Below are 57,671 nucleotides of genomic sequence, written 5' to 3' on the forward strand. Positions count from 1 at the left end.
CCACCGCGACGGTGGACTCGTTCTCGTTCACCGACGAGGACTTCCGCGCCCAGTGGGGTGACGCGGCCAGCAGCTACACCATCCTCAAGGCCGCGGGTCAGTCCGGCATGGCCAACGGCGGCGACCGCGGCATCCGCCTCACCGGCCCCGACGGCGCCATGGTCTGGTCCCACTACCCGGTGGGTTCGGTCTCCACCAGCGGCACCGCCCACTTCGCCGTCACCGACGGCCAATCGCAGGCGCTGTTCGCTTCTGACGCGGCCGGCACCCCCGGCGTCGTCGACCCGGCCCAGGTGCTGGCGCCCTCGCCGTCGCCCACCCCGACGACGACACCCACCGCGGAGCCCACGGAGGAGCCCACCGCAGAGCCCTCGCCCCAGCCGACCGCGACGCCGGACCCGGCGATCGACGTCGCCCTGCTGCAGGTGACCGAGCTGCTGCCCGACAGCAGCAACGTCGGCGGCTCGGACGGCTTCGAGTTCATCGAGCTGTACAACCCCACCACCGCGGACATCGACTTCACCGACTTCAAGATCAACTACCTCTACCCGGCGGCCGACCTGACCATCGGCAGCTCCGCGCTGTGGCCCTCGGAGCCCGCCGACGTCGTCATCGGCTCCGGCGAGACGCTCGTCCTGTGGATCAAGAACGGCCCCAACGACGCACTCACCGCCGCCGACTTCAACGCCAAGTTCGGCACCTCGCTGGTGGCCGGCGAGAACCTCGTGGAGATCCCCTCGGGCGGCATGGCCAACGGCAGCCTCCGCGGCGTCGACGTCATCACCAACACCGGCATCACGATCAGCCGGACCTACTACAACCACGTCACCGGGGTCGACCACACCCAACCCGACCAGGGCATCCACTACACCGGCACCGCTGACAAGGCGCTGCAGGACATCCTCGAGATCGCTCCGGCCACGCCCGGACGCGTCGAGGTCGGCAGGCAGGTGCCCGGTGGCCTGATGGTGCTCGCCGAGGACACCGTCGCCCCGCACGTGACCGACCAGACGGCCGCGACCATCGCGCCCGACCAGGACTTCGACATCGTCCACGCCATCACCGACGACGTGCTGGTCCGCACCGCGACCCTGCACGTGCAGAGCAACGTCGACGCCGCCCCCCTGGCCTACAACCTCGTCTCCGGCGCCGAGGACACCTACACCTTCACCATCCCGGCGGCGGACCTCACCGGCAAGCGCCACTACGATTACTGGCTGACCACCACCGACGGTACGAAGGTGACCACCACGGACGCCACCCGCGTCGTGCTCGAGGGCGTCAATACCGACCCGCTCCGACTCAACGTCACCGACGGCCAGTTCCTCTCCGGCACCACCCAGCTCGTGGTGGGGGCCGATGGTGGCACCGACGGCGTGTCCCTCAGCGTCGCCGGTGACGACGTCACCGCCGGCCTGGTGCCCGCGCTGGAGGGCAAGCCGGTCTTCGTGTTCGAGGCCAGCCAGACCGACGCCTACTTCCAGAACGGCGTCCTGGTGGGCGAGGACGTCCTGCACGTCTTCGACGAGGGCTTCTACGGTGAGTGGGTGACCGTCTCGGTGCCCGTCGACGAGTCCTACCTCACCCGGGGCGACGACCTCACCGTCGAGATCTGGGCAGGCACCAAGAAGGCCCCCGAGATCGACGTGAACGAGAACAACGACGACTTCGAGGTTCGCAACCTGCGCCTCGTCCTGCCCGACGGCCGCACCCTGCGCGACGCCGGGTTCGTCGACCCCGCCACCTCGCTGCGCATGGGTGACTCCGCCGGGAAGTACGAGTTCTACGAGGCCACCTACGCCGTCCCGGCCGACGCCTTCTCCGGGCTCGGCCACACCTGGGACACCACCGCCGTCGCCGACGGCCCCCACCATGTCCTGGCCACGCGCGGCGCCGACTCCGCAACGGCCGACGTCGTGGTGGACAACACCGCCCCGAGCATCACCGCGAGCATCGCCGACGGCTCCACCCAGAAGGGCGAGTTCGTCCTCGACGCCACCGTGACCGACGCGGGCTCCGGCGTGGACTCAGTCCTCGTCACCCTCGACGGGCAGGCCATCGAGACCCCCCACGAGACCTCCTCCCTGCTGCTGGCGGCGGGCGGCCACGTCCTCGAGGTCCGCGCCGCTGACGCGCTGGGCAACCGGACCGTGTCCACCGTCGCCTTCACCACCCCCGAGGAGCAGCCGGGCGCCGCGCTCGAAGGCCCGGCCGAGGGCGCCGAGGTCGCTGCGGGCGTAGAGCTGTCCGCCGTCGTCACCGACCCCACCGACGACGTCCTGTCCGGCTCCTTCAACGTCGGGCACCGGCTGACCGCCGCCGATGGTGAGGTCGCCCTGACCGGCGGCGTCACGAACGACGCCAGCGCCACCGACCGCAGCGCCGAGGCGGTCGAACTCGGCGAGGCCGTCACCAGCGGCGAGTTCCTGCCGTACGAGATCCTGGCCGTCGACGTGCCGGAGGGCGCCGGCGACGACTACCGCGCGCGGCTGGCCTGGAGCGGCGAGATCAACGCCGGCCAGCGCGTCAGCATGAGCGTCCTGACGACCGACGGAGTCTGGCACCGCGTCGCGGAGCAGGTCGCACCCGTCGGCGACGGACTGGTCGCGGTGGACCTCGAGGCCGTGGTCCCGGCGGCGGGCCACGCCGTGGAGGGCCAGATCAGGGTGCTCGTCCAGCACAGCGACGGCTGGGCCGGCGGCAACCTCACCGAACGCGGAGACGCCGTCGACGCGTTCCACCCGGAGGCCGAACCGCGCTCGACCTACGACTTCACCGTCGCCCACATCAGCGACACCCAGTACTACAACGCGAACGCCGACTACTACCAGCACCAGACGTCGATCAACGACTTCCTGCTGGCGGAGCGGGACAACCTGAACCTGCAGTACGTCGCCCACACCGGTGACATCGTGGACAACAACGAGATCCCCGTCCAGTGGGAGCGGGCCAACCCCGCCTACGCGCTCTTCGACGAGGCCGGCCTGCCCTACGGCGTGCTCGCGGGCAACCACGACGTCTCACAGGCCAGCAACGACTACACCGAGTACAGCCGGCACTTCGGGGAGGCGCGCTTCGCCGGGAACCCCTGGTATGGCGGGTCGCACCTGGACAACCGCGGCCACTACGACCTGTTCTCCGCCGGCGGCATCGACTTCATCCACGTCTTCATGGGCTGGGGGGCCGGTGACGAGCAGATCGACTGGATGAACTCGGTGCTGGCTGCGCACCCGGAGCGGATCGCCGTCGTCGACCTGCACGAGTACATGCTCACCACCGGTGGGCTCGGGGCCCTGCCGCAGCGCATCCTCGACGAGGTGATCGCGGTGAACCCGAACGTCCGGATGGTGCAGTCGGGCCACTACCACGACGCCTTCACGCGCACCGACACCTTCGACGACGACGGCGACGGCACCGCCGAGCGCACCGTCGTGTCCATGCTGTTCGACTACCAGGGACTCACCGAGGGCGGACTCGGGTACCTGCGCCTGCAGCACTACGACAACGACTCGCAGGAGCTGCGGATCCGCACCTACTCGCCGTCGCTGTCCGACTTCAACGCCGACGACCCGACCCTGGACGACGAGCACCAGAGCTTCGAGATCCCCTACTCGACGCTCGGGATCGAGCCCGTCGTGAAGTCGCTGGCCACCACCGCCTTCACCGCCGACATCCTCACCACCGAGGTCATCGGGTCCTTCGACGGCGTCGCCTCCGGCACGACGGTGCGGGTCACCTGGGACACCCCGGCGGCAGACGCGGGCTGGTACGTCGTGGTCCGCGACGAGTTCGGCGGCGAGGTCATCAGCGAGGTGCGCTCGGTCACCGTGACGGCGGCCTCCCCGTCCCCGACGCCCACGCCCTCCGCGTCGACGTCGCCCACGCCCTCGGCCGGGCCGACGCCCGCGCCGACGCCCGCGCCGTCGCGCCCGAGCGTCCCGGACAGCGGCCTGAAGGCGCCGTACGAGGTCCCCGGATTCCACGACCTCAACGGTCGGCGCTGGTTCACCGAGTGCGAGCCGTACTCGCAGACCATCCGCTGCACCACCAGCATCTGGGCCACCACGGTGGTCCAGGGCGCGGCCGGGTTCCGGCAGACCAACCAGTGGGTCTTCAACAACATGACCTACCTGCCGTACCTCGACCGGACAGCGTGGGCTGCCAACCCGCTCGGGCACGCAGGTGCGTGGACCGCGGACGACGGGCGCCGCTGGCGGACCGAGTGCGACACCGCCACCACCGGCCGGGGTGGCTGCCGCACCTACGTCGAGGCGTCGGTGGTCACCTCCGACGTGGTGGCCGGACAGCGCACCTACCGTTGGACCACCCAGTGGGTGTTCAACAACCTGGTCCGCTTCAAGAACTGACCCTCCATGGGCCCTTCGAGGCTCGCTGGCGCTCGCCCCTCAGGGAAACTGAACCCGGTTTCCCTGAGGTGCGGGGACGCAGTCGCCGCCTCGAAGGGGCAACTCACGCTCCCGCTAGCAGGGCAGCCTCCGCCTCCTTGGTCCACACGCCGTCGTTCAGCTTGGCGGCCACGTGGGGCAGCTTCTCGGGCATGTCGACCAGGCGCGTGAGCGGCAGGTCGTGGAGCATCGGGAAGACCATGATCTTGCCGCCGGAGGTGCGGTTCATCACGGAGTCGATCGCGTCCTGGAAACCGGCCATGCCGGTGACCGCGTCGAGCGAGATGTGGGTGTCGATGATCCCCTTCTCGATCTTGTCCAGCACCGTGCGCATGTCGGAGACGTCGGAGCCGGAGGTGCCCAGCATGAAGATCCGGCGCTCGACGATGCCCTGCAGGTCGAACTCGCCGAGCGTGCCCGCGGGGATGCCTGCGAACGCGTTGATGATGGCGTCCTCGGCCGCCAGGTCCACGGCCTGCGCCACCAGCGCGGGGACGGGGACCATGCAGCTGATGTGGGTGTAGCCCGGCTCCAGCTGGGTGCTGCCGGTGTTGATCACCTCGAGGGGCACGCCGTGCTCCTCGGCGACGGGACCGACGATGGAGCGCAGGTGCTCGAGGCGCTCGTCGCTCAGGTCGGTGGCCGCGACGCTGATCCGGTCGAAGCCCGAGGTCAGGGCCCGCATGGTGTGCATCTGTCCCATGGGACCGGCGGCGCCGATGATGGCCACCTTGTCACCGTCGCGGAGCTCGCCGGTGGCGGGGACCCACGCGTAGGCGTCGGCGGGGTCGGAGTCGACGGTGCCGATGAAGCGGATGAAGTCGTAGTGCACGCGCCCGATGTCCAGCTTCACGTTGCGCTGGATGGTCTGGCCACCGAGGACGGCGCAGAAGGTGGCGCGGGTGCCGAGCAGCGGGGCGAGTGCCTCGATGACGTCGGCGTCGGCGCCGTAGTAGATGATGTCGTCGAAGGCCTGGCCCTCGAGCGTCGACACCTCGCCGGGGGCGACGGTGAGGGTCTCGGCCGGCTGGTGCTCGGCGGTCAGGGAATCGACCCCGTAGGACTCGCCGTCGGTGACCACCAGCAGGCGGCCGCCGTCGGCGAGGTGGTTGCGCTCGGCCCAGGCGTAGGAGCCCTCGACGGTGGCCCACGGCTCGATCAGGCCGACGGCCGCGGCGGACGGGCCGTCGGAGACGTGGATCAGGAACTCCTCACCGGAGGGCGACACCACGCAGCGCTCGTCGATGACGACGTACTCCTGCAGCGCCCCCTCGAAGTTGTAGCCGAAGGCCCCGTTGGACTTGGGCGTGCGCAGGTGCTTCCAGTCCGCCTGGACCAGGACCCGGTCGCCGACCTTGAAGTGGCTGACCTGGTCGCCCACCGCGACGATGCGGCCGACCGGCTCGTGGCCGGGAACCGTGGGCTGGGAGCCGGGCTTGTAGCCGGGGATCTCCGGGAGGGCGGCGAGGTCCATGCCGGCGACCACCTCGGCCTTGCGGGGGTGGGAGTCGAAGGCGTGCAGGAGCTTCGTGTCGGAGAAGCAGATGCCGCAGGCCTCGACCTGGAGCAGCAGCTGCGTCGGTCCCACCGGGTCCACCGGCTTGGACTTGTTGTGGAGGATCTCGTCCTTCCCGGTGATCTGGATGGCATGTTGGGTGGTGGGGATCTCGACCACTGCGACTCCTTCATCGATGACGTGGATGTTGTTCGTGCCCCCATTCTCGCCGCTGTCCTCAGTCGTGAGAAGGTGTCGGGACAAGTCTGGGCATCGGCTCAGGAGGTACCCGGGTGAGGGGAGTAGTGGCGTGGTGCTGACACCGCAGGGCGACGACTTCGACATCGTCGTGCGTGCCGCCTGGCTCTACTACGAGGACGGCCTGACGCAGGCGCAGGTGGCCAAGCGGCTGTTCGTCTCGCGGCAGAGCGTCGGCCGACTGCTCGAGTCCGCCCGGCAGCACGGGATCGTGCGCATCGAGATGGACGCCCAGTACCTCGCCGCGATGGGCTGGGCCACGAGGCTGCGGGAGCGCCTGGGCCTCGACGACGCCGTCGTGGTCCCGACCTCAGACGGCCCCCTCTCGCGGGAGCGCACCAACGAGCGGGTCGCCGCCGCCACCGCCGCCTACGTGCGACGCCACCTGCACCCGGGCGTCGTGGTGGGCGTCAGCTGGGCGGACAGCGTCGCCCGGGCCCTGACGATGCTTTCGGCCGAGTCGCTCGACGGCGTCACGCTCGCCTCCGCCGCCGGCACCATCGACAACGTCGCCACCCTCGTGTCCGAGAACCCCGAGGCGGTCCGACGGCTGCGCACCGTGCCCGCGCCGCTGTTCGTCTCGAGCGCCGCGACGGCGGCCGCCCTGCTGGCGGAGGACCCGGTGGCCAGCGTGTTCGCGCTCGCCCGCAGCGCCTCCATCACCCTCACCGGGGTGGGCGCGGTTCGGCCGGGCTCGTCCGCGGTCCGCACCGGCATGGTCACCGACGAGGAGGTCGCGGAGTTCGGGCGCCGCGGCGCGGTGGGCGACATGCTCGGGCAGTGGTTCGACATCCGCGGGCGCGTGGTGCGGGGCGACGTCTCCGAGCGGACGGTCAGCCTGCGGCTGGAGGAGATGCGGGAGCTGCCGAACGTCGTCGCGGTTGCGGCCGGCCAGGAGAAGGTGGACGCCATCCGCGGCGCCGTGGCCGGTGGCTACCTGAACGTGCTGGTCACCGACGAGCCGACGGCCGAGCGCCTGCTGGCCTGATGCTCAGCCGAACAGCGAGCGGAAGTACGTGTAGAGGTCGAGCACGCCCAGCAGCGACGGGACGATGCCCATGATCGCGAGCCACTCGAAGATGTCGCCCCAGCGCCCCCAGGTGGGGGAGATGATCTTGGCGTAGGTGGCCGCGGAGTAGTGCGCGAACACGTACCCGACGGCCAGCACGCAGCCGAAGAGCACCAGCACGCCGGTGACGGACTGGGTGGCTCCGGTGCCCAGCGCGAACAGTGCGAAGGCGGTCACGAGAGTGCCGCCCAGCAGCAGCGCCATCCGCTGCGCGAGCCCGACGAAGGCGCGGGCGCGGAGCAGGAACGCCAGGCCGGTGCAGATGCACAGGGACAGGGCCCAGAGACTGCCCTGCTGCAGCACGAGCAGGGAGCACAGCACCGCCGTCGCCGTGGTGGAGGCCAGGAGAGCTCCGAGGATCTTGTCCGCCAGGAGGGCCCGCTGGACGATGTCTGCCTGGACGGGGGTCTCGTCGGCGAGGATCGCCTCAGTGGTGACCGGCAGGTTGGGCAGCGCGATGCCGGCGAGGCGGTAGCTGAACGCGGGCAGGAACCCCGTCAGGACGGCCATCACACCCATGGTGACGGCGGCGACCTCGATCTCCTTGCCGTAGTTCAGTGCCATGGCGCTGGCGCTGACCAGCATGAACCCGGCGGTCAGCGCGACGGCGAACAGGGCCATCGCGTGCACCCGTGCGGCCAGCGCGCTGGCGGCCGAAGCGACCAGCACCAGGGCGCCCGCCATCAGGATCCTGATGGGAAGGGGCACCGGTTCGACGCTGATCAGGTTCGGCAGGAACCAGCCGGTGATGCCGCCCAGGGCGACGCTGGCCCACGCCAGGCACGTCGCAGTCGGGACCTCCCCGGCGGCGCGTGCCAGCGAGACGGAGGCGATGAAGGCGGCGAAGCTCAGGAAGCCGCTGAGGGCGATGGCGAGCAGCAGCGGCACGCCCTGGACGTCCATGGCGCCCTGCACCGTCAGCAGCGGCGCCCCGATCAGCAGCACCAGCATCAGGATGAGGCCCATGGTGCGGCTGTGCCGGGCGGCCCAGGAGGGCCGGGAGTTGGTGGCGCCGGCGACTGCGTCGACGACGTCGTCGAAGGCGGCGTCGGGGATGGCGTTCTCGCGCTGGCGCAGGTGAAGCGTCTCGCCGTCGCGGATGTTGAGCTTGGCCACCGGGGTGTACAGGTCGAACGGGTCGGAGCCGAACCGCTGCAGCACCCACGCGTGGACGGCGTCGGTGGGGGTGTTGGCCTCGAGCCCGGAGAACCGCAGGATGCTCGGGAGCAGTTCGCTGAGGCTGACGCTTCCGGGTAGCGCGAGGTCGACCCGTCGGGACTGCGAGATGATCGTGACCCGGGACAGGTCCTCCTCGGTGGTGCTGCTCACGGCCCTACCGTAATGGGCCACGCGGTCACGGACCAATGAATCCCGTTACCGAGACGGTGAATTCCGGCCTGTGGCAGTGCTGCCGATGGCGCCCGGGACGGTCGGAGCCACTGACCGCACAACTCCGTCCACCTGCGGTGTCGGCGGAGATCTGTTAAGGTCTGGAACCGTTTGCTGGGCCCTTCGGTCCGGCGCGAGGACGGTCCCGCGATTGCGACGGGACGGCACCCGATCAATGACCGACGGGCCCGCGTGCGTCAATGCGCACCCAGATGGGCCGACGCGTGCGGGTGTCCCGAGGAGAGAAGGGTTGGGTGGTTGCCGGGTCGAGGGCTCGAGCGCGTCAAATTCTGATTGCCCGTGGAGCAATGCCCCCGCGGTGCCAGACGTGCAGGACAAAAGCACGCGATGACCTTCCGGTCTCGCAGCGATTTCTTTGACTACGTCGAAAGGGAGGTGGCGCCATGGGTGACCTGGGAACGGCACAGTTCAGCGCCGTCGTTGTCGTACTTCTACTCGTCCTCTTCTATGGAGGGACATTCCTCATCTCAACCCGAATCGGGAAGAAGGAGGAGAACGCCGACGGCTACATGACGGCCGGCAACAACATCGGCTTCGGTATCTCGGCGGCCAGCATGACCGCCACCTGGATCTGGGCCTCGTCCATGTACGCGTCGGCCACGTCCGGCTACACGTACGGGATCTCCGGACCCATCCACTACGGCCTCTGGGGCGCGTTGATGATCCTGTTCATCTACCCCTTCGGCAAGCGCATCCGGCAGGTGGCGCCCCGCGCCCACACCCTCGCCGAGGTGATGTTCGCGCGGCATGGCCGCTCCAGCCAGCTGATGCTCGCCGGCTCCAACGTCGTCGGCTCCATCATCTCCCTGATGTCCAACTTCATCGCCGGTGGCGTCCTGATCTCGATGCTCTCCCCCTTCACGTTCATCCAGGGCGTGTTCTGCGTGGCCGGCGGCGTGCTGCTGTACACGCTGTGGTCCGGTTTCCGTGCCTCCGTCCTCACCGACTTCGTACAGGTGGTGGCGATGCTGGGTGCGGTCGCGGTGATCGTGCCGGTAATCTTCTTCGCCGCCGGGTTCCCGGCCGCGTTCGAGACCGGTGCCGCCAACCTCACCCCGGAGCAGGGCAACTTCTTCTCCAGCGAGGCCTTCCTCGGCCAGGGTGCCCCCTACATCGCGGCCGTGCTGGCCTACGCCATCGGCAACCAGACGATCGCGCAGCGGCTGTTCGCAGTGCGCGAGGACCTGATCAAGCCCACCTTCGTGACCGCCACCGTCGGTTACGGGGCCATGGTGATCGGTGTCGGCATGCTGGGCGTGCTCGCGCTCTACCTCGGGTTCGAACCCACCGGCGGAGACCTCAACAACCTCATCCCCGAGATGGCGGCCACATACCTGCCGACCGTCCTGCTGGCGGTGTTCTTCATCATGATCATCGGGGCCCTGTCCTCGACCTCTGACTCCGACCTGTCGGCGCTGTCGTCCATCGCAATGGCCGACATCTACGGCCAGAACATCTCCACCAAGGCCGACGCCAACCCGAGGACGATGCTGCTCGTGGGCCGCATCACGATGGTGGTGGCCACGGCGATCGCGATTGCCTTCGCCAGCCTGCAGCTGAACATCCTGGACCTGCTCGTGTTCGTCGGTGCCCTCTGGGGCGCGCTGGTGTTCCCCGTGCTGGCCAGCTTCTACTGGGACAAGGTCACCAACAAGGCCTTCACCGTCTCCGTCATCGCAGCGCTCGCCCTGTTCATCCCGGTGCGGTTCTCGCTGGTCCCGATGTCGGGCCCGTTCGGCCTGCTGGTCGAGGTGCTCTCGGTCGTCGGCATCGGCGTCGTCCTGGGCCTGATGGTCTTCGGCTTCCTCGGGCTGCGGGTGGCGCGCGTGGTCGGCGTGGTGGCCGCCCTGGCCTCCGCCCCCTTCGTGTTCGGGTTCCTGCGCGACTACGCCACCCTGAGCGCCTCGCTCGTGGCCTACGCGGTCAGCACCATCGTGTGCTTCGCCATGTCCATCGGCAACAAGGAGCGGTTCGACTTCGCCGTCATCCAGGACGTCACCGGCGACTTCGACGAGGACCCCGCGGATGTTGTGCGGGAGGCCGAGACGGCCCTCGACGAAACCGACTCCGATCTCGCGAAGGAGGCCTGAGATGGCCATCGCAATGAGCATCTACGTACTCGTGTGGCCGGTGGTGGTGGCGGTGGTGCTGTTCGTCATCAGCCGCGCCTTCTACCGAGAGTGGAATGCCGCCCGCCGCCGCGGCGAGGACCTCATCTGACCGGTCGTCCCGGCTGACGCGCATCAGTGTTGCGTTGGGTGCTGACTGCAGGGCCCAGCGCAACAGTGTCGCGCTGGGGGCACCAGGTCCGCCGGCAAGACTGTTGCGGGAGGTGCCGTCGTCAGCGCCCAGCGCAACACTGTTGCGCGGGCGTCAGAAGTAGACGGCCACGGGACGTCGACCCGGGGTCTCCACGACGGTGATCTCGGTGTTGAAGATCTCCGAGAGCACGTCGTCGCGCATGATCTCGTGGGGTGAGCCGAACCTGGCGATCCTGCCGTTCTTGACCGCGCAGATGTAGTCGGAGTAGGCGGCGGCGAAGTTGATGTCGTGCAGCACGATGATGATCGTGCGGCCGAGCTCGTCGGCGGCGCGCTTCAGGTGGCGCATCATCCGCACGGAGTGGGCGATGTCCAGGTTGTTCAGCGGCTCGTCCAGCAGGACGTACTCGGTGTCCTGGCACAGCACCATCGCCACGTAGGCGCGCTGCCGCTGCCCGCCGGAGAGCTGGTCCAGGTAGCGGTCCTCGAGGTCCCCGAGGTCGAGGAAGTCGATGTAGCGGCTGATGATCTCCTCGTCGGCGGCGGTGAGCCTGCCCTGACAGTAGGGGAACCTGCCGAAGCCGACGAGCTGGCGCACCGTCAGCCGGGTGATGAAGTGGTTCTCCTGGCGCAGGATCGACAGCACCTTCGCGAGGTCCCGGGACTTGGTGGAGGCGACGTCCATGCCAGCCACCTCGATGGCGCCCTGGTCCATGCCGAGCAGGCGTCCCACCATGGTCAGCATCGTCGACTTGCCCGCCCCGTTGGGGCCGACGAGCGCGGTGATGCCGCCCTGGGGGATCTCCAGGTCGATGGGGCCGATCGCGACCTCGTCGCTGTATGACTTCTTGACGGCGGTGAGGGTGATCACAGTCGGCCCTTTCTGAGGATGACGAAGAGGAAGACGCTGCCCCCGACGAGTTCGATGACGATCGAGACCACGCCCTGGGCGTAGAAGACGTGGTTCATCACGAAGTAGGCGCCGGTGAGGACGACGTAGCCCACCAGGATCGCCATCGGGAACACGTAGCGGTGGTCGTAGGTGTCGGCGAGCTGGTAGGCGAGCGTCGCCACCAGGAACCCGAGGAACGTCATGGGGCCCACCAGCGCCGTCGAGACGGCGATCAGGGAGGACGCCAGGATCAGCACGATGACCACGTTGCGCTTGTGGTTCACGCCCAGGTTGGTGCACGCCTCCCGGCCGAGCGCGATGGTGTTGAGCTCGCGGGAGCGCAGCCACAACAGCCCGCCGGCGACGAGGACGATCGGCACGGCGAGCGGGAAGTAGCTCGGGTCGGCGTTGTTGACGGACCCGAAGGTGCGGGCCGCCAACACGTCGAACTCGCTCGGCGTCAGCAGGCGCTGCATGAACGACGACACGGAACTGAGCCCACCGCCGATGATGATGCCCACCAGCAGCATGATCTGGAGGTTGGCGTACTTGCCGGAGAGCAACCAGCCGAACAGCGCCAGTGACAGGCCCACCATGACGGCGGTCTGGAGGCCGAACGCGCCGATGCCGCTGAACGCGATCAGCCCGCCGAGGCCGAACAGGTACACGGTGGTGGTCTGGACGGCCCGGTACAGGGCCTCGAACCCCATGATCGACGGCGTGATGATGCGGTTGTGGGTGACGGTCTGGAACGCGACGGTGGACATCGCCTGCGCCACCGCCACCAGCAGCATCACGAACACGCTGTTGGCGCGGCGCTCGGCGATCAGCCAGAAGCCGTCGGTGCCGAACTCCATCGGGTTGCCGTACGCGAGCAGGCCCGCGGAGAACAGCACCGCGAGTGCGAGCAGGACCGACAGGATGATCCAGTAGCGGCGGCGGGAGCCGCGGGTGTGGAACGAGCCGGAGCGGCGCTCCTTCGCGGGGGCCGGCGTCGCGGCCGCGACCTGGGGCGACGTCGTCGGCTCCTGAAGGGATTCGGTCGGGCTGAACTGGACCTCCGGCACGGTCTCGTCGGCCACGAGGGCGTAGGCGTCCTCGTCGATGGTCAGGCGCACGGTGCGCGGACGGTTCGGGGTGAAGGTCATGGCTTTCTCACATGCTCCCGCGACGACGCTGCCTCAGCAGCAGGATGATGAACACCACGGCGCCGACGATGCCGAGGATCAGGGAGACCGGCACCTCGAACGGCATGATGATGGTGCGGCTGACGAGGTCGCAGACGGTGACGATGGCGATGCCGAGCAGGCACACCCACGGTAGGTTGCTGCGCAGGTTGTCACCCCGGAACATCGAGACGATGTTGGGCACGATCAGCCCGAGGAACGGCAGGTTGCCCACCACCACGGTGACCACGCCGGTGGCGATCGCGATCAGGCCCGTGCCGAGCAGCACCACCCGGCGGTAGTTGAGTCCGACGTTGGTCGCGATGTCCTCGCCGAGCCCGGCGACGGTGAGGCGGTCCGCGACGAGGAAGATGGCCACCACCACGACCAACACGATCCACAGCACCTCGTACTGGCCCTTGATGACGGAGATGAAGCTGCCGGCGAACCAGACGCCGAGGTTCTGGAGTGAGTCGGTGGCCAGCGCGATGTAGGTGGAGACCGAGCCGACGACGGCGCCGAGCATGATGCCGACGATGGGCACGATCAGCGAGGAACGCAGCGTCACCCGGCGCAGGAAGGCGAAGAACACCATCGTGCCGACGAACGCGAACACGATGGCGACGCCCATCCGCACGATGAGCGGGGAGTTGGGCCACACGATCATGGTGGCCAGCAGGCCCAGCCCGGCCCACTCCGTCGTGCCCGTCGTGGTGGGTTCGACGAACCGGTTCTGGGTGAGCAACTGCATCACCAGGCCGCTCATGCTCATGGCGGCACCGGCCAGGACCAGGCCGATGGTGCGCGGGATGCGGGTGATCGCGAACATCTCGCCGCCATCGTCGGCGCCGAAGACGTCGTAGACCCCGGTGAAAAGGGACGCCACCAGCAGCAGAGCGACGCCGAGGATCCCCAGCAGCAGCTTCCAGTCGAAGAGCTTGCCCGTCGCCGCGGGGGCGGGAGTGGTGCGGGACGGGCGGGCCGCCGTCGGGGAAGTTGTGGTGGTCATCGGGTCGCCGTCGGGGGAGTCGGAACGCGACGATCGGGAGTGGGGACGTATCCCCACTCCCTCTCGGTCACGCTGTTGCTGGACAGGTCTGGTTCCTCAGGCGGAGAACGCCTCGGCGAGGGCGTTGAAGAACTCGGTGTAGGTCTGGATGCCCTCGTTGGTGTAGGTGTCGGCGGGCATGTAGATGATGTTGCCCTCGGCGACGGCGGTGACGCCCTGCAGCGCGGCGGACTCCTCGATCACCTGGGCGGCGGGCTTGTACTCCGGGTCGTCGGCGGACACGGCGGCGTCACGGTCCATGACCAGGATCCAGTCCGGGTTGGCGTCGGCGATGGCCTCGACGGAGATGTCGTCGCCCTGGTGGTCGTCGGACGCACCGTCGACCTGCAGCGCCGGGGTGAAGCCGAAGATGTCGAACAGCGGGCCGAGGGTGCGGCCAAGGCTCGGGGCGATGTAGCCGACGTTGCCACCGGAGACGTTGACGGCCATGACCGTCTCGCCCTCGGTGTAGGCGGCCCTCACGGCCTCGATGGAGGCGTCGAACTCGCCATTCAGCGCCTCGGCCTCCGCCTCCTTGCCGAAGACCTGGCCGAGCACCGTGACCTGGCGCTTCAGCTCGGCGTCGAAGGGCTCGCCCTCGCGGGGCTCGAGGTTCAGCTGGACGGCGTCTGGTGCGAGCGTGGCGATGTCGTCGAAGAAGTCCGTGAAGCGCTGGCCGTTGACGATGAGGTCCGGCTCGGCGGCGACGATGAGCTCCAGGTTGGGCTCGCGGTGGTTGCCCAGGTCCGGAATCGAGTCGTCGTCCTTGAGCGGGTTGGTGGAGGGCATCAGCGTGCGGGCGGCCGCGGACAGTTCGACGCCCCAGGCGGCCAGCGTTTCGAAGGTGCGGTTGTCCAGTGCGACGACGGAGGTCGGCGGGACGTTCACGGTCAGGGTGCCGTTGTTGTCCTCGATCTCGACGGTGCCGGCTTCGGTGGTCTCGTCGGCGGCGGTGGTCTCCTCCGCCGGGGCCTGGGAGTCTGCGGGATCGGCGTCGGCGGGGGTGCTGCACGCACCCAGGGCCAGAGCGGCGATGGTGGCGAGGGCGGCGATGCCGGTGCGGAGGTTTGCCATTGCGTCCTTCGTGTCGTCGGCCCCGGGGAAGCGACCGTGTCGGTTAGGGAAGCCTTACCAAGCTTCGCCCTCAGGCTAGGGCACCGATTCCTCAATCCGCAACACGGGTGTCATTTAATACCTGCGGTGAGACGACACTGCCCGGCAGGGTGCCCCTGCAGCGATTTCGTGGAAGCATCCCGAGGACCCGCGTCGGACCAATAACATCCGGGCATGACATCGATCACCCACGCCGACGCCACCGGCTTCTTCGGCGCCCACGGCGGACGCTTCCTGCCCCCGCACCTCGAGGCGCCCATCGCCGAGGTGGCCGCCGCCTACCGGGAGGCCAAGGACGATCCCTCCTTCCAGGCGGAGTACGAAGCCCTGCTGGCTGACTACGTGGGGCGTCCCTCGCCGCTGTTCCTCGCGCGAAACCTGACCGCGCATCTCGGCGGCGCGAAGGTCTACCTCAAGCGAGAGGACCTCAACCACACCGGGGCCCACAAGATCAACCACACCCTGGGCGAGGCTCTCCTCGCCAAGCGGATGGGCAAGAAGAAGCTGCTCGCCGAGACCGGGGCGGGCCAGCACGGCGTCGCCCTCGCGACGGCGGCCGCACTGCTGGGCCTCGAGTGCGAGATCCACATGGGCGCCATCGACATCGCCAAGCAGCGCCCCAACGTCGTGCGGATGGAGCTCCTCGGTGCCAAGGTGGTCTCCGTCGAGAGTGGCGGACGCTGCCTCAAGGACGCCGTCGACTCCGCCTTCGGTGTCTGGGCCAACGACTTCTCCGAGACCCTGTTCGCGATCGGTTCGGTCGTCGGGCCGGACCCGTTCCCGAGCATGGTGCGGGACTTCCAGGCCATCGTCGGCCGCGAGGCCAGGGCGCAGCTGCAGCAGAAGGAGGGACGTCTGCCCACGGCGCTCGTCGCGGCTGTGGGCGGCGGCTCGAACGCCATGGGACTGTTCCAGGCGTTCCTCGAGGACGAGGAGGTGCAGATCTACGGCGTGGAGCCCTCCGGTCGAGGCCTCGACAACCCCGGCGACCACGCGGCGACCATGACCCTCGGCACGCCGGGCGTCCTGCACGGCATGAGGACCATCGTGCTGCAGGACGAGTCGGGCGAGCCGTGGCCGGTGCACTCCATCGCCTCCGGCATGGACTACCCCGGCGTCGGCCCGCAGCACGCCCACCTCAGGGACGTCGGTCGCGTCAACTACGTGGCCGCCTCCGACGACGAGTCCATTGAGGCGTTCCAGCTGCTGTGCCGGCTCGAGGGCATCATCCCCGCCATCGAGAGCTGCCACGCCGTCGCCCACGCCGCGAAGCTGGCGCCGACGCTTTCCGCCGACGACATCGTGGTGGTGAACCTCTCCGGCCGCGGCGACAAGGACATCGACTTCGTCGCCGAACGGCTGGGCATGAACCCGCGCTGACCGTGCGCTGAACTCCTGGTCCCGGGAAGAAGGCCGACTCAGCGAACCAGCTGGACCCGACACGCCGCGCGAAATCGCAGCAGAGGGGCCCGCAACCCTTGCGACGCATCCCTGCGGCGTGTCGGGTCGTGACCGAGGGCTCAGCCGACCGCCAGGCCCGTCCGCACCGGCAACTCGTCGGCGGAGGGACCGGCCGCGACGGTGTACGCGCCGGGCTGCACCCGCAGCGCCCCGGCGTGCACCCAGTCCTCCGGTGCGCCCGGGACGCGGAGCGCCTCGTCCCACACGGACAGCCTGGCGAGCGGGAACCGCAGGGTGACTAGGCGCTCCTCGCCCGGCTCCAACCGCACCCGCTCGTAGGCGACGAGGAGCCGCAGCGGCGCGGGGATGGGCAGGCCTTCGGGCGCGAGCACGTAGACCTGCACAAGTTCCTCGGCCGGTCGCTGCCCGGTGTTGACCACCCTCACCGCCGCCTCCACGACGGCCTCGCCGTCACGAGCCACCAGCGCAGCGTGCCGGTGGCTGGGCTCGGGGGCCGTCGGCTCGGAGTCGCGGAGCGTCACACCGCGGTACTCGACGCTCGAGTAGGTGCAGCCGTGGCCGAGCGCGAACGCGTACCTGCCCGGCTGGTGCCGGTAGGTGGCCTGCTGGCGCGCGGTGTCGTAGTCGAACAGGTCACCGGCCTGCGCCGGGTCCACCGGCCAGGACTGCGCCAGCCGGCCGCTCGGCTCCCGGTCCCCCGAGAGCACGTCGACCAGGCCGTGGCCCAGCTCCTGTCCGCCGTGGCTGGACCAGAGGACCGTCGGGGCATCCGCCACGCCGGGGCCGAGCACGTAGGGGTAGCTGGAGACGATGGCGAGCACCGCGTCGCCGTTGGCCTCGCTGGCGGTCCGCCAGAGCTCGGCGGCCGCGTCGGGCAGCATCAGGTGGGGCCGGTCCTCGGTCTCGCGGCCGAGCAGGTGCGGGTCGTTGCCGACGGCGACCACCACCACCTCAGCCCCGGCGGCGGCCCGCGCCACCTCCGCCTGCCCGGACGCGACGGTGCGCACCACGAACCGCTCCGCCCGAGCCAGCTCGACTCCGTCGACGGCGAGCACGCCCGAGTCCCGCAGAACCCGCAGCCAGCGGCCGGTTCCCAGGTGCAGGAACGACACGGTGCCGTCCGCGTGGGTGTGGCGTCGGAAGGTCTCCTGGACCACCCAGCCGCCGACGCGTTCGGCGTCGGCCCGCACCGGCCATGCGCCGCCCGTGAGCAGGCCGCCGCTGGCGCGGGAGCGGAGGGTGAGGACGCCATCGCCCCAGTCCGTGAGCTCGAACCGGGCGGACGGGTCGGCGGTGGGGGAGTTGGCGTCCACGCCCGCGCCCGAGGTGTGGGAGCGCACGTAGTTGCCGGTGGTGGTTGAGCGGAGCGCGACGACGTCGGCTCCGGTCACCACCTCGACGTCGGCGGCCGGGTACCGCTCGGCCAGTGCCGCCCCGACCCCGACGGCGTAGGGCGGGGTGCCCGAGTACCAGTCGGTCAGCACGACGTCGGCCAGTGGCCCCACCACCGCAATGCTTGCCGGTTCGCGCAGCGGCAGCAGGCCGGCGTCGTTGCGCAGCACCACCACGGAGCGGCCCGCCACCTCACGGGCGAGCCTGCGGGACGAGGGCAGGTCCAGGTCGGCCGGGCCGATGCTCGCGTACGGGTCGGCGGGGCCGTCGAACTCCCCGGTCCGGATGCGCAGCTCCAGCAGGCGGGTGACCGCGCGGTCGACGTCGGCCATCGTGAGCAGCCCCCGCTCGAGGGCCGCCTCGACCGCCGCGATCGTCGGCCCGGAGTCGGCGTCGTCGTCGGTGAACGAGTCCATGCCGCCGCCGAGCAGCGCCGCGGCCGCGGTCGGCTTGTCCGGGTAGGTGCGCTGGAGGCCCACCGTGAAGCCGGGGGCGCCGGCGTCGGAGACGATCGCGATCGACTCCCCGGACCAGGAGCGGGCCTCGGCCACCAGCTCCGGCTGGACGTGCGCGGGGGCGCCGTTGACGAGGTTGTATGCGAGCATCATCGCGCCGGCCGCGCCCGACTCGAGGGGCTCGCGGAAGGCAGGAAGCTCCTCCTCGTGCAGGGTGCGCGGCGGGACGACGCTGTTGGTGACCGAGCGGTCGGTCTCGTTGTTGTAGGCGAGGAAGTGCTTGAGGGTCGGCACGGTGCGCCACACCCGCTCGTGTTCCCCGCGCAGGCCCCGGCTGTAGGCGGTGCCGAAGTGCGCCGTCAGGTGCGGGTCCTCGGAGTAGCCCTCCTCGTTGCGACCCCAACCCGGGTGGCGCAGTGTGTTGACCACCGGTGCCCAGACGTTCAGCGACACCTTCGGGTCCGCGGCGCGCTTGGCACGGACCTCGACGGCTGCCACCTCCCCGACGGCGCGGATCAGCTCGGGGTCCCAGGTGGCGGCGAGCCCCACGGCCTGCGGGAACACCGTCGCCTCCCCGAGCCATGCGACGCCGTGCAGCGCCTCGCAGCCAGTGTGGAACCGGGCCAGGCCGAGGCGCTCGACGGCGGGGGCCACCTGGTGCAGCATCGCCACCTTCTCCTCGCGCGTGAGCCGGGCGAGCAGGTCTGCTGAGCGGGCGGCCAGTGGCTGGTCGACGCGGCGGAAGCCGGGGGTGTCCCCGTTCACGGCCGGCGCCTCCGCCACGTGTTGCTGGGTGCTTGTCATGACTTCCTCCCGAGTTCGATGCTGACCTCGCCGGCGCCGTCGGCCGTCGCCTCCTGCGGTCCTACCCGCAGCGTCCACGGCGCGCGGGCGTCGGCGCTCGACGACGTGACCACCTGAGCCCTGCGGCTGACGTGGAAGGTGGTCGACGGTGCTCCTTCCAGCCCGGGGACGACGACGTCGCCGTCGAACCCATCGGGCAGTTCGTGGCAGTGCAGGGTGACGCCGTCGGCCCAGTCGTAGTCCGGGCGGTCGTCGACCGCGCCCAGCGGCAGCACGGTGCCCGGGCGCACCAGCACGGGCAGCGAGTCGATCGCGTGGGTCTCGCGCTGCCAGCGCAGCCCCTGGCGCGTCGACCCGTCGAGCAGCGAGGTCCACGTCCCCTCCGGGACGTAGTACTCCACCTCGCCGGCGGCGGTCAGGACCGGGGCCACCAGCAGTGAGTCGCCGAGCAGGTACTGGCAGTCGGCGTCGAAGCCTCCCCTGTCTTCGGGGAACTCCAGCGGCATCGGGCGCATCATCGGCACGCCCTCGCGGTGCGCCTCCTCCGCGATCCGTGCGAGGTAGGGCATCAGCCGCATCTTCAAGTTGGTGAACTTGCGGGTGACGTCCACGGCCTCGTCGTCGAAGGCCCACGGCACGCGGACCGAGTCCGAACCGTGCAGGCGGGAGTGCGAGCTGAGCATCCCGAATGCCACCCAGCGCTTGAAGACCGTCGGGTCCGGGGTGCCCTCGAACCCGCCGATGTCGTGGCTCCAGTACCCGAAGCCGGACATCGCCAGTGACAGCCCACCGCGCAGGGACTCCGCCATCGAGGCGAACGTCGAGTCGCAGTCACCGCCCCAGTGGACCGGGAACTGCTGGCAGCCGGCCGTGGCGCTGCGGGCGTACAGGATGGCGTTGCCCGCACCCTTGCGACGCTCCAGCAGCCGGAAGACCGCGCCGTTGTAGAGGTTCGCGTAGTAGTTGTGCATGCGTTCGGGATCCGAGCCGTCGTGCCAGACCACGTCGTCGACGGGGATCCGCTCCCCGAAGTCGGTCTTGAAGGAGTCCACGCCCTGGTCCAGCAGGCGCTCGAGGTGTCCGAGGTACCACTGCCTGGCGTCGGGGTTGGTGAAGTCGACGATGCCCATCCCGGCCTGCCACAGGTCCCACTGCCACACGCTGCCGTCGCGCCGCTTCAGCAGGTAGCCGTTCTCGGCGGCCTCGCTGAACAGCTTCGAACGCTGCCCGATGTAGGGGTTGATCCACACCGAGACCTTCAGCCCGCGCTCGTGCAGGCGTGCGATCTGGCCCACCGGGTCGGGGAACGTGCGGCTGTCCCACTCGAAGTCGCACCACTGGAACTCGCGCATCCAGAAGCAGTCGTAGTGGAACACGCTCAGGGGGAGGTTCCGCTCCGCCATGCCGTCGACGAAGCCGGCGACGGTCTGCTCGTCGTAGCGGGCGGTGAACGACGTCGTGAGCCACAGTCCGAAGGACCAGGCGGGCACCCGGGCCGGCCGCCCCGTCAGACGGGTGTAGCGACGCAGCACGTCCTTGGGTGTGGGGCCGGCGATCACGTAGTAGTCGAGGGTCTCACCCTCCACCGAGAACTGCACCCGCGAGTTGATCTCCGAGCCCACCTCGAACGAGACCCGGCCCGGGTGGTCGACGAAGACGCCGTAGCCGCGACTGGTGACGTAGAAGGGGACCGCCTTGTAGGACTGCTCGCTGGAGGTGCCGCCGTCGGCGTTCCAGCTCTCCACCACCTGGCCGTTCTTGGTGAACGGCCCGAACCGCTCGCCGAGGCCGTAGACCCGCTCGCCCGGCTCGAGAGTGAGTTGCTGGTGCACCCACGTGGAGTCGTCGGTCATGTGGCCCACGGAGCGGGGCGGCGACGTGGTGAGCACCCGGCCCTCGTGCTCGAACTCGACGAGCCACGGGGCGCTGCGGCTGACGCGGGCGCGCAGGCCGCCGGAGTCGAGGAAGCCCGAGGCCTCGTCCACGCCGACGTCGGGACGGAAGCCGTCGTCGGAGTGGACGACGAAGTCGGGGCCGGGGTGCACCCCGCCGGCGTGGCGCTGGACGCGCACCTTGATCACCCCGGGCATGGGCGCCGAGAACGTGCACGTGAGCATGGGGCGGTTGAGCGTGTCGCCGCGGTCGCGGATCACCGCGGTGGGAGCGAAGACGGTGAGCTCACCGGCCCCCTCGTCGGTGCGGATGTCGTCGACCTGGGCCGCGTACAGGGGCTTCACGCCCGGGCGGGTGAGCCAGTACCCGTCGGTGAACTTCACGTCGTCGTGTCTCCTTCTCGGCCTCGTCCGCGGGCGCCCCACCACCGTGACCAGGACCGTGGACGGGTGGTCGACAGGCGTGCGGACGGACTCTCGAACGTCATTGTCGAAGCGCTTCAACAGATGACTCTATACTAGGTTTCGTACCGGTGTCCACGGTGTCCCCGCGGGCTCCCGGCGCAGCTTTCCCGGCCACTCGAGGACGAGTGCCGAACTACCCGAGGATGGACAAGATGGTCACTATCGCCGATGTCGCGGAGGCCGCGAACGTCTCGATCTCGACGGTGTCCTACGCCATGAGCGGCAAGCGCAAGATCTCCCGCGAGACGCAGGAGCGCATCGCCCGCGCCATCGCCGAGCTGGGGTACCGGCCCCACGCCAGCGCCCGTGCCCTGGCGTCCAGGTCCACCAGCATCATCGGCCTGCAGGCGCCCCTACGTCCGGGCGTCGACGTGCACGTCGTCATGGAGGTCGTCACCGGCGTGGCCACCGGCGCTCGCGGGCACGGCTACGACATCCTCCTGCTCACCAGCGATGACAGCACCGGCCTGGAGCGCGCCGCCAGCGGCTCCATGGTGGACGCGCTCGTGGTGATGGACGTCGAGTCCGACGACCAGCGCCTCGGCTTCCTCGGCTCCCTCGACCGGCCCTGCGTCCTGGTCGGACTGCCCGCGGACCCCGGAGGCCTGGCCTGCGTGGACTTCGACTTCGAGGCCGCCGGCCGGCTCGCCGTCGAGCACTTCGCGGAGCAGGGCCACCGGCGCGTCGCGCTGCTGGGGTCCCCGCAGGAGGTGCTGGCCCGCCACACCTCGTACGCCGACCGGCTGACGCGCGGATTCACCGAGGCCGCGGCCGAGGCAGGGGTGGAGGTGTCGGTCCACCCGTGCCCAAGCACCCCGGATGCCAGCGAGGTCGTCGACGACGTCTTCGCCGCCCACCCGGACGTCACCGCCATGCTGATCCACAACGAGGAGGCCCTCCCGCACCTGCTGGCACGGCTCTCCGAGCGCGGTCAGCGGGTGCCCGACGAGGTGGCCGTGCTGGCGCTGTGCCCACCGAACGTCGCGCGCACGCTGCGCATCCCCGTCGACACCATCGACATCCCAGCCGAGGAGATCGGGATCGCGGCCGCGGACGTCGTGTGGGAAATGATCTCCGAGGGCGCCCCGCCGAGCATCCGGTTGATCCCACCGACCCTGACCGCGCGCTCCGCCGCGCCCGGCGCCTGAGGACGCGCGTGCGGATCGATCCGGGCGGCAGGACCCTGCAGGGCATCTCCGCACTGCTGGCCTTCGTGGCGCTCAACATCGTCTACCTGCTCTGCTGCGTGCCGCTGGTCACCATCGGCGCCGCCACCAGCGCGCTGTACGAGGTGACGCTGCGCTACGCCGACGAGGAGCGCGGCTACCTGCTGAAGGACTACTTCGTCGCCCTCAAGCGCAACTTCCTCCCCGCCACTGGCGTCTTCCTCGTGTTGCTGGCGCCTGCCCTCGTGCTCGGGTGGGTGGGGGTGTTCTGGCTCGCGGTGGACAGCCCCGTCTCGCTGGCCGCGGCGATCCTGGCCTTTCTGGGCGCCGGCTACCTCCTGGCCGCGCTCGTGTTCGGGATCGCGCTGGTGGCGGCGTTCCGCAACACCTTCCGTCGGACCGTGGCCAACGCCCTGCTGCTGCCGATGGCCGAGCCCTTGGCAGCCCTGGTGCTGCTCGTGGTTCCGATCACGGCCGTCGCGCTGCTCGTGGTGCTCCCCGACTTCCTCGTGGTGGTGGTCACCATCGGTTTCTCCGTCGGCTCCTACCTCACGGCGTTCGTGTTCCACCGCGTCTTCCGGCGCCACCAGCAGGAGGCCTGACCCGGGCCGGGACGGGACGAGGGGCCCGGGCACGTGCCCGGACCCCTCGCTCACCTGTCGTGGGTGGTGTGTCAGTTGAACTCCTCGGCGACCTTGACGCGGGCCTCGTCCTGCGCCTTGGCGTTGGCCATGTCGAACTCGAGCACCTGCTCGTAGCCCAGGCCGTTGGCGGTCTCCTGCATCTGCGTCAGCAGCGACTCGAACTCGGCCTCGTTCGCCGCGAACGCCATCCGCCACGAGTACTCCACGATCGTCGCCTTCGCCTGGTTCCGCAGGGTCTCGATCTCGGAGGGGTCGGCAGGGGCGGCGTAGCTGGCGCCGGGAGCGACCAGCAGCTGGTCGTTGGCGCGCAGGTACTCCATCGAGTTGGCAGCCCCGTCCATGCGGGCCGACCAGTCCTCGATCACCGGGTTGGAGATGGACTCCTGGTAGGTCTCCCAGAACGTGTAGTTGTAGGGGACGCCGGTGGCGGGGTCGATGTTGTTCGGGTTGACGGCGTTGACGTTGAGGGTCGAGGCGCCGTCGATGTAGGAGCCGCCGCCCCACTCGGCCGGCACGTCGGCGCCGCCCTGCAGCAGGGCCTTGCGCCCGAACTCGTTCAGCTCCGGCAGGCCTTCGGCGTTGAGATCCCAGGTCAGTCCCTGCGGGCCTGCGGCGCCGGTGGTCTGGCTGCTGTTTGCGTAGATCCCCTCGGCGGAGTAGAGCCAGTCGATGAAGGCGGCGATCCGCTCCGGGTCGTCGGCCTTCGATCCGATGGCGAAGACCTGCTTGGCGCCGTAGGCCTCCGAACCGTAGGAGAAGATCTCCTGGTCGGCGATCGGCACCATCATGAAGCCCTTGCCCGCCTCGAGGTTCTGCTCGGTGTTGAAGGCCGACTGGCCCAGCCACGGCCACCAGGAGAACAGGATCTGGCCGTTCTGCATCTTGGAGAACAAGGTGTCGTAGTTCTGGGTGGTGGACTCTGGGTCCACGAGTCCGAGCTGGTTGGCCTCGAAGTAGAACCGCAGGCTTCGGACGTAGGCGGAGTCGGAGTCGATGATCGACTGGAAGTCCGAGCCGTCGGCCTTCGCCAGCACGAAGCCGAGCTCATCGTAGCCGTAGAAGGTGGCGGGCTGCTTCGCCGTCACCATCATGTTGCCGTCCCAGTCGCTGAACAGTCCCAGCCCGTAGACCTTGCCTCCGTTCTCGGCCGTGGGGTTGGCCTCCTGCATCTGCTTGAGCACCGGCAGGAGGTCCTCGAGCGTCCCCACCTCGGGGTAGCCGGCATCCGCGTAGAGGTCCCAGCGCAGGTAGGCGCCGAACGTCGGCTCCAGGCCCTCGGAGGCCTCGGTCGGCGGGAGCTTGGTCAGCTGGGTGCCGATGCCGTAGATGCCGTCCTTGCCCTCGTTGAGGTGCTGGACGGAGGCGTCGTACTCGCCGACGTTGGCCATCGCGGGGTAGTACTGGGAGATGTCGCTCACCAGCCCGCCCTCGACGAGTTCGTCGAGTTGCTCGCCCTTGTCGATGATGATCAGGTCGCCGAGGTCGCCGGCCGAGACCCGGGTGTTGTAGAGGGTGTCGCCACCACCCGCGACGTTGGGGGCGATGATGTTGAGCTTCATGTTGAACTTGTCCTTGACGAGCTTGCCGAACCAGCCCTCTTGGATGCCCATGAAGTTGGCCAGGCCGTCGTAGACGTCGATCGTGATCTCCTCTGACCACGACTCGGGGAACTCTCCCGGTGCGCTGTTCGGTGAGTTCGGTTCCTGCTCCTGGGGCGCTTCCGGGGAGCAGGCCCCCAGCAGCGCGATGCCCAGCAGCGGTACGAGCGCTTTGGTGAGGGCCTTCTTGGGATTCATTGCATTCCTTTCGGGTGGTGGTTGTGACTGCGAGCGTCAGCCCTTGACGGCGCCGAGCATGATGCCCTTCACGAAGAACCTCTGGAAGAGCGGGTAGATGAAGATGATCGGGAGGACGACGATGACCGAGACGGTCATCCGGATCGACGTCGGTGTCTGGGTGGTCGCCGCCGAGGCCACCATGCCCAGGTTGCCCTCGGCGTTCTGGGCGGCCTGCGCCAGGCTGCTGGCCTGGTTGATGAACATGTAGAGCTGGTACTGCAGCGTGTACAGGCTCTGGTCGGTGATGTAGAGCAGCGTGTCCTGGAACGAGTTCCACTGCGCCACGGCGGAGAAGATCGCCACGGTGGCGAGGATCGGCGTCGTGTTGGGCAGGATCACCCGGAAGAAGATCTGCAGGATGTTGGCGCCGTCGACCTCGGCCGCCTCCTGCAGCGACCGGGGCATCGACTCGATGTAGGTCTTGACCAGGATGATGTTGAACGGCTGGACGATGAACGGCAGCACGTAGACCCAGAAGTTGTTGGTCAGGCCGAGGTTCTTCATGATGATGAAGACCGGGATCAGGCCGGCGTTGAAGTACATGGTGATGATCACCGCCCGATACCAGAACTGGCGCTTCCACATCCTGTCCTGGGTGAACATGAATCCCAGGAACCCGGAGGCCAGCACCGTCGCGACGGTGCCGATGACGGTGCGCGCCACGCTCACCGCGGCGGCCGAGGGCAGGCCGCCCAGGTCCAGGACCTGGGTGTAGTTCTCCAGGTGGAAACCGGTCGGGAACAACCGGACGCGGCCGAGTGCGGCGACGTCGTTGGCGCTGACGGAGTTGATGATCAGGTAGTAGAACGGGTAGGCGCAGACCACTGCGAACAGCGCGAACACCAGGTAGTTGAACAGCTTGAAGGGGATGTCGCCGCCCGAGCGGTCGATGCCCCGGGCGCGGGGGAGGCTGAGGGTGGTCATCGGTGTTCCTTCCGGCTAGACCAGCGACTGGCCGCGAACCCGCTTCGCGACGACGTTGACGACGACGAGCAGGATGACCGAGATCAGGCTCTTCAACATGCTGATGGCGGTGGCCAGCGAGAGGCTGTTGCCGGTGATGCCGATGTTGTAGACGTAGAGGTCGAGGACCTGGATGGTCTCCTTGTTGAACGCGTTCTGGAACACGTAGTACTGCTCCATGCCGTTGTTGAGCAGGTTTGCGATGGAGAGCATCAGCAACACCAGGAACGTCGGCATCAGCTGCGGGACGGTGATGTACCACATGGTCTGGAAGCGGCCGGCGCCGTCGATGCGGGCCGACTCGTACATCTCCTGGTCGATGCCGGAGATGGAGGCGAGGTAGATGATGGCGCCCCACCCGAGGGTCTTCCACACGCCCCAGGCCGTCATGGTGAGCCAGATGTTCTGGTCCGTGTCCAGGAACTTCAGTGGGGCGGTGATCAGGCCCGAGTCCAGCAGGACGGTGTTGACGAGGCCGCCGGTGGTGAACAGCGAGAACGCGATCATGTAGACCAGCACCCACGAGATGAAGTTCGGCAGCGTGGTCAGCGTCTGCACCAGGTTGCGGAACCACTTGGCGCGGACTTCATTGAGGAAGACGGCGAAGGCCAACGGCAGGATCGACGTCGCGATGCCGAGGAAGCTCATGGCGAGGGTGTTGGCCATCACCTGCCCGATCTGGGCGACCTGGGTGGGGGATCCGACGAGCATCTGGAACCACTGCAGGCCCACGAAGTCGCTGCCCCCGAGGCCGAGGGCGGGGCGGTAGTCGTAGAGCGAGTAGACCCAGCCGTAGAGCGGGAAGTACGAGAACAGGAACACCAGCACCAGGAACGGCGCCACGCACAGGAACATCCCGAACGACTTCTTGCGGCGTCGCGCCGGGGTCCGCCCGGACGGGGGGGCCTCGCCCCCGTCGGGCTCCTTGGTCCCGGCCCGGACCACCGCGGCAGTCGGATCCACGGGCCCGGCCGACCCCAGCGGCTGCGTCGTCATCGTCATCCGACGGCTTTCCCGGACGCGGGCCGCGCCATCGGCCTCACGGGCTCGTCATGCTGATCCATCGATGCCACTCCTTCGTGTGCTCGCCGCGACAATGCGGTAATCGAATCGCTTCGACAGTGATCGTAAGCAATGGTTCGGCGCCCTGTCAATAGCGGGGGCCGGGTTTGAGAGCGCGCTCTCTTGAGTCTGGCAGCGATCGTCGGCCGCGCCGGGGAGGTCCCCGGCACGTGGAGTCCGGCCGCACGGAACCGCCCTTGGGTTAGTCTCGCTGTCGAGACTTTCTACTTGCAGGACTGCTGGACAGGGGCCACGACTCGATGGGTGTCATCACTTTCAACAGGCCGAAGCGCGTCACTCCGCCGGCGATGCCTCGCGGCGACCTCCTGCTCGAGTCCCCGCCCGAGATCCCGCCGCCGACGGCGTCGAAGCCGTTCGGCACCGTGCTTCGGATGCTGCCGATGGTGGCCGGCGGACTCGCGATGGGCCTGATGTTCATGGGCGGTGGCATGACGGGTCGCGGCCCGCTGGGCGGCATCATCTCGGGCCTCTACGCCGTGTCGATGATGGGCATGATGATGTCGCAGATGGGGCGCGGCAACGACGAACAGGCCAGCCAGCTCGACGCCAACCGGCGCGACTACTTCCGCTACCTCTCCCAGACCAGGCGCAACTTCGCCAAGACGGCCGCCGAGCAGCGCTCCAGCGTCGCCTACCGCCACCCGGACCCCGACAGCCTCTGGACCGTGGTCGGCGGCACCCGGATGTGGGAGCGCCGCACCGACGCCGAGGACTTCGGCTCCGTGCGCCTGTCCGTGGGCACCCAGCAGTCGGCCAAGCGGATCACCCCGCCCGAGTCCCAGCCCATCGAGGACCTCGAGCCGCTGACCACCGGCGCGCTGCGCCGGTTCATCCGCACCCACCGCGTCATCCAGTCCGTCCCGCTGGCGGTCGACCTGCGTGGCTTCCGCGGCATCCGCCTGGTCGGCGACGAGGAGGCGTGCCGACGGCTCGCGTTCAGCATGGTGGCCCAGCTCGTCACCTGGCACGCGCCCACCGACGTCTCGCTGATGGTGGCCTCCGCCAAGGCACACCAGGACGCTTGGAGCTGGGTGAAGTGGCTACCCCACCTGCAGCACCCCACCGAGACCGACGGCGTCGGCTCGTTGCGGATGTTCGCCACCGGAGCCGCCGACCTCTCGCCGATGGCCGTCTCCGCGCAGGCCTCCGACGTCGTCCCCGCGCTGATGGTCGTGGTCTCCGACGGCGTCGAGGGTGTCAACGCGCACCAGTTCGCGACACCGTCGACCAAGGCCATCACCGTCGAGGTCACCGGCGAGACCGAGCTCCCCAAGCGTCTCGAGCAGGGCGTCGCCGTGTTCGAGGTGCGCGAGGACAGGATCACCCTGCACCGCCGCACCAGCAAGACCCCGCACGCGGTCACGCCGTTCGGCCATCCGGACCAGGTCACGCCCGTCTACGTCGAGATGCTGGCCCGCGCCATGGCCCCCTACCGGATGCCCGTGGCCACCGGCGGCGGTGAGGAAGAGGGGGAGACCCAGGCGGTCGTGTTCGAACCGCCCAAGGACTACCCGGCGATGCTCGGGGTGGGTGACCCGCTCACCCTCGACGTCCGCCAGGCCTGGCGCCCACGCCCGCTGCGCCAGCACCTGCGGATCCCGTTCGGGACCGCCGACGACGGCCGCCCCGTCGAGCTGGACATCAAGGAGTCCGCGCAGGGCGGCATGGGCCCGCACGGCATCTGCATCGGCGCCACCGGCTCGGGCAAGTCCGAGTTCCTCCGCACGCTCGTGCTGGGACTGGCGATGACGCACTCCACCGAGCAGCTCAACTTCATCCTCGTCGACTTCAAGGGCGGCGCGACGTTCCTGGGCCTCGACAGCCTGCCGCACGTCTCCGCGGTCATCACCAACCTCGAGGGCGAGCTCAGCCTGGTGGACCGCATGGCCGACGCCATCGGAGGCGAACTGGACCGCCGCATGGAGGTGCTGCGCTCCGCCGGCAACTTCAAGAACCGCGAGGACTACGAGAACGCCCGCCAGGCCGGCGCCGACATTCCGCCGATGCCCAGCCTGTTCATCGTCGTCGACGAGTTCTCCGAGCTGCTCGCGGCGCGTCCCGAGTTCATCGACCTGTTCGTGCAGATCGGCCGCGTCGGTCGATCCATCGCGGTGCACCAGCTGCTCGCCTCCCAGCGCCTCGAGGAGAACAAGCTGCGCGGCCTGGACACGTTCCTGTCCTACCGGATCGCGCTGCGCACGTTCTCGCCGGCCGAGTCCCGCACCGTCATCGGCGTGCCCGACGCCTACGAGCTGCCGACGCCGCCCGGCAACGGCTACCTGAAGTACGACACCACCGGCATGACCCGCTTCAAGGCGGCCTACGTCTCCGGACCCTGGCACGGCAGCCCCAGCGGGCCGGTGGCTGAGTCGGGCGACCCCGGCCTGGACGGCCTCGGCCTGCCCGTGGAATCGAAGGGCTGGGTGCCGCCGGTGCTCGAGTTCACCACCGACTACGTCGTGCCCGTGAAGGCGCCCGAACCGGAGGAGAGTCCTCTCGACCCGGTGGGCCTACCCGAGCAGGTGGAGCCGACCCAGGTTCAGACTGAGGACGAGGAGGAAGAGGAGGAGACGCTCCTGTCCATCGCCGTCGGTCGACTCAAGGGTCACGGCTGGCCCTCCCACAAGGTCTGGTTGCCACCGCTGGACGACCCGCCGACGATGGACCAGCTCCTGGGCGGCCTCGTGGAGGTCGAGGGCCGTGGACTCACCGTCGAGAACCGCGCGATCCACGGTGCGCTGAGGGCGCCCGTCGGCCTGATCGACAAGCCGCGCCAGCAGCGTCGGGACCCGTGGTGGATCGACTTCTCCGGCTCCGGCGGCAACCTGGCAGTCTCGGGCGGTCCGCAGTCGGGCAAGTCGATGGCGCTGCGCGCCGGCGTCGCGGGGCTTGCGCTCACCCACACCCCGCAGGAGGTGGGCTTCTACGTCCTGGACTTCGGCGGCGGTGGCCTCACGTCCATGCGCAACCTCGCCCACATCGGCTCGGTGACCGGCCGCCTCGACGTCGACCGCGTGCGCCGCACCGTCGCGGAGATCACGTCGCTGCGGTCCGCGCGCGAGCTGCAGTTCGCAGAGCTCGGGATCGACTCGATGACCACCTACCGCCGCGGTCGGCGCGACGGCTCGATCCCGGCCGACCGGTTCCCATCCGACGTGTTCCTCGTGATCGACGGCTGGGCCACCCTGAAGACCGAGTTCGAGAGCATCGAGCCGCAGGTGCAGGCGCTCGCCAACGGCGGCCTCGGCTTCGGCATCCACGTCTGGGTGGCGGCGGCCAAGCTGTCCGAGATCCGTGCCGCCACGAAGGACGCGCTGCAGAGCAAGATCGAGCTCAAGCTCGGCGACCCCTTCGACTCCGAGATCGACCGCAAGATCCAGGCCATCATCCCGACGGGCCGCCCCGGCCGCGGCATCACCCACGGCGGCCTGCACACGCTGGTCGGCCTGCCCCGCATCGACGGCGTCGAGGACGCCACCGACGTCTCCACCGGGCAGCGCGGCTTCATCAACGCCGTCAACGCCGCCTGGAAGGGCCCGCGTGCGGCCGAGGTCCGGATGCTGCCCGAGCAGCTCAGCCTCACCGAGGCGCTGCCCGAGATCACCCACGACGGCGTGCACCGCACCATCCCCTACGGCATCGACGAACTGGAGCTCGCCCCCGTCGTGCTGGATCCCAACTCGGAGCCGCACCTGGCGATCTTCGGTGCGCCGGAGTGTGGCAAGTCCAACCTGCTGCGCACGATCGTCCACGGCATCACCAAGCGGTACACGCCCAAGGAAGCCAAGATCATCATCGTCGACTACCGGCGGTCGCTGCTCGGGGAGATCGAGACCGAGCACCTCATCGGCTACTACCCGTCCGCCTCCGCGGCGGCGCCGATGCTGCAGCAGGCGGCCGAGGCCGTCCGCGCCCGGCTGCCCGGGCCCGACGTCACGCAGCAGCAACTGCGCGACCGTTCGTGGTGGACCGGGTCCGACATGTTCGTGATCGTCGACGACTACGAGCTGGTCGCGACCCAGTCCGGCAACCCGATGGCACCCTTCGGCGACCTGATCAACCAGGCCGGCGACATCGGCCTGCACATCATCCTCGCCCGCGGCATGGGTGGGGCCGGTCGCGCCGCGTTCGGTGACCCGCTGATCACCAAGATGAAGGAGTCCGTGAACCCGGGCCTGATCATGAGCGGCACCAAGGACGAGGGCCAGCTTTGGTCCGACGTCAAGCCCTCGCCGATGCCTCCCGGCCGCGGCACGCTGATCACCCGCACGTTCAAGGGCCTGATCCAGACGGCCATCTACGACGGTGAGTCCCCGAACCACCCGGACCCGGAGCCCGCCCGCGTCGCTGCCATCCAGTAGGACCCCGACCCGACACGCCGCAACTCGTTCTGCCAGGGCTGACGCTCGCCCGTGCGCCCAGCTCGCCCCCGTTCGAGTGGTTTGCCTCCGTTGCAGCGGAGGCGAACCGAGGTAGCGGTGGCGAGATCAGCGAGAGGCCCGGTTCCGCCTGACAGCCGCCGGCACGGTGAAGGCGACCACCATCCCCAGCCCGGTGACCAGCAGTGCCCCGACGCCGACGCCGACTCCGATGTAGGCCGGCACCATGTTCGGCCTCGGCGGGTCGGGCAGGGTCACGTTGGTGTTGGTGGTGCCGTCGGAGCCGGGGTTGGGGACCTGTGGCCGTGCGACCCCGGTCAGTGCGCGCATGGGGTTGACGATGCCGTAGCCGATCCTGCTGTCGGGGATGGTGTTGGGCGGCGGGTCGGCGGTCACCTGGAGCCGCTGCTTCACGTCCTCGGGACTCAGCCCGGGGTAGACCTCGAGCAGGAGTGCGACGACGCCACTCACGATCGGAGCGGCGAACGACGTGCCGAGGATCCCGCTCTCATAGGCCTGGTTGGAGTACGGCGCGTTCTGCCTCGGCATCGACGGCAGCAGCGCCATCAGGTCCGCGCCCGGCGCACCGATCGACACGGACTGCCAGGGGTAGCTCATCGCGTGCGGCGCGTCGGTGCGGTCCACCATCCCGACGGAGATCACGCCGTCGAAGGAGGCCGGGTACGGGGCGCCGCTGATGCCCTGGTCGGCGTTGCCGGCCGCGGCGACGACGATGATGCCTGCCTCGATCGCGGCCTCGACGGCTGCCCGGTACTGCGGGATCAGGGGGTCGGCCCCGCCCGCGGACTGCGACAGGTTGATGATGTCGACGTCCTCCTCGATGGCGTTGCGGACCGCCGCGATGGTGGCGTCGAGGGTGTCGTTCTCCCCGCCGGAGTCACCGCCGCCCGAGGTGGACAGCACCCGGTAGGAGATGATCTCGGCGTCGGGGGCGATGCCGGAGAAGTCGGTGCGCACGTCGTAGGGCTGCCCTCCGGAGCGCCCGGCGGCGATCAGGGAGGCCACCTTCGTGCCGTGGTCGCAGTCGACGCCGCCGGCCTCGCCGTCCTTCTCCGACATCCCGCCCAGGTAGTCGTAGGTGCGCACTCGCGAGGCGTCGAGGAAAGGGGTGCCCAGAGGGGACATCCCGGTGTCGATGACCGCCACGGTGACGCCCTTGCCGGTGGCGATCTGCCAGGCCTCGGGCATGTTCAGCCGCTCCAGGTGCCAGGCCTGCGTCACCTGGCCGTCGGCGGTGGGCTGGTAGGAGCGGCAGTCCTCCGCCCGGAAGAGCGACAGCTCCGGTTCGGCGGCCGCGTTGCCCGCGAGCTGGGAGGCCAGCACCGCGCCGACCATTGCGGCGGCGACGATTCTTCCCACGACTCGCTTCACGCACGCCAGAATATCCGGCCACGGTCCAGACCCGTCCTCGACGGGTGCCATATCGTGGGGGCGTGCTCGGATACTTCGGCCCCGCGGGGACCTTCACCCACCAGGCGTTGCTCACCATCACCGACGAGGAGGCCATGCCCTTCGCCAGTGTCCCGGAGGCGCTCGACGCCGTCCGCGAGGGCCAGGTGGACGGCGTCGTCGTCCCCATCGAGAACTCCGTGGAGGGCGGCGTCACTGCGACCCTCGACAAGCTCGGCAACGGCGCCCCGCTGCGGATCGTCGGCGAGGTGGTCATCCCCGTCGAGTTCGGCCTCTACGTCAGGGAGGGGACCCAACTCGACGACGTCCGCAACGTCCTCACCCACGGCCACGCCGCCGCCCAGTGCCGCGACTGGCTCGCCGTCATGCTCCCGGAGGCCACGGTCGTCGAGGCCGGATCGACGGCGGGGGCCGCCATGGAGGTGTCGAACCCGGACTCGCGCCACGACGCCGCGGTCTGCGCCCGGGTCGCCGGCGAGATGTACGGGCTGGTCGAACTGGTCCACGGCATCGAGGACAACCCGGGTGCGGTCACCCGGTTCGTGCATGTGGCGAGGCCCGGGCCGCTCCCGCCGCGCACCGGGGCGGACAAGACGACGCTGGTGGCCTACATGCGCGAGGACCACTCCGGCGCGCTCCTGGAGATCCTCGAGCAGTTCGCCGGCCGCGGCGTGAACCTGACGCGGATCGAGTCCCGTCCCACCAAGACCTTCCTCGGCAGCTACTGCTTCAACATCGACGCCGAGGGCCACCTCCACGACAAGCGCATGGCCGAGACCCTGATGGGGCTGCACCGCATCTGCCGCGAGGTCATCTTCCTCGGCAGCTACCCGCGGGCGGACAAGCAGGAACCCACCCTCCCGCGCGGATTCGACGACAACGCCTTCAGCCAGGCGGCCGATTGGCTCGCCACCCTCGAGTCCGAGCAGCCCGGCTGAGGCCCTGACTAGCATGGCGGGCATGCCCAGCCTTCTTGCCGTCTGCGTCGTCCACCAGCTCCTGCCGGATGCGGCCGGGGTCGGCGTGACGGCGATCGACAAGCGCCCGGTCGCCGGCCCCGTGAAGGTGGGGCCGTACGGTCTGCACGCCGACGTGCAGGCGGACCGCAAGCACCACGGCGGGCTGGACAAGGCCCTCTACGCCTACGCGCAGGAGGACGCCGAGTACTGGGAACGGGAGTTGGGGCGCGAGTTGGCCCCGGGTTTCTTCGGTGAGAACCTGCGCACCGAGGGCATCGACGTCAACGCCGCCCGGATCGGCGAGGTCTGGCGCATCGGGGAGCAGGTGCGCGTCGAGGTCACCATGCCACGGACCCCCTGCCAGACCTTCGCGCGCTGGGTGGGCGGCGAGCAGGCGCGCGGGTGGGTGAGGCGGTTCTCCGATGCCCGCCGACTCGGTCCGTACCTGCGGGTCCTCGACAAGGGGCGCGTCCGGGCGGGCGACCCCGTCGTCGTGGAGCACCGCCCCGACGGCGCGCCGACCATCATCGACGTCTATCGTGCCCCGGCGTCGGCCCGCTGAGCGCCGCCCCGCGCGGCGGTTTCGACAGGTTCCCGAACGCAAATTTGCAGCAATCAATTTCGCTGAGGGTGCAGGTCGGTGTAGGCTCCCGAGGATGCTTGGGACCCCAAACGTTGGTGCCGAAAGCCCACGGGAGGACAGCCCTCGCGGCACACTGGGTCCTGGTGTTGTGACCCGCAACGCCAACACCGACCCGTTGTCGCGTCGACTAGCCTCGAGCCGCCTGAAGTAGAAGAGAAAGAACCGAACCCTTGGTCAAGTATCTGATCCGCCGATTCCTCGGCTGGTTGCTGATGATCGTCGTCGCAACCAACCTGACCTACTTCCTCGCATGGGGCTACCTCGACCCGCGCAGCAACTACGTGGGCCGCCGTCCGCCGCTGTCCGAGCAGCAGATCGTCCAGCAGCTCCTGCCGCGCAACCTGAGCGACACCGTTCCGCTCGTGGAACGCTGGTGGAACTGGTTCACCGCCATCGTCACCCGCTGGGACTGGGGGGTGAGCCCCGTCGGCCAGGTGGTCAACGAGCAGGTCGCCTTCCGCATGTGGGTGAGTGCTGAGCTGGTGCTCGGGGCCACGATCCTGACGACTGTCCTCGGCATCGCGCTCGGCGTCTACACCGCTTCGCGCCAGTACCGACTGGCTGACCGCGTTGGCCAGGCCACGTCGATCGTCACCATGAACATCAACATCGTCGTCGCGGCCCTGGGCATCGTGCTGCTCGCGATCGCGCTGAACAACGCCGTCGGCAAGCGCATCTTCTACGTGACGGGCTCGGGCAGCAGGGGAGTCGAAGGGTTCTTCCCGAAGCTGATCGACATCCTGCAACACCTGACGTTGCCGACGATCGCCCTGGTGCTGATCGGTTACTCCGGCATCCACTTCCTGCAGCGCTCCCTGCTGCTGGACAACATCAAGGCCGACTACGTGCGCACCGCGCGCGCCAAGGGCCTCACCAAGCAGCAGGCCATCCGCAAGCACGCGCTGCGCACGTCGCTGATCCCCGTGGCCACGCAGGTGGCCTTCACCATCCCGACGGTGTTCACCGGGGCGGTGCTGACGGAGACGATCTTCGCGTGGAACGGCATGGGCCGCTACTTCATCGAGACGATCTCGAACAACGACATCCACGGCACCGTCGCCATCGCGGCGTTCGGCGCCTTCCTGACCGCGATCGGGGCGCTGCTGTCCGACATCGCCGTCGTCGTCCTGGACCCCCGAGTGAGGGTGAGCTGACCCATGTCCGACATGATCGACCCCCAGGTCCACGAGAAGGAACTCGAGTTCGAGCCGGGCAACGAGCCGGCCGCGCGCAAGCGCATGTCCAAGTGGACGCTCTACTCGCGTCGCTTCCTGCGCAACAAGCCGGCCGTCGTCGGCATCTTCATCTTCCTGCTGCTGGTGGCATTCGCGATCGTCGGCCCGATGATGACCGAGTACGACCACATCGACATGGACTTCCTGAACCTGTCCACCGGTCCGTCCGCCGAGCACTGGTTCGGCACCAACGCCTCCGGCAACGACAACTTCGCCCAGGTTTCCATCGGCCTGCAGCGATCGCTGATGATCGCCGTGACGGTCTCCGTCGGCGTCACGGCGCTGTCGGCCGTCATCGGCACCGCCGCCGCCTACTTCGGCGGCTGGACCGAGCGCACCATCCTGCTGATCATCCACTTCCTGATGGTGGTCCCCAGCTTCCTGATCCTGGCCATGATCTCGAACGACTCCGGTGGTGACTGGAGGGTGATCGCCTTCCTGATGATCTTCGTCGTGGGCTGGTTCTTCCCGGCCCGCGTGATCTGGACGATGGCGCTGTCCCTGCGTGAGCGCGAGTACGTCCACGCCGCCCGCTACATGGGCGTGCGCGGGTTCCGGATCGTCCTGCGCCACCTGCTGCCGAACATCGGCTCGCTGCTGGTGATCAACTTCACGCTCGGTATCGTCTCGGCGGTCATGACCGAGACCGGTCTGTCGTTCCTCGGCTTCGGCGTGAAGATCCCCGACGTCTCGCTGGGTGCGCTGATCGGGTCGGGCGCCAACACCATCACCAGTGCCCCGTGGCTGTTCTACTTCCCGGCCGCTGCGCTCACCCTGCTGACCGTCTCGATGGCGCTGGTCGCCGACGGCCTGCGTGACGCCCTCGATCCCACCTCTGCCGCAGGAGGCCGCGCATGAGCCCCGTCCTGTCCGTCAAGGACCTCAAGGTCAGCTTCCCGAGCGAGGCCGGCCGGGGCGACGCCGTGCGTGGCGTCACTTTCGACCTGGAGGCCGGCAAGACCCTCGGCATCGTCGGCGAGTCCGGTTCCGGCAAGTCCGTCACGTCGCTGGCCATCATGGGCCTGCTCGACGAGAACGCCAGGATCACCGGATCGATCATCTACGACGGCATGGAGTTGCTCGGCAAGTCCGACAAGCAGCTCTCCGCCATCCGCGGCAACGGCATGTCCATGATCTTCCAGGACCCGCTGACCTCACTCACGCCGGTGTTCACCATCGGAGACCAGCTGGTCGAGGCGCTCACCGTGCACCGCAAGATGGACAAGCAGGAGTCCTGGAACCGCTCCATCGAGCTGCTCGAGGCCGTCGGCATCCCGAACCCCGAGCGCCGGATGAAGGCGTTCCCGCACGAGTTCTCCGGCGGCATGCGGCAGCGCGTGGTCATCGCGATCGCCATGGCCAACAACCCCAAGCTGATCATCGCCGACGAGCCGACCACGGCACTCGACGTCACCATCCAGGCGCAAGTCCTCGACGTCGCCCAGAAGGCGCAGGACGAGACCGGCGCCGCCATGATCATGATCACCCACGACATGGGTGTGGTGGCCCGCACCGCCGACGACGTGCTGGTGATGTACGCCGGCAAGCCCGTGGAGATGGCGCCCGCCCACGAGCTGTTCCACAAGACCCGGATGCCGTACTCCATCGGCCTGCTCGGCGCCATCCCGCGCGTGGACAAGAAGGAGAAGCAGCCGCTCATCCCGATCCAGGGCAACCCGCCGCTCCTGATCGGCCTGCCCGACGAGTGCCCCTTCGCCGATCGCTGCCCGATCGCGATCCCGGAGTGCCGCGCTTCCGAACCTGCCCTGCTCCCCGTCGACACCGGCACCGGCGGAAACCACCTCGCCGCGTGCATCCGCAAGCACGAGATCTCCGACGGCGGCCGCATCGGCAACGGGACCGTCTACCCGATCCCGGAGCAGTTGGAGAGCGAGCTCACGCTCACGCCCCGCGAGGAACGCCCCGTGGTGCTGGAGGTCAGGAACCTCACCAAGACCTTCCCGCTGCTCAAGGGCGCGTTCCTGAAGCGCAAGGTGGGCGAGGTGCGCGCGGTCAAGGGCGTCAGCTTCGACGTCCGCGAGGGCGAGACCATGGCCATCGTGGGCGAGTCCGGGAGCGGCAAGACCACCACGCTGCTGCAGATCATGGACTTCGAGAAGCAGGCCGACGGCGACATCATCATCGCCGGCACCAGTGTGAACGACATCAAGTCCGGCAAGCAGGAGCGTCTGCTGCGCCGCGACATCCAGATCGTGTTCCAGGACCCGATGGGTGCCCTCGACCCCCGCATGACGGTGGCCGACATCATCGCGGAGCCGCTGCAGGCCATCGGTACCAACCGCGGCGACGCCAACCGTCGCGTCGACGAGCTCATGGACCTCGTCGGACTCGACCCGGCCCACAGCGACCGTTTCCCGCAGGCGTTCTCCGGCGGCCAGCGGCAGCGCATCGGCATCGCGCGCGCCCTGTCCACCAGCCCCAAGCTGATCGCCCTCGACGAGCCGGTCTCCGCGCTCGACGTCTCCATCCAGGCGGGCGTCATCAACCTGTTGGACGAGTTGAAGGCGAAGCTCGGCGTGTCCTACCTGTTCGTCGCGCACGATCTGTCCGTGGTGCGGCACATCGCCGACCGCGTGGCCGTGATGTACAAGGGTGACTTCGTGGAGCATGGCGACGTGGACGACGTGTTCGACAACCCGCAGCACCCCTACACGAAGTCGCTGTTGTCGGCCATCCCGGTCCCGGATCCCGACATCGAACGCGGTCGTGAGCGGATCATCTTCGACCCCGACAACATCTGAAATCCGCACCCGGCACGGCGCCCGCCCCCATTCACGGGGCGGGCGTCGTGGCATTTCGGCGCCCACAACGGGGGACGACTGCGTCCCCGACGATTACTGTCCGGTAACAGTTTGGCCGCTGGGGCCTGAATAGTTCGAGAACTGGGCACATTCCGAACTATGCTCCCGGTCATGACATGCGCCGAAAGGCGAAAGGAGCAATATGAAGCAGCCAAAGCTGTTGAGGGCCGTTGCCCTCAGCGCCGCCGCCCTGCTGGCACTGAGTGCCTGCGCGAGCGACGAGCCCACTGACGACACCACGGGCGAACCCCAGGAGACCACCGGGACCTCCGCCGAGGAGACCCCCACCGACGGCGCCACCACAGAGGGTGGCACCAACGAGGGCGAGGGCGTCGCCGCCGCCGACTACAACGCACAGCCCCGCGAGAACCTCGAGCAGGGCGGCGTGGTCAACTTCCCGATCAACGAGATCCCGGCGCAGCTGAACGCGTTCAACAGCGACGGCTCTGCTGACACCGCACGCATCGCAGCGTGGTACATGCCGCAGATCCTGCTGCAGGAGCCCGACGGCACCCCGTACAAGCACGACGCCTACCTCGACGAGTGGAGCAACGAGATCGTCGACGGCAACACCGTCCTGACCTTCACGTTCACCGAAGAGGCGACGTGGAACGACGGCACCGCCATGGACTGGACCGCCATCGACGCCACGTGGAAGGCCAACCGCTCCAACGACGAGGGCTTCAACCCGAACGCCACCGACGGCTACAAGGCCATCGCCTCCGTCGAGCAGGGTGACACCCCCAAGACCGCCATCGTCACCTTCGACGGCGAGTTCGCATGGCCCCAGATGCCGTTCCTGACCGGGATCCTGCACCCCGCCGTGAACACCCCCGAGATCTTCAACGAGGGCTTCATCGACGAGCTGCACCCCGAGTGGGGCGCCGGCCCGTACAAGGTCAAGGAGTTCGACCCGAACACCGACTTCGTCTCCTTCGAGCCGAACGAGCTGTGGTGGGGCGACGAGCCGATGCTGGACGAGGTCACCTTCACCGGCATGGAGGCATCCGCCTCGATCAACGCGTTCCTGAACGGTGAGATCGACATGGTCGGCACCGGCACCAAGGACCGTCTGGCCCAGGTTGCGGACATGGAGGGCGTCGTCACCTACCGCGCCCAGCAGACCGCGAACACCCTGATCCAGGTCGACGCCGACAAGCCGATGTTCTCCGACATCAACGTCCGCAAGGCCTTCTTCATGGCCATCAACATCGAGCAGCAGAAGCAGATCGCCTGGAACGGCCTCGACTACAACGAGGACCCGGCCGGTTCGTTCACCCTGTTCTCGTTCCAGCCCGGGTACAGCAACTCCCTCGAGAACGCTGGCCTGAGCTTCGACGTCGAGGGCGCCAACGCACTCCTCGACGAGGCCGGCTGGACCATGGGCGATGACGGCATCCGTGAGAAGGACGGCGAGAAGCTGTCCGTCGTCTTCCCGCTGTTCTCGGACGACCCGACGCAGGAGGCACTGTACAAGTCGATCCAGGCGCAGCAGAAGGCCGTCGGCATCGACGTCGTCATCGACACCCGTTCGTCCGCGGACTTCTCCAACGACTACACCACGAAGAACTGGGACATCGTGTCCCTGCGCTTCACCTCGTCCGATCCGTTCGGTGCTGCCTGGTTCTGCCAGCTGTACTGCTCCGACTCCGGCCTGAACCTCTCGGGTACCGGTAGCCCGGAGATCGACGAGCGCATCCACAACGAGCTGGAGACCCTTCCCACCGCCGAGGAGCAGACTGCCAAGGCGATGGAGATGGAGGCGGAGATCTTCGCCGAGACCTGGGGCATCATCCCGCTGTACAACGGCCCGTCGATCTCGACGGCCAAGGAGGGTCTGGCCAACCTGACCCCCGAGCCCTACGTGGGCCTGGACCTCTTCGGCGTTCAGCCGGTTGAGAATGTTGGTTGGGAGGCCTGAGGCCAGTCCCTCAGCCTGATCCCGGGAACGGGGCCGGTGGTTTCGACCACCGGCCCCGTTTCCTGTCCCCGGCGGAGACGCGCTGCCCGCGGACGGGTCAGAGCGGCAGCCGCAGGCTGAGGGCGCCGGGCAGGACCTCGAAGTCGAGCCTGGCAGCCTTGCCGATCACGTCGCCGTCGAGTTCGTAGAGCTGCTCGGACTCGAGCTCGATCAGCACCTTCCGGGCGGTGGCGCGGATGAGGGTCTCGGGCTCGCGGCCACCTGTGATGACGGCCGACGCCAGCTGCGTCAGCTCCATCCGATTCTTCGGGGTGGCCACCAGCACGTCGAGGATCCCGTCGTTGGCGCTGGCCTCCGGCACCAGGGTCAACCCCGCCTGCAGGTCCGAGACGTTGCAGACCATGGTCAGCGATGCCTCCGCGAGGATCGGCTCACCGTCGTCGATGGTGACCTTGGTGGAGACCGGATTCACCTTGATGTGGTTGAGGGCCGCGGCGACGTAGGCCGCCACGCCGATCTGGCGCTTCAGGTCCTCATCGGTGTCGTTGAGCACTGCCGCGTCGGCGCCGACGCCGCACATCACGACGGCGTGGTCGTCGTCGCGGCCGGGAGTGCGCACGCACATGACGTCGATCTCGCCCGTGCGGCCGTCCAGGGCGATGCCGAGGGCGCGATCGAGGTCGGTGGGGATACCCATGTTGCCCGCCAGCAGGTTCCCGGTTCCCGAGGGCAGGATGGCGAGGGTGCCGTCGGTCCCGGCGAGCGCACCGCAGACCACGCGCACGGTGCCGTCGCCGCCGGCCACCATGATCAGGTCGGGCTCGCCGCGCAGCGCCTCCTCGGCCATCGCCCGGCCGGCGTCGTCGACGGTGGTGGACAGCCACACGGGCGGCTCCCAACCGCGCTCGGCGAGGCGACGCTCCACCAGGTCCTTGAAGATGGTCTGGTCGATGACCTTCGTGGGGTTGTAGACGATGGCGGCGCGACGACCCTCACCGTCGGCGGCGGTGCCACGCGGCACGTGCACGTCGGACACGAGGCAGGCGAGGGAGGCGGTGAGTCCGCCCAGCAGGATGCCGCCCGCCACGTCGCTGACATGATGGGCGCCCATCAGGAGCCGATCAGCGGCCACGACGGCGACGAGGACCGCGCCCCCGATGCGCGCCGCCAGCACCGTCACCGGGCTCCTGCGGGCGACGGTGACCACCACGACCACCATGATCGCCCCCGCCATCACGGCTGCGAGGTGGGAGGACGGGTAGGACCAGCCCTGCTGCGTGATGAGGAAGTCCCACGGCGAGCCGGGGCGCTCGCGGGCGATCAGTTCCCTGGCCAGTGCGGCTGCACCGAAGGTCAGCGCCACGCACAGCACGAGCGCTGCTGCCAAGCCGGTCAGCTGGCGCCTGGCGGCCCAGAAGGCGATCACCAGGAGGGCGACGTGGACCACGCTCTGGGTGGTGACGATCGCAATGGCGGAGCCGATCTGGCCCAGCCAGTGCTCCTGCTGCGGCGGCTCCCACGGCCACAACGCGTCCAGGCCGTCGAGCGTGGGCAGCAACAGTGTCCACACCACGAAACCCACTGCGAAGGCCGCCGTGGAGCCGATCGTGAAACGCGCCGGGTGCCACTTGGTCATGCCCGATTCTCGCACTGAGTAGGCTATGGCGCATGATCGATCCGAAGTGGCTGCGCAACAATCCCGACCTCGTCCGGCGCTCGCAGGAGGCACGCGGCGAGTCCGTCGAGATCGTTGACGAACTGCTCGCCGCGGACGAGGCCCGTCGCTCCGGCATCGCGGCCTACGAGTCGCTGCGGGCCGAGCAGAAGGAGCTCGGAAAGTCAGTGGCCCGGGCGCAGGGTGACCAGAAGGCGGAGCTTCTGGTGCGCACCAAGCAGCTGGCCGCCGACGTGAAGGTCGCGCAGGCCGCCTCCGACGCTGCCGGCGCGCGTTTCGACGAGCTGATGGCGCAGGTGGGCAACATCGTCCTCGACGGCGTCCCCCGCGGTGGCGAGGACGAGGGCACCGTCATCGAGACCGTAGGCACCCCGCGCGACTTCGCGGCCGAAGGCTTCGAGCCGCGCGACCACCTCGAGATCGGGGAGCTGCTCGGCGCCATCGACATGGAGCGCGGCACCAAGATCTCCGGCTCGCGCTTCTACGTGCTCACCGGCGTCGGTGCCCAGCTGGAGTTCGCACTGCTGAACCTGGCCATGGCCAAGGCTGACGAGTGGGGCTTCACGCAGATGATCCCGCCCGCGCTGGTGAAGCCGTCGGCCATGGCCGGCACCGGCTTCCTCGGTCAGGCGGCCCAAGACGTCTACCACTTGCCCGACGACGACCTCTACCTGGTCGGCACCTCGGAGGTGGCGCTGGCGGCCTACCACTCGGACGAGATCCTCGAGGCCGACACCCTGCCGCGCCAGTACGCGGCGTTCAGCCCGTGCTTCCGCCGCGAGGCCGGCTCGCACGGCCGCGACACCCGTGGCATCTTCCGCGTCCACTGGTTCGACAAGGTGGAGATGTTCGTCCACTGCCGCCCGGAGGACGCGGAGGAGTGGCACCAGAAGCTGCTCGCCTTCGAGAAGGAGTTCATCACGGCCCTCGAGATCCCGTTCCAGGTGCTGGACGTGGCCTCGGGCGACCTCGGTCTGTCGGCTGCCCGCAAGTACGACTGCTACGCCTGGCTGCCCACCCAGCAGCGCTACCGCGAGATCACGTCCACCTCGAACTGCACCCAGTTCCAGGCCCGGCGGCTCGGCATCCGGTATCGGACGGACAACGGCACCGAGCCGGTGGCGACGCTGAACGGCACCCTGTCCGCGATGACCCGGATGATCATCATGCTCCTGGAGAACCACCAGCAGGCCGACGGCTCGGTGCGCGTTCCCGAGGCCCTGCGTCCCTACCTCGGAGGGCGCGAGATCCTCACCGTCGCCGCATGAGCTTCCGCCCCGCGCTGGTGGCGCTCGACATCGACGGCACCCTCGTCGACGCCACGGGCCGCATGCCCGAAGACCTCCGAGACGCCGTGCGCGCCATCGCCGAGGGCGGCACCCCCGTCGTCCTGTCCACCGGGCGTTCCTGGATCGCCACCGAGCCGATCGCCGAGCACCTCGGGCTGCCGCCCGGTTTCTCGGTGGTCTCCAACGGCGCCATGGTGGTGCGGAACCCGCCGCTGGAGATCGTGTTCGAGGAGCGCTTCGACCCCGCGCCGACGCTCGCCAAGGCGGCGGAGCGGGTGCCGCAGGCGCGCATCGCGGTCCAGGACGGACTGCACTGGCGGGTGAGCCAGGAGTTCCCCGAGGGCGAGCTGCAGGGCGATGTGGTCGTCGAGAGCCTTGAGGAACTCGCCGCGCGACCGGTCTCGCGGATCGTGATCCGGGACCCCGACAGCACCGACGAGGACTTCCTCGAGCAGGTCGGCGACCTCGGGCTGCACGAGGTGTCCTATTTCATCGGCTGGTCCGCCTGGCTGGACATCGCTCCCGAGGGGATCGACAAGGCTCACGGCCTCCAGCGGGTGGTGGACGAACTCGGGATCGCACCCGGTGACGTGCTCGCCATCGGCGACGGCCGCAACGACCACGAGATGCTCACCTGGGCCGGCCGCGGCGTCGCAATGGCCGACGCGGCCGAGGAGACTCGCGCGGTGGCCGACCACGTCACCGGCCGCTTCGACGACGGCGGCACCCTGGCTGAGCTGCGCCGCTGGTTCTGATCCGTCAGTTGGTCGAGTCGTGCCGCGCGAGGAACGAGCCGGCGCGTGTCGAGACCACACCCACCCCCGCTGGACGAAACGGACCCCCGAGCCAATCCGGCTCGGGGGTCAGTCGTTCAGCGGGGGGTCTGGGTCAGGCGGCCGCACTCCTACGGGTGCCGTTCACGACGTCGGCGGCCACAGCCATGACCTCCTCGGGGGTCACGGTGCGGGACTCGTTGGTCCGGGTGGGCAGTCCCTCGCGCTCGATGCGGCGCAGGTGGCGCTTCACCGTCGAGACGGAGCAGCCGACGCGGGCAGCGATTGCGCTGAGCGGCTCGGTGGGGTTGGCCATGCGGAGGCGGTGGATCTCGGCGCGGTCGAACTGACGGCCCGAGGTGACGCCTGCGTAGGAATCGAAGTCGTCGTCGGCGAGGTTGACGCCCAGCCGGGCGCGGATCTCCTGGCGCTGGCGCTTGGTGGTGCCGGCGACGAAGCCGCTCACGTCGAACTTGGTGACTGCGTCGGTCAGGCACTGGGCCTGCAGGGGGCACTGTGCGCACATTTTCTCGGCCTGGGTGCGAAGCATCGCCTGCTCGCGTCGGTTGGCCTGGTTGCTGACGCCCTGGCTCTCGTCGAGAAGCGGGTGCAGGAAAATGTTGCTGAACTCAACGCACGCAGTGATCTGCTGGTTCGTGTCGACTGTCACTTGAGGCTCCCTTCCATCCCCCGAGCTTTCCCACGGGGGCCTGATTGGACTGTCTATATCCAGAGTGGCGGAGTTCCGTTCGGTTGGGCAGATGAAATCGTGGGGGCAACTACCCGACTTGATTGGGTACTGATTACCCATGGAATTAGGTACGGGTACTCATTGGAGGGCCTCGACCCAGATGCATCGGACAAGGGCTGATGTTCACCTTGCGTTCATCGTCGCCGTCACAGTACCCAATCACTGGGTCAACGCCACGCCCGGGCGCGGGAGCGCGAGCCGGGCCGCCGCCCGGGTGGTTACGGGCGTCCCACCGGGCGCCCACCCGCGCCGGGACGGGCGTGGCCTAGTAGATTCGGCCACGAGACGAATAGCCATCGAACAGGAGACAGACATGGAGTACCGCAAGCTCGGCAACTCGGGGTTCAAGATCAGCGCCGTCACCTACGGCAACTGGCTCACGCATGCCTCGCAGGTCGAGAACGAGCGGGCCCACGCCTGCGTGCGCGCCGCCCTGGACGCAGGCATCACCACCTTCGACACCGCCGACACCTACGCGAACACCGCAGCCGAGGTGGTCTTGGGCGAGGCGCTCAAGGGCCAGCGGCGTGAGTCGTTGGAGATCATGACGAAGGTCTACTTCCCGACCGGCCCCAAGGGCCCCAACGACACCGGCTTGTCCCGCAAGCACATCCGCGACAGCATCAACGGGTCGCTCACGCGCCTGCAGACCGACTACGTCGACGTGTACCAGGCCCATCGCTTCGACGTCGAGACCCCGCTCGAGGAGACGATGCAGGCGTTCGCCGATGTCGTGCGCCAGGGCAAGGCCCTCTACATCGGCGTCAGTGAGTGGACCGCCGAGCAGCTCCGCGCCGGCCACGCGCTGGCGACGGACCTCGGCATCCAGTTGATCAGCAACCAGCCCCAGTACTCGATGCTGTGGCGAGTCATCGAGGACAAGGTGGTGCCGGCCTCGGAGGAGCTGGGGATCTCGCAGGTGGTCTGGTCCCCGGTGGCCCAGGGCGTCCTGACCGGCAAGTACCTGCCCGGCCAGCCGGTTCCCGAGGGCAGCCGCGCCACCGACACCAAGGGCGGGCAGAGCATGATCTCCCGCTGGATGCGCGACGACGTCCTGACCGCCGTGCAGGATCTCAAGCCCATTGCGGACGACCTCGGCATCACCATGGCGCAGCTCGCCGTCGCGTGGGTGCTGTCCAACCCGAACGTCGCCACCGCCATCATCGGCGCGTCGCGGCCGGAGCAGATCGCTCCCAGCGCGGAGGTCAGCGGACTCAGCCTGGACGCTGACGTGCTGGCCCGGATCGACGCGGCGCTGGGTGACCTCGTCGAGCGGGACCCGGCGCTGACCACTGCCCCGGAGGCACGCCTGAGCTGATCGAAGGGCTCCCCGGGGCGAGGGCCCTGGGGCACCCCGTCGATGCACCCGGCAGGTCAGGGTGCCCAGACCGCAGTCGCGCCCGAGTGCCCGGTGAGCCCGATCAGCACGAGGGCCGCCGCCGCGGAAAGCACGGTGACGGCCACCAGCACGAGCCGCAGGGGGCGGGAACTCCCGCGGCGACGGTCGAGCCACACCAGCGCCGGGACGGACACGGCCAGCGCGATCGCCGGGAACGGCGCCACCAGTCCCCAGGCGGTGTGGGCCTGCGCCGCCGGGGTGCCGCCGCCCATGGACTCGATGAAGTCCTGCCCGGACAGCCTCGCCGCGAGGGCCGATCCCGCCGCGACCACCACGAGCCCGACGACCAGCCAGCCGTGGCGCGTGCGCACCGTCGGCCAGAATGCCACAAGCAGCGCCGCGACGGCCGCCAGGGGCACGAACACCACGGCAGCGTGAACCACGAGGGGGTGCAGCGGGAGACCGAGTACGTCCACCGACCTCACCCGCCCACGGCTTCGCCGTCACGGTCCAGCACGAACCAAACCCCCTGCACGCCCTGCCCGGTGGTCTGGCCGGGCTCGGTGTCCTGGATCCAGTAGTACAGCGGCCAGCCGTTGTAGGTGGCCTGGACGGTGCCGTCGGGCTTGGTGAACGAGCCGAGCAGCGAGTCGTCGACGCCTTCACCCGCCATCGGCTCTCCGACGAGGGGTGGCCAGTTCACGAGGCACTGTCCCTCGCACGTGCTGGCGTCCGCGCCCTGGGTGTCGTTGGTGAACAGGTACAGCGTCACGCCGTTGCCGTCGACGAGGATCTCGCCCAGATTCGAGTCGGACATCGCGAGTGTGAGGGCGTTCCCGGCCGCATCGGTCTCAGCCGACGTCGTCTCCATCGACGCAGTCGTCGTCTCCGTGGTCGCGGCGGTCGTCTCCGGGGTCATCGTCGTCTCCGTGGTGCCGGCCTCGGTTGCAGCCGGTGTCACCGGGGCGGTGACCGGCGGGGCTTCGGGCTCGGTGGCGCCGGAGCATCCGACGAGCACCAGAGCTGTCAGTATCGCGCCCGTGGCGCGGAGCGGTCCTGCAAGTGAAACCATGGTCTCCTCCTGACATCGAAAGGTGGTCGAAGGGTGGTACGGACGGGACGCGGAGAAGGATGGCGAGTTTCCGCAATCCTTTCGGGCCGCTCGTCCGTATCCCGCGACGTGAACCTGTTTCCGCTGACCGACCGGACGGGCGACGCGGCGCTGGTCGCCGGGATGGCGGTCGACGACGAGTCGGCCGCCGTGGCGTTCGTGCGCAGGTTCCAGGCGAGGGTGTTCGGGCTGGCCGTGTCCATCACGCACGACCGCGCGCTGGCCGAGGACGTCGCACAGGAGGCCTTCCTGCGCGCCTGGCGGGCAGCGTCCACCTTCGACCCGAGGCGTGGATCGGTGCTCGCCTGGTTGCTGACCATCACCCGCAACCTCGGCATCGACGCACTGCGCGCCCGCCGGAGCGTCCCCGTGGACGCCGCGGACCTCGACCTGCTCGTCTCCCGCACCCTCGACGGGCAGCCGCCCGACGGCGCGGCCGGTCGAGTCGAGACGCTGGCGGCGCGCGACCGGCTGCGCTCCCTGCCCGACGAACAGGCGAGGGCGGTGGTGCTGGCCGTGGTGGGAGGCCTGACGGCCAAGGAGGTGGCCGCCCGCGAGGGGATCCCGCTGGGCACGGCCAAGACCAGGATCCGAACCGGGCTGCTCCGGATGCGGCAGGCGATGGAGGCCGAACATGACTGACGAGCGACACCTCGACGACGCGGAGCTCCTCGACATCGCCCTCGGTGCCGGCGACGGGTCCGAGGCCACGCACCTGGCCGACTGCCCCGACTGCCACGAGCGCTACAGCCGGCTCGACGAGGGGATGCGCGGGCTGCTGGTGACCGCTCCGTCCGTGGACCCGCCGGCCGGGTTCTCCGGGAAGGTGCTGGCGGCGCGGGCGCCGCGCGCGCCCCTCCGGAGGGCTCCGGTGCTCGCCGTCGCTGCGGCCGTGGTGCTCGGCCTGGCCGCTGGCGTCGGCGGCACGCTCCTGCTGACTCGGGAGGGGCCGCCGGCAGCCGCACCGCGCGCCGACGCCGTCGCCACCCTCGTCACGGGCGAGGGCGACGTCGTCGGAACGGCTGCGCTCGCCGATCTCAGCGGGCGTCCCTACGTCGTGCTCAGCATCAGCGCGGGGCGGCCGGGGGCCAGCTATGACTGCGTCCTGGTCGATGCCGCCGGTGGCCGGACCGACGGCGGGTCGTGGACGCTCGGCGACGGATATGGGACGGGGGGCGGCGCCGGCGTGTGGATGGTCCCGGTTGAGGGGGATCCACCCGTGGGCGTCGAGTTGGAGGTCGGTCCGGGCCGGGTCTGGGCCCGGGCCGACTTCTGATTCGCGAACCTCGACCACCCATCGGCTGGACGGGGTGCGCCGATAGGATCGCGCCCATGCCCGAACCCACGATGGTTGCCACGGCCGACGACCTACACGTCGGGCGGATCGCGATGCCCGCCTGGCAGGCCGCCGTCGAGCGGCTGGCCACCGGGTCCGCCGACGGCGCCGGCGAGGAGCAGCTGCTGCAGTGGCGGGCCGCCGGGATCCTCGACGAGCAGTCCGCACTGGCCCCGGACTGGGAGCGTGCGATCGACGCGCAGGCGCGGGCCAAGGTGGCGCTCACGCTGGTGGCGCGCCAGTACGACGTGGCGTTCCTGACCAACCTCTACGCCTGTCCGGAGCAGGAGTGCGCGGTCGCGGTCACGGTGCGCGCCACCGTCGGCGAGGGGCGCAGGATCGACGTCGTGAACCCGCAGGCGGAGGTCGCCTGGGCGCCGCTGCCCTCGATCTGGCCACTGCTGCGGCGCGTGCTGCCGCCCGTCGACGCGATGCGCGCCGACGTGGCGGCGGTGGGGGAGTCGTATCCGGTCGAGCCCACCGAGGCGGCGCTGGCCGCGGCCGACGCGGCCCCGACCAGCGTTTTCGTGTTCGCCGTGGACGCCGCCAGCGGCGCGAGCGAGGAGGTGGCCTGGTACGTCGCAGACGGGGTGCTCCACCGGCTGCACGCCCGCAGCCGCGACCTCCAGCAGGTGGCACCCGGCGACGTGGCCGCAGGGCTCACGGCCGCAGTCGAGCGACTGCTCGGGCGATAGCCGCGACCGGATCCCGGACGGCCTTGCGCACGCTTCCTCAGTAAGGTTAGCCTTACTGAGAATTAAGCAACTCATCTGCTGCCTAATGCCCCCGCTGTGCACACGACTATCGAGGACAGCTCTTGAACCAGATCTCCCGCCGAATCCTGCTCGGCACCTCCGCGGCGACGCTCGCGGCAGTGCTGGCCGCCTGCACAACCGGTCCGACGGACCCCGTGGCCCCGGAGCCGGATGCCACCACCTCCGTCACGCCCGGGGCAGCAGGGGAGTTCCCGCGCACCATCACCCACCAGTACGGCGAGACGGTCATCGAGGCACAGCCCGAGCGGGTCGCGTCGGTGAGCTGGGTCAACCAGGACGTCGCGCTGGCCCTCGGGGTCGTTCCCGTGGCGATGGCCGCCGTTGAGTACGGTGCCAACGAGAACGGGTCCACAGACTGGATGGACGCGAAGCTGGCCGAGCTGGGGGCGGACCTGCCCACCACCTACTCGGAGGCCGACGGCATCAACTTCACCGGGGTAGCCGCGGCCACCCCGGACCTGATCATCGCCGCCTTCTCCGGGATCACCCAGGAGGACTACGACAAGCTCAGCAAGATCGCCCCCGTGGTCGCCCCGCCGGAGGGCGCGCTGGCCTTCGGGACGTCCTGGCAGGACTCCACCCGGCTCATCGGCGAGGCCCTCGGGCTCGAGGACCGCGCAGCAGAAGTGGTGGCGGACGTCGAGGCCGCCGTCGCCGAGGCCGCCGAGCAGTACCCCGAGATCCAGGGCAAGACCTACCTGTACGGGTCGGTCGACCCCGCGGCCGCCGAGCAGATCTACCTCTACACCGACGTCGACAACCGGCCCCGGTTCCTGAACTCCCTCGGCATGGTGCAGGCGCCCGTCGTGGTGGAGAACGCCACCGCAGAGGACGGCTTCTACATCACCTGGTCCCCGGAGCGCGCCGACGAGCTGGTCTCCGACGTGCTGGTCACCTGGGCCATGGACGAGTCCGTGGGGGAGGCCATCAAGGCCGACCCGCTGCTGTCCTCCATCCCCGCCGTCGCCAACGACGCCCTCGTGCTCCAGACGGACAACCACCTGGTCCTGTCGGTCTCGGCGGCCTCGCCGCTGTCCATCCCTTGGGCGCTCGAGAACGTGCTGCCCGCGATCGCCGAGGCCGCGGAGGGCGCCGGGCGGTGAGCCCGACCCCACGGGGAAGCACGTGACCTCCACCACCACCCACCCGGCTCCGGGACCCTCGCGGGCCCCGGGGCCGCGGCGCGCCTCAGGGTGGGCGCTGTCGTTCGGGGTGCCGCTCGCCGTGCTGGTGCTCGCTTGCCTGCTCGCGGTCGCCCTGGGTGCGCGCAGCGTCGGCCTGGGAACCACGGTCGACGCGCTGTGGGCGCTGGTCACCGGCAACGCCGACGCCGCCCAGGGCAACATCGACGCGGCTGCCGTGCTGTCCCGGGTGCCGCGCACGATCACCGCCGTCGTCGTCGGCGCCAGTCTCGCGGTCTCCGGCGTCGCGATCCAGGGCGCCACCCGCAACCCGCTCGGCGACCCGGCGCTGCTCGGACTGACCGCGGGCGCGTCGCTCGCGGTGGCCATCGGGCTGGCACTCGGGCTGGCCGGTGGCCTCGCCTCGGTGCTGGCCTCGTCGGTGGTCGGCACGCTCGGCGCGGCCGTCATCGTCTACGTCGTGGCGTCGGCGTCCCAGAGCCTCGGGGGGTTCTCGCTGCGCCGGCTCACGCTGAGCAGCCCGGACCCGCTCGCGCTGATCCTCGCCGGCGCGGCCGTGACCGCCGGGGCCATGGCCGGGACCACTGCACTCCTGATCAGCTCCCCGGCCGTTCTCGAGCGGTTCCGGTTCTGGAACGTCGGTTCCGTCGCCCGTGCCGAGCTCTCCGACGCGCTCTGGCTCGCCCCGGTGGCGCTGGCCGTCATCCTGGCGGTCGTGGCACTCGCTCCCGGCCTCGACGCGCTCGCCCTCGGCGACGACCTGGCCCACGGGCTGGGTGCCAACCCGCAGCGCGTCAGGGTGTCTCTGTTCGCGGCCGTCATCGTGCTGTCCGCGACCGCGACCGCGTTGGCCGGCCCCGTCGCGTTCGTCGGCCTGATGGTCCCGCACGCGCTGCGCCGGTTCGCGCCCGCGAACCACCGGGAACTCACGGTCGCGGCGGCCCTCTGGGGTGCCGTGCTGGTGGTCTCGGCCGACCTGCTGGGCCGTCTCGTGATCGCGCCGCAGGAGATCCACGTCGGCGTCAGCACCGTCGTCCTCGGCGCGCCGCTGCTGCTGGTCCTGCTCCGACGGAGGCGGTTCGTGTGAGCGTCGTCAGCCTCCACGCGCCAGCACCCGACGGCGACTTCCACCCGCCCGAGCCCGTCGGGGCCGAGGCCCGCGCCGTCGTGACCCGGCTGCGTCGCCGCGCCGGGCGCCGCGTCGTCGTCGTCGTGCTCGGCCTGGCGTTGCTCCTGCTCGCGCTGATGGCCGTGCGGATCCTGCTCGGGCGCTACACGGTCACCGTCGGCGACTTCGTGGCGATCCTCGGCGGCACCCAGATCCCCGGTGCCAGCTTCATCGTGCTGGAGGAGAAGCTGCCGCGGGCCGTCATCGGCGCACTGGCCGGTCTGGGGCTCGGGGCGGCCGGGGGAATGTTCCGGCGCAGCCTTCGCAACCCGTTGGCCAGCCCCGACGTCCTCGGAATGACCCACGGCGCCGCCGCGTTCGCCGTCGGTGCGCTCGCCTTCGGGCAGTTGCGCGGGATCCAGATGGCCGCCGCCGCGCTCCTCGGCGGGCTGGCGGCGACGGCGGTGGTGCTGTGGTTCTCTGCCGGCACCCGGCGCGACACCCGGGCCCGGGGCATCGGTGGCGACCGTTTCATCGTCGCAGGCATCGCCGTCGCCGCGCTGGCCCAGGCAGTCGTCGCCGGGGCGATGCTGAGCCTGTCGCTGCATGACCTGCAGACCGCGGCCATCTGGACCGCAGGCTCGCTCAACGCGGCCAGCTGGGAGCGGATCACCATGCTGGGGGTCGCGTTGCTGGTGCTGCTGCCCGTGGCCGGCTGGATCCACTGGGCGATGGCTCCGGTGGACCTCGGCGCCGACCTCGCGCATGGGCTGGGGACGCGGCCCGCGCCCCTGGTCCTCGGCGCGCTGGTCACGGGTGCCGCCCTCGCCGCCGTCGCCACCGCCGCGACCGGCCCGCTGGCCTTCGTGGCTCTGATGTCCAGCCCGATCGCGCTGGGGCTGACCCGCGGCCGGTTCTCCCTGCCCACCACCGCCCTGTGTGGAGCGTGCCTGGTGGTGCTGGCCGACTTCGTCGGCGCCGAACTGCTCGGCGTCACCCTTCCCACCGGGGTCCTCACCGGCGCGGCCGGCGCACCCCTGATGCTCTGGCTCCTGCTCACCAACTCCAGGAGGGGGAACACATGATCCCGTCCGACCCATCCGCACCGGCCATCCGACTCAGGGGGGTCTCCCTGGGCTACGACGACGCGCTGGTGGTCGACGAGCTGGACCTGGACGTCCCCCTGGGAGGGACCACGGTCCTGATCGGCGCCAACGGCAGCGGCAAGACCACGCTCCTGCGTGGCCTCACCCGCCAGCTCCCGCTGCGCAGCGGCTCCATGTCCGTGCTGGGCCGCGACACCGCCGGCTGGTCACCGCGGGAGTTCGCACGCACCGTCGCGCTGCTGCCGCAGGCGCCGGTCGCGCCCGAGGGCATGACGGTGGAGCAGCTCGTGGACCGTGGCCGGCACCCCCATCGCAGGCTGCTCGGCGGCCGCCGGGCCGACGACACCGAGGCCGTGGCCGGGGCGCTGGAGCGGACCGGGATGGTGGAGTTCGCCGAGCGACGGCTGAGCGAGCTCTCCGGCGGCCAGCGGCAGCGCGCCTGGCTCGCGCTCGTCCTGGCGCAGAGCGCTCCCGTGATGCTGCTCGACGAGCCGACCTCCTACCTGGACCTGGCCCATCAGTTGGACCTGATGGACCTGGTGCGGGACCTCCCTGACCCGCGCGATCCGTCGCGCCGGGCGACCGTCGTCATGGTGCTGCACGAGCTGAACCTGGCGGCGCGGGTGGCCGACCACGTCGTCGCCGTCCACGGTGGCCGGGTCGCGGCGCAGGGCACGCCGAGCCAGGTGCTGGTGCCCGAGGTGCTCGCCGACGTGTTCGGACTAGACGCCGACGTCACGCCTGATCCGTTGCTCGGCCACCCCGTCGTGATGCCCCGCAGCGTCGCCGACCGGCGGACGGGGCGGATCACACCCCTCGAACGCGCAGCATCAGCCGGCTGAAGCTGATCGCCACGGACAGGTCCTCGGCCACCTCGCTCATGGTGTGGCGCATGCCCTCGGCGTCGTAGCAGTAGAGGAACAGGTTGCCCTTGTCGGTCGGGGCATCGCTGAGCACCTCGGCGCAGCGGGCCATCGCCTGCTCCAGGATCGCGGTGATGCTCGTCTGCTCGGTCGCCGGGGTGTGGATGTTCACCACCGACTGCGCTCCGACCGGACCGCCGATGCGGAACGTCGCCTCCACGCGCTCGGTGCCCTCTATCGCCGCCACTGCCGAGCGCAGGCGCTCGGCGAACTCGTCGCTCACTGCCGCCCGACCTCCACCTGGTAGGTGTGGATCGTGCCGGAGCCCTCGGGGTAGAAGCGGCTGATCCGCTCGTCGAAGTCGTGCACCGGCGACTCGTCCTCGAGCCACTGTGACGTGCCCGGCTGCATGATGTCGCGGATCTTGGTGTCGTAGGTCTCCTGGCCGTGCCAGTCGAACAGCCCGGACTCGCCCTCGGCATTGCTGATGTCCACGTCCACCACGTTCGGCTGGGCCGCGCCGCCGGCGCCACCGAAGTCCAGCTTCGGCACCGGGTCGTACTGGTTGTCGAAGTTGATCACCGGGACGTCGTGGGGGATCGGTGCGGACTGGATGGGCGAGCCGGCCGTCATGATGCCGCCGATGTCGTAGCGGTCCGCGAACGATGGGTCCGAGGCGAGGTTCGCGGCGATGATCCCGCCCTGCGAGTGGCCCGTGAGGACGATCTCCGGCCGTGTGCCGCCCGGGTGGTTCGCCGTGACCTCGTCGATGGCGGCCATCACGGCCTGCGTCGACGAGGTGGTTCCGTACCCGACCCCCTTGAGGTTGGCCGCCCAGTCCGTGCCGCCCTGATGGCCGGTCCAGCCGTCCCAGGTGTCGATCGACTCTGTGGTGCCGGGGATTGCGACGATGTAGCGGGGTGGCTGCCCCGGGTTCTCGATCACGGTGATCTGGACGCTGGGCCTCTCCGCGCCCGGCTCGTCGCGCGTGCTGTAGACGTCCCACATGTCGCGCATCAGGTCCGACGGGTCGGCGAGGCGGCGACCGTCGAGCGCGTTGACGTGGCGCGGGTCCCCCACGAACGGGGTGCGGTCGTCGAAGAAGCGCTGGTCCTCGCCGGTGACCAGGTTGGCGACGGCGCCGCCGCCGAGGCCCGTGAGGTAGGCGCCGGTGGCCAGCACCTCGGAGACCGAGGGGAGCTGGCCGTCGTCCAGCAGTTCCTCGAGCCAGCGGGGGCGCTCACCGGCAGCGTCGAGGAACCTGTCGACCCCTGCGCCGAAGGCGGCGAGGTGCTCACCGGCCGTGTCTCGCACGTCGTCGGCGAGTTCGCCGAGGTCCTCCCAGCGGTCGCGGGACCAGTCGAGGCCATCGTCGATCTTGTCGCCGGCGAACTGCGCCCCGGACAGCAGCGCGTCCCCGATGCCGGTGCCCCAGGCGCTCAGTTGACCCTTGGCGGCCAGTACGGCGAGCCGGGCCGCGAAGCGCACGTCGACCGCATTGATCCGGAACACCAGGGTCTGCACCGACGTCCAGATCTGGACGCGCCAGTAGGCCCGTCGGGGATCGAGCTGTGACCAGCCGGTGGCGTGGCTGACGACGGCACCGCCGTCGGTGATCTGGAAGTCGCGGGAGCGGGCGTAGGAGACGGCGGCGCCCATGCCGGAGCGCAGCGACGCCACCTGGCCGGCAGCCTCGCCGTGGGCAGCTGCCGCCCGGTCGAGCTGCTCGCCGAGTCCGGTCCCACGTTCCACCAGTACTCCCCGACGCGCCCGGGCCGCGGCTGCCGCGGCCCCGGTCCACGAGTCCGGGTTCGCGGAAGCGACCTGCTGCATTGAGTTCGCCAGCGCTCTCGCCTGCGTGCTCTGGGCAGTCGCGGCGGCGGCCAGCGCACGCGCATCCCATCGCAGACCGTCTCCCCAGCCGGCCATCAGGCCTGCCCGAAGAAGTTGGAGATGGCCTCGGCGGAGCGTTCCTCTTGTTTGCGATAGTCCGCGGCCGCCTGGTCCGCTGCGGCGGCGTACCGGGACAGTGCCTCGGACAGTTCCCTGCCGGCCGCCGAGAACCGGGCCTGCAGCGCCTCCGACGCCGGTGCGCTGAGCGAGCCGGGCATGGCAGCCGCAGCTGCGTCGAGCCGCACTGTCCCGAGCGTGACGGCGGCTGTCGTGCCCGCTTGCCCGACGTCCCGGCCGTGGGCAGCGAGGTCGTCGATCACAACACTGAAGTCCATGGCTCGAAACCCTAGTTCGAGGACGGGTCAGGTGCGGTTTGCACGACCCCAGACGAATTCGCCTCCGGGAAGTTGGCCATGGCTATGCTGGCCGCATGATGTTCGTGGGGGCCACTCGGTTCAGCCTGTACCAACCGAACTCGGATCTGTGGTTGGCCTCCAACGGAGCGGTGATCAGTCCGGACGAGTACCTGGCCTTCCTCTACGATGACGCGCGGATGGCCCCTCGCTGTGACATCTTCCTGACCTGCACCCTACCGATGCTGGCACTCGCAGCCGAGGGTCATGACGTCCGGCATGTGGTCTCCTTCTCCGACAACCTGCCCGAGGTGTACCGCTCCCAGCTGCTGGCGGCCGCCGAGCGGTTCGACTTCGTCGTGCTGGACGAGGTCCCCGTGGGGACACAGTCTCTCGACCTCGCGCAGTTCGGGAGAGATTTCTCGCGCGAGCTCGGGGTGGAGGGGCAGCCCTACGGCCAGTACCGCCTGGACGACGACGACGTCCTGGCGTGCGACTTCTTCGACCAGATGGTTCCCCACATCATCCCCGAGCACGTCGGGTGGGTGGTGACGCTGGCCAAGGGCGTCACCGCCATCTACCGGGACGGCAAGTTCTACTTCGCCAAGGAGGCCATCCTCCCGCTCCACTCGAAAGGTCACCTCGCGGTGGTCCAGTGGTTCGGCGGGGACTTCATCACGCCACCGACGGTTCCGCACAACGCCTCGGACCGCTACACGCCCGTGGTCCTCGACTCCCGCCGGTTCAGCCACCTCTGGGTCAGGTCGACCATCCAGGACGGTGCCCTCCACCAGCTGGGCGTGGACGAGCACGAGCAGGCGGTGATGATCCAGAACAAGCTCGGCAGGATGCCGGGGGTCAGCCAGAGCGTCATTGACGAGATCTTCCCGCTGCTGGCCGGCCGGTTGCTGGTCGAGCGGGTGCCCGGGCTCTGAGACGAACCGCCCTCGGCGGAGGCCGTCAGCCCCCGAGGAGGTCCGGGGCGTCGAACTCGTGGTCGCCCAGCTCGAGGATGAGATCGATGAGTTTCATGGTCGATGCGCGTCGGCTGAAGCGCTCCGCACGGGCCGGGTCCGTGTGGGTCATCGGCTCGTACGTCGCCAACCAGGCGCTGATGTCCTCGACGGTGTCCTTCACGAAGTGTGCCCCCGCCACGCCGTCCAGCATCGCGGCCAGTGCCGTCCCCTCGATGTTTCCGCGGTGCAGCAGCAGGAGGTCCAACCCCGCAGCCAGGTAGTCGAAGACCTTGGTCGGGGTCTCGATCCCGCTCTCCGCCATGTAGGCGACTCCGCAGTCCATGCCGCCGAGGGTCTCCAGCACCTCGCTACGAGGGAGGCGTCCGTAGTTGGTGACGTTCGCCGGGATCTCGGTCCTCAGCGGTGTGCCCATGTGGTGGAACTCGGCGGCGGTGTGGCTGATGGCCTCTAACAACGGGTCCGGTGGTGTGATCGGGAACAGTTGCCCGGCGTGCCCGAAGCGGACGGGCCCGGCTGCGCGCTGTTGGGGTCTTGCAGGAGCGGTCAC

45 protein-coding genes (2 of these 45 running past the window's edge) are annotated in these 57,671 nt (G+C 69.5%); 25 read left to right on the plus strand and 20 right to left on the minus strand.

Going from position 1 to position 57,671, the window contains the following annotated elements; genetic code table 11:
* On the plus strand, nucleotides 1-4,367 hold the 3' portion of the coding sequence (locus FOJ82_RS10760) for a lamin tail domain-containing metallophosphoesterase family protein (protein WP_185975738.1). The gene continues 310 nt to the left of window position 1, outside the view; only the last 4,367 of its 4,677 coding nucleotides appear in the window; its start codon lies off the left edge, out of view; it ends in the stop codon at nucleotides 4,365-4,367.
* A 103-nt stretch (nucleotides 4,368-4,470) separates the two neighbouring features.
* Here FOJ82_RS10760 and FOJ82_RS10765 read toward each other — a convergent pair whose 3' ends face one another.
* Nucleotides 4,471-6,081: an alcohol dehydrogenase catalytic domain-containing protein gene (locus FOJ82_RS10765; protein WP_143938489.1), complete on the minus strand. Its 1,611-nt coding sequence runs from the start codon at nucleotides 6,079-6,081 to the stop codon at nucleotides 4,471-4,473.
* Between the two features lie 130 nt (nucleotides 6,082-6,211).
* Here FOJ82_RS10765 and FOJ82_RS10770 point away from each other — a divergent pair, with 130 nt between their 5' ends.
* Nucleotides 6,212-7,147 carry a sugar-binding transcriptional regulator gene (locus tag FOJ82_RS10770; RefSeq protein WP_185975739.1) on the plus strand — a complete coding sequence of 312 codons (936 nt, stop codon included), beginning with the start codon at nucleotides 6,212-6,214 and terminating at the stop codon, nucleotides 7,145-7,147.
* A 3-nt stretch (nucleotides 7,148-7,150) separates the two neighbouring features.
* Here FOJ82_RS10770 and eccD read toward each other — a convergent pair whose 3' ends face one another.
* Nucleotides 7,151-8,557: a type VII secretion integral membrane protein EccD gene (gene eccD, locus FOJ82_RS10775; RefSeq protein ID WP_185975740.1), complete on the minus strand. Its 1,407-nt coding sequence runs from the start codon at nucleotides 8,555-8,557 to the stop codon at nucleotides 7,151-7,153.
* Between the two features lie 464 nt (nucleotides 8,558-9,021).
* On the opposite strand from eccD, the gene FOJ82_RS10780 reads away from it, so the two are divergent.
* Nucleotides 9,022-10,728: a sodium:solute symporter family transporter gene (locus FOJ82_RS10780; protein ID WP_143938492.1), complete on the plus strand. Its 1,707-nt coding sequence runs from the start codon at nucleotides 9,022-9,024 to the stop codon at nucleotides 10,726-10,728.
* Nucleotide 10,729: 1 nt separating this feature from the next.
* Nucleotides 10,730-10,858 (plus strand): putative transporter small subunit, encoded by a 129-nt coding sequence (locus FOJ82_RS16495; RefSeq protein ID WP_221933126.1) that lies wholly within the window; start codon nucleotides 10,730-10,732, stop codon nucleotides 10,856-10,858.
* A 153-nt stretch (nucleotides 10,859-11,011) separates the two neighbouring features.
* Here the strand turns inward: FOJ82_RS16495 and FOJ82_RS10785 are convergent, their stop codons facing one another.
* The 4 genes from FOJ82_RS10785 to FOJ82_RS10800 form a co-directional block, all read right to left on the minus strand.
* Nucleotides 11,012-11,770 (minus strand): iron ABC transporter ATP-binding protein, encoded by a 759-nt coding sequence (locus FOJ82_RS10785; protein WP_143938493.1) that lies wholly within the window; start codon nucleotides 11,768-11,770, stop codon nucleotides 11,012-11,014.
* Nucleotides 11,767-12,939: an iron chelate uptake ABC transporter family permease subunit gene (locus tag FOJ82_RS10790; RefSeq protein ID WP_143938494.1), complete on the minus strand. Its 1,173-nt coding sequence runs from the start codon at nucleotides 12,937-12,939 to the stop codon at nucleotides 11,767-11,769. Before FOJ82_RS10790 ends, FOJ82_RS10785 begins: the two co-directional genes overlap by 4 nt.
* A gap of 7 nt (nucleotides 12,940-12,946) precedes the next feature.
* Nucleotides 12,947-13,966, minus strand: a complete 1,020-nt coding sequence (locus tag FOJ82_RS10795) for an ABC transporter permease (protein ID WP_143938495.1) — start codon at nucleotides 13,964-13,966, stop codon at nucleotides 12,947-12,949.
* A 96-nt stretch (nucleotides 13,967-14,062) separates the two neighbouring features.
* Nucleotides 14,063-15,079, minus strand: a complete 1,017-nt coding sequence (locus tag FOJ82_RS10800) for a siderophore ABC transporter substrate-binding protein (RefSeq protein ID WP_143938496.1) — start codon at nucleotides 15,077-15,079, stop codon at nucleotides 14,063-14,065.
* Between the two features lie 213 nt (nucleotides 15,080-15,292).
* On the opposite strand from FOJ82_RS10800, the gene trpB reads away from it, so the two are divergent.
* Nucleotides 15,293-16,498, plus strand: coding sequence for a tryptophan synthase subunit beta (trpB, locus tag FOJ82_RS10805; RefSeq protein ID WP_143938497.1), 1,206 nt, complete (start codon nucleotides 15,293-15,295; stop codon nucleotides 16,496-16,498).
* A 140-nt stretch (nucleotides 16,499-16,638) separates the two neighbouring features.
* Here trpB and FOJ82_RS10810 read toward each other — a convergent pair whose 3' ends face one another.
* On the minus strand, nucleotides 16,639-19,191 hold the full coding sequence (locus FOJ82_RS10810) for a beta-glucosidase family protein (RefSeq protein WP_143938498.1): 2,553 nt from the start codon (nucleotides 19,189-19,191) through the stop codon (nucleotides 16,639-16,641).
* On the minus strand, nucleotides 19,188-21,467 hold the full coding sequence (gene yicI, locus FOJ82_RS10815; RefSeq protein WP_143938499.1) for an alpha-xylosidase: 2,280 nt from the start codon (nucleotides 21,465-21,467) through the stop codon (nucleotides 19,188-19,190). The genes FOJ82_RS10810 and yicI overlap by 4 nt, the downstream gene beginning before the upstream one ends.
* Before the next feature lie 233 nt (nucleotides 21,468-21,700).
* Between yicI and FOJ82_RS10820 the strand changes: the two genes are divergently transcribed.
* Both FOJ82_RS10820 and FOJ82_RS10825 read left to right on the plus strand, forming a co-directional pair.
* A complete protein-coding gene (locus tag FOJ82_RS10820) occupies nucleotides 21,701-22,696 on the plus strand; it encodes a LacI family DNA-binding transcriptional regulator (protein WP_143938500.1) in 996 nt (331 codons plus the stop codon).
* 8 nt (nucleotides 22,697-22,704) lie between these two features.
* Complete coding sequence (locus tag FOJ82_RS10825) at nucleotides 22,705-23,316, plus strand: DUF624 domain-containing protein (RefSeq protein WP_143938501.1); 612 nt, start codon at nucleotides 22,705-22,707, stop codon at nucleotides 23,314-23,316.
* A gap of 71 nt (nucleotides 23,317-23,387) precedes the next feature.
* Here the strand turns inward: FOJ82_RS10825 and FOJ82_RS10830 are convergent, their stop codons facing one another.
* Genes FOJ82_RS10830 through FOJ82_RS10840 form a run of 3 tightly spaced genes read right to left on the minus strand, consistent with a single transcriptional unit; the run spans nucleotide 23,388 to nucleotide 27,155 of the window.
* The gene (locus FOJ82_RS10830; RefSeq protein WP_143938502.1) at nucleotides 23,388-25,154 is read right to left on the minus strand and encodes a type 2 periplasmic-binding domain-containing protein; all 1,767 of its coding nucleotides are present in this window, start codon (nucleotides 25,152-25,154) and stop codon (nucleotides 23,388-23,390) included.
* A 36-nt stretch (nucleotides 25,155-25,190) separates the two neighbouring features.
* Nucleotides 25,191-26,120 (minus strand): carbohydrate ABC transporter permease, encoded by a 930-nt coding sequence (locus tag FOJ82_RS10835; protein ID WP_143938503.1) that lies wholly within the window; start codon nucleotides 26,118-26,120, stop codon nucleotides 25,191-25,193.
* A 15-nt stretch (nucleotides 26,121-26,135) separates the two neighbouring features.
* The gene (locus FOJ82_RS10840; protein ID WP_143938504.1) at nucleotides 26,136-27,155 is read right to left on the minus strand and encodes an ABC transporter permease; all 1,020 of its coding nucleotides are present in this window, start codon (nucleotides 27,153-27,155) and stop codon (nucleotides 26,136-26,138) included.
* A 326-nt stretch (nucleotides 27,156-27,481) separates the two neighbouring features.
* Between FOJ82_RS10840 and eccCa the strand changes: the two genes are divergently transcribed.
* Nucleotides 27,482-31,603: a type VII secretion protein EccCa gene (gene eccCa / locus FOJ82_RS10845; protein WP_143938505.1), complete on the plus strand. Its 4,122-nt coding sequence runs from the start codon at nucleotides 27,482-27,484 to the stop codon at nucleotides 31,601-31,603.
* Nucleotides 31,604-31,729: 126 nt separating this feature from the next.
* On the opposite strand, the gene FOJ82_RS10850 is transcribed toward eccCa, so the two are convergent.
* Nucleotides 31,730-33,013, minus strand: coding sequence for a S8 family serine peptidase (locus tag FOJ82_RS10850; protein ID WP_185975741.1), 1,284 nt, complete (start codon nucleotides 33,011-33,013; stop codon nucleotides 31,730-31,732).
* 62 nt (nucleotides 33,014-33,075) lie between these two features.
* On the opposite strand from FOJ82_RS10850, the gene pheA reads away from it, so the two are divergent.
* From pheA to FOJ82_RS10880, 6 genes are all read left to right on the plus strand, one after another.
* Nucleotides 33,076-33,990 (plus strand): prephenate dehydratase, encoded by a 915-nt coding sequence (gene pheA / locus FOJ82_RS10855; RefSeq protein WP_143938507.1) that lies wholly within the window; start codon nucleotides 33,076-33,078, stop codon nucleotides 33,988-33,990.
* 22 nt (nucleotides 33,991-34,012) lie between these two features.
* Nucleotides 34,013-34,573 carry an MOSC domain-containing protein gene (locus FOJ82_RS10860; RefSeq protein ID WP_143938508.1) on the plus strand — a complete coding sequence of 187 codons (561 nt, stop codon included), beginning with the start codon at nucleotides 34,013-34,015 and terminating at the stop codon, nucleotides 34,571-34,573.
* A gap of 251 nt (nucleotides 34,574-34,824) precedes the next feature.
* The gene (locus FOJ82_RS10865) at nucleotides 34,825-35,808 is read left to right on the plus strand and encodes an ABC transporter permease (RefSeq protein ID WP_143938509.1); all 984 of its coding nucleotides are present in this window, start codon (nucleotides 34,825-34,827) and stop codon (nucleotides 35,806-35,808) included.
* Between the two features lie 3 nt (nucleotides 35,809-35,811).
* Nucleotides 35,812-36,747, plus strand: coding sequence for an ABC transporter permease (locus tag FOJ82_RS10870; RefSeq protein WP_221933127.1), 936 nt, complete (start codon nucleotides 35,812-35,814; stop codon nucleotides 36,745-36,747).
* Entirely contained in the window at nucleotides 36,744-38,651 is a 1,908-nt protein-coding gene (locus FOJ82_RS10875; protein WP_143938510.1) for an ABC transporter ATP-binding protein, read from the plus strand. The genes FOJ82_RS10870 and FOJ82_RS10875 overlap by 4 nt, the downstream gene beginning before the upstream one ends.
* A 202-nt stretch (nucleotides 38,652-38,853) precedes the next feature.
* Nucleotides 38,854-40,632: an ABC transporter family substrate-binding protein gene (locus FOJ82_RS10880; RefSeq protein WP_143938511.1), complete on the plus strand. Its 1,779-nt coding sequence runs from the start codon at nucleotides 38,854-38,856 to the stop codon at nucleotides 40,630-40,632.
* A gap of 97 nt (nucleotides 40,633-40,729) precedes the next feature.
* Here FOJ82_RS10880 and FOJ82_RS10885 read toward each other — a convergent pair whose 3' ends face one another.
* Entirely contained in the window at nucleotides 40,730-42,268 is a 1,539-nt protein-coding gene (locus tag FOJ82_RS10885; RefSeq protein WP_143938512.1) for a bifunctional phosphatase PAP2/diacylglycerol kinase family protein, read from the minus strand.
* A gap of 32 nt (nucleotides 42,269-42,300) precedes the next feature.
* On the opposite strand from FOJ82_RS10885, the gene serS reads away from it, so the two are divergent.
* Both serS and FOJ82_RS10895 read left to right on the plus strand, forming a co-directional pair.
* Entirely contained in the window at nucleotides 42,301-43,575 is a 1,275-nt protein-coding gene (gene serS / locus FOJ82_RS10890) for a serine--tRNA ligase (protein WP_143938513.1), read from the plus strand.
* A gap of 14 nt (nucleotides 43,576-43,589) precedes the next feature.
* Entirely contained in the window at nucleotides 43,590-44,351 is a 762-nt protein-coding gene (locus FOJ82_RS10895) for an HAD family hydrolase (RefSeq protein WP_185975758.1), read from the plus strand.
* A gap of 133 nt (nucleotides 44,352-44,484) precedes the next feature.
* On the opposite strand, the gene FOJ82_RS10900 is transcribed toward FOJ82_RS10895, so the two are convergent.
* Entirely contained in the window at nucleotides 44,485-45,039 is a 555-nt protein-coding gene (locus tag FOJ82_RS10900; protein ID WP_185975742.1) for a WhiB family transcriptional regulator, read from the minus strand.
* A 394-nt stretch (nucleotides 45,040-45,433) separates the two neighbouring features.
* Here FOJ82_RS10900 and FOJ82_RS10905 point away from each other — a divergent pair, with 394 nt between their 5' ends.
* Nucleotides 45,434-46,438, plus strand: a complete 1,005-nt coding sequence (locus FOJ82_RS10905; protein WP_143938516.1) for an aldo/keto reductase family protein — start codon at nucleotides 45,434-45,436, stop codon at nucleotides 46,436-46,438.
* Nucleotides 46,439-46,494: 56 nt separating this feature from the next.
* Here FOJ82_RS10905 and FOJ82_RS10910 read toward each other — a convergent pair whose 3' ends face one another.
* Together FOJ82_RS10910 and FOJ82_RS10915 are read right to left on the minus strand one after the other, a co-directional pair.
* Nucleotides 46,495-46,944: a DUF2231 domain-containing protein gene (locus FOJ82_RS10910; RefSeq protein ID WP_342780577.1), complete on the minus strand. Its 450-nt coding sequence runs from the start codon at nucleotides 46,942-46,944 to the stop codon at nucleotides 46,495-46,497.
* Complete coding sequence (locus tag FOJ82_RS10915; protein ID WP_143938518.1) at nucleotides 46,941-47,531, minus strand: COG4315 family predicted lipoprotein; 591 nt, start codon at nucleotides 47,529-47,531, stop codon at nucleotides 46,941-46,943. The genes FOJ82_RS10910 and FOJ82_RS10915 overlap by 4 nt, the downstream gene beginning before the upstream one ends.
* Before the next feature lie 108 nt (nucleotides 47,532-47,639).
* Here FOJ82_RS10915 and FOJ82_RS10920 point away from each other — a divergent pair, with 108 nt between their 5' ends.
* From FOJ82_RS10920 to FOJ82_RS10950, 7 genes are all read left to right on the plus strand, one after another.
* Nucleotides 47,640-48,212: an RNA polymerase sigma factor gene (locus FOJ82_RS10920; protein WP_143938519.1), complete on the plus strand. Its 573-nt coding sequence runs from the start codon at nucleotides 47,640-47,642 to the stop codon at nucleotides 48,210-48,212.
* A complete protein-coding gene (locus FOJ82_RS10925; RefSeq protein ID WP_143938520.1) occupies nucleotides 48,205-48,846 on the plus strand; it encodes a hypothetical protein in 642 nt (213 codons plus the stop codon). Before FOJ82_RS10920 ends, FOJ82_RS10925 begins: the two co-directional genes overlap by 8 nt.
* A gap of 56 nt (nucleotides 48,847-48,902) precedes the next feature.
* Entirely contained in the window at nucleotides 48,903-49,601 is a 699-nt protein-coding gene (locus tag FOJ82_RS10930) for a hypothetical protein (RefSeq protein WP_143938521.1), read from the plus strand.
* 122 nt (nucleotides 49,602-49,723) lie between these two features.
* The gene (locus FOJ82_RS10935; RefSeq protein WP_143938522.1) at nucleotides 49,724-50,785 is read left to right on the plus strand and encodes an ABC transporter substrate-binding protein; all 1,062 of its coding nucleotides are present in this window, start codon (nucleotides 49,724-49,726) and stop codon (nucleotides 50,783-50,785) included.
* 22 nt (nucleotides 50,786-50,807) lie between these two features.
* Nucleotides 50,808-51,911, plus strand: a complete 1,104-nt coding sequence (locus tag FOJ82_RS10940) for a FecCD family ABC transporter permease (protein ID WP_221933128.1) — start codon at nucleotides 50,808-50,810, stop codon at nucleotides 51,909-51,911.
* Complete coding sequence (locus FOJ82_RS10945) at nucleotides 51,908-53,017, plus strand: iron chelate uptake ABC transporter family permease subunit (protein ID WP_221933129.1); 1,110 nt, start codon at nucleotides 51,908-51,910, stop codon at nucleotides 53,015-53,017. Before FOJ82_RS10940 ends, FOJ82_RS10945 begins: the two co-directional genes overlap by 4 nt.
* Nucleotides 53,014-53,880: an ABC transporter ATP-binding protein gene (locus FOJ82_RS10950; RefSeq protein ID WP_143938523.1), complete on the plus strand. Its 867-nt coding sequence runs from the start codon at nucleotides 53,014-53,016 to the stop codon at nucleotides 53,878-53,880. Before FOJ82_RS10945 ends, FOJ82_RS10950 begins: the two co-directional genes overlap by 4 nt.
* Here the strand turns inward: FOJ82_RS10950 and FOJ82_RS10955 are convergent.
* The 3 genes from FOJ82_RS10955 to FOJ82_RS10965 all read right to left on the minus strand — a co-directional run bounded on the left by FOJ82_RS10955 (nucleotide 53,846) and on the right by FOJ82_RS10965 (nucleotide 56,129).
* Nucleotides 53,846-54,184, minus strand: coding sequence for a hypothetical protein (locus tag FOJ82_RS10955; protein ID WP_143938524.1), 339 nt, complete (start codon nucleotides 54,182-54,184; stop codon nucleotides 53,846-53,848). The two genes, FOJ82_RS10950 and FOJ82_RS10955, sit on opposite strands and share 35 nt — an antisense overlap.
* Nucleotides 54,181-55,734, minus strand: coding sequence for a PGAP1-like alpha/beta domain-containing protein (locus FOJ82_RS10960; protein ID WP_143938525.1), 1,554 nt, complete (start codon nucleotides 55,732-55,734; stop codon nucleotides 54,181-54,183). The genes FOJ82_RS10955 and FOJ82_RS10960 overlap by 4 nt, the downstream gene beginning before the upstream one ends.
* Before the next feature lie 95 nt (nucleotides 55,735-55,829).
* Nucleotides 55,830-56,129: a hypothetical protein gene (locus tag FOJ82_RS10965; protein WP_143938526.1), complete on the minus strand. Its 300-nt coding sequence runs from the start codon at nucleotides 56,127-56,129 to the stop codon at nucleotides 55,830-55,832.
* 95 nt (nucleotides 56,130-56,224) lie between these two features.
* Between FOJ82_RS10965 and FOJ82_RS10970 the strand changes: the two genes are divergently transcribed.
* Nucleotides 56,225-57,082, plus strand: coding sequence for a glycosyltransferase (locus tag FOJ82_RS10970; protein ID WP_143938527.1), 858 nt, complete (start codon nucleotides 56,225-56,227; stop codon nucleotides 57,080-57,082).
* Between the two features lie 25 nt (nucleotides 57,083-57,107).
* Here the strand turns inward: FOJ82_RS10970 and FOJ82_RS10975 are convergent, their stop codons facing one another.
* Nucleotides 57,108-57,671: the 3' end of a glycosyltransferase family protein gene (locus FOJ82_RS10975; protein ID WP_143938528.1), read on the minus strand. The gene runs 1,152 nt beyond the window's last position; 564 of the gene's 1,716 nt are visible here — the last part of the coding sequence; its start codon lies off the right edge, out of view; it ends in the stop codon at nucleotides 57,108-57,110.

The organism is Tessaracoccus rhinocerotis (assembly GCF_007197885.1).
Taxonomy (GTDB): domain Bacteria; phylum Actinomycetota; class Actinomycetes; order Propionibacteriales; family Propionibacteriaceae; genus Arachnia; species Arachnia rhinocerotis.

Bases quoted from the DNA above. Each gene is read 5' to 3' on its own strand.
- FOJ82_RS10780 (WP_143938492.1), top strand. From the start codon at position 9,022: ATGGGTGACCTGGGAACGGCACAGTTCAGCGCCGTCGTTGTCGTACTT.
- FOJ82_RS16495 (WP_221933126.1), top strand. From the start codon at position 10,730: ATGGCCATCGCAATGAGCATCTACGTACTCGTGTGGCCGGTGGTGGTG.
- FOJ82_RS10790 (WP_143938494.1), bottom strand. From the start codon at position 12,939: ATGACCTTCACCCCGAACCGTCCGCGCACCGTGCGCCTGACCATCGAC.
- FOJ82_RS10795 (WP_143938495.1), bottom strand. From the start codon at position 13,966: ATGACCACCACAACTTCCCCGACGGCGGCCCGCCCGTCCCGCACCACT.
- FOJ82_RS10800 (WP_143938496.1), bottom strand. From the start codon at position 15,079: ATGGCAAACCTCCGCACCGGCATCGCCGCCCTCGCCACCATCGCCGCT.
- trpB (WP_143938497.1), top strand. From the start codon at position 15,293: ATGACATCGATCACCCACGCCGACGCCACCGGCTTCTTCGGCGCCCAC.
- FOJ82_RS10810 (WP_143938498.1), bottom strand. From the start codon at position 19,191: ATGACAAGCACCCAGCAACACGTGGCGGAGGCGCCGGCCGTGAACGGG.
- FOJ82_RS10820 (WP_143938500.1), top strand. From the start codon at position 21,701: ATGGTCACTATCGCCGATGTCGCGGAGGCCGCGAACGTCTCGATCTCG.
- FOJ82_RS10830 (WP_143938502.1), bottom strand. From the start codon at position 25,154: ATGAATCCCAAGAAGGCCCTCACCAAAGCGCTCGTACCGCTGCTGGGC.
- FOJ82_RS10835 (WP_143938503.1), bottom strand. From the start codon at position 26,120: ATGACCACCCTCAGCCTCCCCCGCGCCCGGGGCATCGACCGCTCGGGC.
- FOJ82_RS10840 (WP_143938504.1), bottom strand. From the start codon at position 27,155: ATGACGACGCAGCCGCTGGGGTCGGCCGGGCCCGTGGATCCGACTGCC.
- eccCa (WP_143938505.1), top strand. From the start codon at position 27,482: ATGGGTGTCATCACTTTCAACAGGCCGAAGCGCGTCACTCCGCCGGCG.
- FOJ82_RS10860 (WP_143938508.1), top strand. From the start codon at position 34,013: ATGCCCAGCCTTCTTGCCGTCTGCGTCGTCCACCAGCTCCTGCCGGAT.
- FOJ82_RS10870 (WP_221933127.1), top strand. From the start codon at position 35,812: ATGTCCGACATGATCGACCCCCAGGTCCACGAGAAGGAACTCGAGTTC.
- FOJ82_RS10875 (WP_143938510.1), top strand. From the start codon at position 36,744: ATGAGCCCCGTCCTGTCCGTCAAGGACCTCAAGGTCAGCTTCCCGAGC.
- FOJ82_RS10880 (WP_143938511.1), top strand. From the start codon at position 38,854: ATGAAGCAGCCAAAGCTGTTGAGGGCCGTTGCCCTCAGCGCCGCCGCC.
- FOJ82_RS10885 (WP_143938512.1), bottom strand. From the start codon at position 42,268: ATGACCAAGTGGCACCCGGCGCGTTTCACGATCGGCTCCACGGCGGCC.
- serS (WP_143938513.1), top strand. From the start codon at position 42,301: ATGATCGATCCGAAGTGGCTGCGCAACAATCCCGACCTCGTCCGGCGC.
- FOJ82_RS10905 (WP_143938516.1), top strand. From the start codon at position 45,434: ATGGAGTACCGCAAGCTCGGCAACTCGGGGTTCAAGATCAGCGCCGTC.
- FOJ82_RS10915 (WP_143938518.1), bottom strand. From the start codon at position 47,531: ATGGTTTCACTTGCAGGACCGCTCCGCGCCACGGGCGCGATACTGACA.
- FOJ82_RS10925 (WP_143938520.1), top strand. From the start codon at position 48,205: ATGACTGACGAGCGACACCTCGACGACGCGGAGCTCCTCGACATCGCC.
- FOJ82_RS10930 (WP_143938521.1), top strand. From the start codon at position 48,903: ATGCCCGAACCCACGATGGTTGCCACGGCCGACGACCTACACGTCGGG.
- FOJ82_RS10950 (WP_143938523.1), top strand. From the start codon at position 53,014: ATGATCCCGTCCGACCCATCCGCACCGGCCATCCGACTCAGGGGGGTC.
- FOJ82_RS10960 (WP_143938525.1), bottom strand. From the start codon at position 55,734: ATGCAGCAGGTCGCTTCCGCGAACCCGGACTCGTGGACCGGGGCCGCG.
- FOJ82_RS10965 (WP_143938526.1), bottom strand. From the start codon at position 56,129: ATGGACTTCAGTGTTGTGATCGACGACCTCGCTGCCCACGGCCGGGAC.
- FOJ82_RS10970 (WP_143938527.1), top strand. From the start codon at position 56,225: ATGATGTTCGTGGGGGCCACTCGGTTCAGCCTGTACCAACCGAACTCG.